56 protein-coding genes, 5 tRNA genes and 2 pseudogenes (2 of these 63 cut by a window edge) are annotated in these 57,671 nt (G+C 42.8%); 29 read left to right on the forward strand and 34 right to left on the reverse strand.

Annotation, left to right across the window (positions count from 1 at the left end; translation table 11 throughout):
- Both FTU69_RS02610 and FTU69_RS02615 read left to right on the forward strand, forming a co-directional pair.
- Positions 1-969, forward strand: the 3' portion of a protein-coding gene (locus FTU69_RS02610) for a cryptochrome/photolyase family protein (RefSeq protein WP_180103434.1). Its footprint begins 555 nt before the window's first position; 969 of the gene's 1,524 nt are visible here — the last part of the coding sequence; the start codon falls outside the window, past its left edge; its stop codon occupies positions 967-969.
- Positions 970-1,005: 36 nt separating this feature from the next.
- Complete coding sequence (locus tag FTU69_RS02615; protein ID WP_236162469.1) at positions 1,006-1,125, forward strand: DUF2256 domain-containing protein; 120 nt, start codon at positions 1,006-1,008, stop codon at positions 1,123-1,125.
- On the opposite strand, the gene FTU69_RS02620 is transcribed toward FTU69_RS02615, so the two are convergent.
- Positions 1,122-1,376, reverse strand: coding sequence for a TIGR03643 family protein (locus FTU69_RS02620; protein WP_004976999.1), 255 nt, complete (start codon positions 1,374-1,376; stop codon positions 1,122-1,124). The genes FTU69_RS02615 and FTU69_RS02620 overlap by 4 nt on opposite strands.
- Before the next feature lie 299 nt (positions 1,377-1,675).
- Here FTU69_RS02620 and FTU69_RS02625 point away from each other — a divergent pair.
- The 3 genes and pseudogenes from FTU69_RS02625 to FTU69_RS02630 form a co-directional block, all read left to right on the forward strand.
- Positions 1,676-1,771, forward strand: a pseudogene (locus FTU69_RS02625) (IS1 family transposase); the annotation flags it as partial.
- Positions 1,772-1,997: 226 nt separating this feature from the next.
- A pseudogene (locus tag FTU69_RS14870) lies at positions 1,998-2,093 on the forward strand (catechol 1,2-dioxygenase); the annotation flags it as partial.
- 276 nt (positions 2,094-2,369) lie between these two features.
- Positions 2,370-3,494, forward strand: a complete 1,125-nt coding sequence (locus FTU69_RS02630) for a Fic family protein (RefSeq protein WP_180103435.1) — start codon at positions 2,370-2,372, stop codon at positions 3,492-3,494.
- Between the two features lie 334 nt (positions 3,495-3,828).
- On the opposite strand, the gene FTU69_RS02635 is transcribed toward FTU69_RS02630, so the two are convergent.
- Positions 3,829-4,881 carry a nucleotide kinase domain-containing protein gene (locus tag FTU69_RS02635; RefSeq protein ID WP_180103436.1) on the reverse strand — a complete coding sequence of 351 codons (1,053 nt, stop codon included), beginning with the start codon at positions 4,879-4,881 and terminating at the stop codon, positions 3,829-3,831.
- 538 nt (positions 4,882-5,419) lie between these two features.
- Between FTU69_RS02635 and FTU69_RS02640 the strand changes: the two genes are divergently transcribed.
- Positions 5,420-6,781, forward strand: a complete 1,362-nt coding sequence (locus FTU69_RS02640) for a hypothetical protein (protein WP_180103437.1) — start codon at positions 5,420-5,422, stop codon at positions 6,779-6,781.
- Between the two features lie 2 nt (positions 6,782-6,783).
- Complete coding sequence (locus tag FTU69_RS02645) at positions 6,784-7,497, forward strand: deoxycytidine triphosphate deaminase (protein WP_180103438.1); 714 nt, start codon at positions 6,784-6,786, stop codon at positions 7,495-7,497.
- Positions 7,498-7,525: 28 nt separating this feature from the next.
- Here the strand turns inward: FTU69_RS02645 and FTU69_RS02650 are convergent, their stop codons facing one another.
- Together FTU69_RS02650 and FTU69_RS02655 are read right to left on the reverse strand one after the other, a co-directional pair.
- Positions 7,526-8,155 carry a hypothetical protein gene (locus FTU69_RS02650; protein ID WP_180103439.1) on the reverse strand — a complete coding sequence of 210 codons (630 nt, stop codon included), beginning with the start codon at positions 8,153-8,155 and terminating at the stop codon, positions 7,526-7,528.
- A gap of 3 nt (positions 8,156-8,158) precedes the next feature.
- Entirely contained in the window at positions 8,159-8,611 is a 453-nt protein-coding gene (locus FTU69_RS02655) for a TIR domain-containing protein (protein WP_180103440.1), read from the reverse strand.
- Positions 8,612-8,868: 257 nt separating this feature from the next.
- Between FTU69_RS02655 and FTU69_RS02660 the strand changes: the two genes are divergently transcribed.
- Entirely contained in the window at positions 8,869-10,881 is a 2,013-nt protein-coding gene (locus tag FTU69_RS02660) for a TIR domain-containing protein (protein WP_218946401.1), read from the forward strand.
- Between the two features lie 87 nt (positions 10,882-10,968).
- On the opposite strand, the gene FTU69_RS02665 is transcribed toward FTU69_RS02660, so the two are convergent.
- Positions 10,969-12,054, reverse strand: a complete 1,086-nt coding sequence (locus FTU69_RS02665) for a hypothetical protein (protein ID WP_180103441.1) — start codon at positions 12,052-12,054, stop codon at positions 10,969-10,971.
- Between the two features lie 257 nt (positions 12,055-12,311).
- Between FTU69_RS02665 and FTU69_RS02670 the strand changes: the two genes are divergently transcribed.
- From FTU69_RS02670 to FTU69_RS02690, 5 genes are read left to right on the forward strand one after another with little or no spacing between them, the layout of a single operon-like run.
- Positions 12,312-12,563, forward strand: a complete 252-nt coding sequence (locus FTU69_RS02670; RefSeq protein ID WP_180103442.1) for a hypothetical protein — start codon at positions 12,312-12,314, stop codon at positions 12,561-12,563.
- Positions 12,563-14,353, forward strand: coding sequence for a type IV secretion system DNA-binding domain-containing protein (locus FTU69_RS02675; protein WP_180103443.1), 1,791 nt, complete (start codon positions 12,563-12,565; stop codon positions 14,351-14,353). Before FTU69_RS02670 ends, FTU69_RS02675 begins: the two co-directional genes overlap by 1 nt.
- Positions 14,350-16,818 (forward strand): MobF family relaxase, encoded by a 2,469-nt coding sequence (gene mobF, locus FTU69_RS02680; RefSeq protein WP_180103444.1) that lies wholly within the window; start codon positions 14,350-14,352, stop codon positions 16,816-16,818. Before FTU69_RS02675 ends, mobF begins: the two co-directional genes overlap by 4 nt.
- A 15-nt stretch (positions 16,819-16,833) precedes the next feature.
- Positions 16,834-17,166 (forward strand): helix-turn-helix domain-containing protein, encoded by a 333-nt coding sequence (locus FTU69_RS14915; RefSeq protein ID WP_245199980.1) that lies wholly within the window; start codon positions 16,834-16,836, stop codon positions 17,164-17,166.
- Positions 17,052-18,080, forward strand: a complete 1,029-nt coding sequence (locus tag FTU69_RS02690) for a tyrosine-type recombinase/integrase (protein WP_373423488.1) — start codon at positions 17,052-17,054, stop codon at positions 18,078-18,080. Before FTU69_RS14915 ends, FTU69_RS02690 begins: the two co-directional genes overlap by 115 nt.
- Positions 18,081-18,094: 14 nt before the next feature.
- Here FTU69_RS02690 and FTU69_RS02695 read toward each other — a convergent pair.
- A tRNA-Ile gene (locus FTU69_RS02695) sits at positions 18,095-18,171 on the reverse strand.
- Positions 18,172-18,924: 753 nt separating this feature from the next.
- Between FTU69_RS02695 and FTU69_RS02700 the strand changes: the two genes are divergently transcribed.
- Together FTU69_RS02700 and FTU69_RS02705 are read left to right on the forward strand one after the other, a co-directional pair.
- A complete protein-coding gene (locus tag FTU69_RS02700) occupies positions 18,925-19,491 on the forward strand; it encodes a 1-acyl-sn-glycerol-3-phosphate acyltransferase (RefSeq protein WP_005177219.1) in 567 nt (188 codons plus the stop codon).
- A 109-nt stretch (positions 19,492-19,600) separates the two neighbouring features.
- Positions 19,601-20,350, forward strand: a complete 750-nt coding sequence (locus tag FTU69_RS02705) for a YebC/PmpR family DNA-binding transcriptional regulator (RefSeq protein WP_005177213.1) — start codon at positions 19,601-19,603, stop codon at positions 20,348-20,350.
- A 51-nt stretch (positions 20,351-20,401) separates the two neighbouring features.
- On the opposite strand, the gene FTU69_RS02710 is transcribed toward FTU69_RS02705, so the two are convergent.
- A complete protein-coding gene (locus tag FTU69_RS02710; RefSeq protein WP_075175482.1) occupies positions 20,402-20,872 on the reverse strand; it encodes an Lrp/AsnC family transcriptional regulator in 471 nt (156 codons plus the stop codon).
- Between the two features lie 374 nt (positions 20,873-21,246).
- Here FTU69_RS02710 and FTU69_RS02715 point away from each other — a divergent pair, with 374 nt between their 5' ends.
- Positions 21,247-22,722, forward strand: coding sequence for a hypothetical protein (locus FTU69_RS02715; RefSeq protein WP_163146321.1), 1,476 nt, complete (start codon positions 21,247-21,249; stop codon positions 22,720-22,722).
- 59 nt (positions 22,723-22,781) lie between these two features.
- Here the strand turns inward: FTU69_RS02715 and FTU69_RS02720 are convergent, their stop codons facing one another.
- Positions 22,782-23,546 (reverse strand): glutathione S-transferase family protein, encoded by a 765-nt coding sequence (locus FTU69_RS02720; protein WP_163145917.1) that lies wholly within the window; start codon positions 23,544-23,546, stop codon positions 22,782-22,784.
- A gap of 36 nt (positions 23,547-23,582) precedes the next feature.
- On the opposite strand from FTU69_RS02720, the gene FTU69_RS02725 reads away from it, so the two are divergent.
- Together FTU69_RS02725 and ychF are read left to right on the forward strand one after the other, a co-directional pair.
- Positions 23,583-23,846 carry a hypothetical protein gene (locus FTU69_RS02725; protein WP_163145918.1) on the forward strand — a complete coding sequence of 88 codons (264 nt, stop codon included), beginning with the start codon at positions 23,583-23,585 and terminating at the stop codon, positions 23,844-23,846.
- Between the two features lie 22 nt (positions 23,847-23,868).
- Positions 23,869-24,960: a redox-regulated ATPase YchF gene (ychF, locus tag FTU69_RS02730; protein WP_005177206.1), complete on the forward strand. Its 1,092-nt coding sequence runs from the start codon at positions 23,869-23,871 to the stop codon at positions 24,958-24,960.
- A gap of 352 nt (positions 24,961-25,312) precedes the next feature.
- Here ychF and FTU69_RS02735 read toward each other — a convergent pair whose 3' ends face one another.
- Positions 25,313-25,807, reverse strand: a complete 495-nt coding sequence (locus tag FTU69_RS02735) for a hypothetical protein (protein WP_163145919.1) — start codon at positions 25,805-25,807, stop codon at positions 25,313-25,315.
- A 102-nt stretch (positions 25,808-25,909) separates the two neighbouring features.
- Here FTU69_RS02735 and FTU69_RS02740 point away from each other — a divergent pair, with 102 nt between their 5' ends.
- The 5 genes from FTU69_RS02740 (at position 25,910) to dapC (ending at position 32,282) form a co-directional block, all read left to right on the forward strand.
- On the forward strand, positions 25,910-26,668 hold the full coding sequence (locus tag FTU69_RS02740; RefSeq protein WP_045795021.1) for an AzlC family ABC transporter permease: 759 nt from the start codon (positions 25,910-25,912) through the stop codon (positions 26,666-26,668).
- Positions 26,658-27,005: an L-valine transporter subunit YgaH gene (ygaH, locus tag FTU69_RS02745; protein WP_104472645.1), complete on the forward strand. Its 348-nt coding sequence runs from the start codon at positions 26,658-26,660 to the stop codon at positions 27,003-27,005. The genes FTU69_RS02740 and ygaH overlap by 11 nt, the downstream gene beginning before the upstream one ends.
- A 190-nt stretch (positions 27,006-27,195) precedes the next feature.
- A complete protein-coding gene (gene purT / locus FTU69_RS02750) occupies positions 27,196-28,401 on the forward strand; it encodes a formate-dependent phosphoribosylglycinamide formyltransferase (protein WP_104472646.1) in 1,206 nt (401 codons plus the stop codon).
- A gap of 23 nt (positions 28,402-28,424) precedes the next feature.
- Positions 28,425-31,088, forward strand: a complete 2,664-nt coding sequence (gene glnD, locus FTU69_RS02755) for a [protein-PII] uridylyltransferase (protein WP_180103446.1) — start codon at positions 28,425-28,427, stop codon at positions 31,086-31,088.
- A 24-nt stretch (positions 31,089-31,112) separates the two neighbouring features.
- Positions 31,113-32,282, forward strand: a complete 1,170-nt coding sequence (gene dapC, locus FTU69_RS02760) for a succinyldiaminopimelate transaminase (RefSeq protein ID WP_104511227.1) — start codon at positions 31,113-31,115, stop codon at positions 32,280-32,282.
- A 148-nt stretch (positions 32,283-32,430) separates the two neighbouring features.
- Here dapC and FTU69_RS02765 read toward each other — a convergent pair whose 3' ends face one another.
- Both FTU69_RS02765 and msrB read right to left on the reverse strand, forming a co-directional pair.
- Positions 32,431-32,913: a glutathione peroxidase gene (locus FTU69_RS02765; RefSeq protein WP_180103447.1), complete on the reverse strand. Its 483-nt coding sequence runs from the start codon at positions 32,911-32,913 to the stop codon at positions 32,431-32,433.
- On the reverse strand, positions 32,910-33,329 hold the full coding sequence (msrB, locus tag FTU69_RS02770; protein WP_005177175.1) for a peptide-methionine (R)-S-oxide reductase MsrB: 420 nt from the start codon (positions 33,327-33,329) through the stop codon (positions 32,910-32,912). The genes FTU69_RS02765 and msrB overlap by 4 nt, the downstream gene beginning before the upstream one ends.
- Positions 33,330-33,484: 155 nt before the next feature.
- Between msrB and FTU69_RS02775 the strand changes: the two genes are divergently transcribed.
- The gene (locus tag FTU69_RS02775; RefSeq protein WP_005177173.1) at positions 33,485-34,717 is read left to right on the forward strand and encodes a pyridoxal phosphate-dependent aminotransferase; all 1,233 of its coding nucleotides are present in this window, start codon (positions 33,485-33,487) and stop codon (positions 34,715-34,717) included.
- 60 nt (positions 34,718-34,777) lie between these two features.
- On the opposite strand, the gene FTU69_RS02780 is transcribed toward FTU69_RS02775, so the two are convergent.
- On the reverse strand, positions 34,778-36,754 hold the full coding sequence (locus FTU69_RS02780) for an acyltransferase family protein (protein ID WP_180103448.1): 1,977 nt from the start codon (positions 36,752-36,754) through the stop codon (positions 34,778-34,780).
- 129 nt (positions 36,755-36,883) lie between these two features.
- Between FTU69_RS02780 and gloB the strand changes: the two genes are divergently transcribed.
- Positions 36,884-37,618, forward strand: a complete 735-nt coding sequence (gloB, locus tag FTU69_RS02785; RefSeq protein WP_104469918.1) for a hydroxyacylglutathione hydrolase — start codon at positions 36,884-36,886, stop codon at positions 37,616-37,618.
- Between the two features lie 15 nt (positions 37,619-37,633).
- On the opposite strand, the gene FTU69_RS02790 is transcribed toward gloB, so the two are convergent.
- Entirely contained in the window at positions 37,634-37,906 is a 273-nt protein-coding gene (locus FTU69_RS02790; RefSeq protein WP_005177167.1) for a hypothetical protein, read from the reverse strand.
- A 452-nt stretch (positions 37,907-38,358) separates the two neighbouring features.
- Here FTU69_RS02790 and FTU69_RS02795 point away from each other — a divergent pair, with 452 nt between their 5' ends.
- Positions 38,359-38,562, forward strand: coding sequence for a hypothetical protein (locus tag FTU69_RS02795; protein ID WP_005177162.1), 204 nt, complete (start codon positions 38,359-38,361; stop codon positions 38,560-38,562).
- 158 nt (positions 38,563-38,720) lie between these two features.
- On the opposite strand, the gene FTU69_RS02800 is transcribed toward FTU69_RS02795, so the two are convergent.
- From FTU69_RS02800 to FTU69_RS02825, 6 genes are all read right to left on the reverse strand, one after another.
- Positions 38,721-38,805: transfer RNA gene (locus tag FTU69_RS02800), tRNA-Leu, on the reverse strand.
- 85 nt (positions 38,806-38,890) lie between these two features.
- A tRNA-Leu gene (locus FTU69_RS02805) sits at positions 38,891-38,975 on the reverse strand.
- Positions 38,976-39,014: 39 nt separating this feature from the next.
- Positions 39,015-39,088: transfer RNA gene (locus FTU69_RS02810), tRNA-Trp, on the reverse strand.
- A gap of 33 nt (positions 39,089-39,121) precedes the next feature.
- Positions 39,122-39,206 (reverse strand) — tRNA-Leu (locus FTU69_RS02815).
- 107 nt (positions 39,207-39,313) lie between these two features.
- Entirely contained in the window at positions 39,314-40,150 is an 837-nt protein-coding gene (locus tag FTU69_RS02820; RefSeq protein WP_180103449.1) for a protein kinase, read from the reverse strand.
- Positions 40,116-41,630, reverse strand: coding sequence for a DUF3336 domain-containing protein (locus tag FTU69_RS02825; protein ID WP_104469916.1), 1,515 nt, complete (start codon positions 41,628-41,630; stop codon positions 40,116-40,118). Before FTU69_RS02825 ends, FTU69_RS02820 begins: the two co-directional genes overlap by 35 nt.
- Positions 41,631-41,810: 180 nt before the next feature.
- Between FTU69_RS02825 and FTU69_RS02830 the strand changes: the two genes are divergently transcribed.
- Complete coding sequence (locus FTU69_RS02830; RefSeq protein WP_180103450.1) at positions 41,811-42,683, forward strand: ATP-binding protein; 873 nt, start codon at positions 41,811-41,813, stop codon at positions 42,681-42,683.
- A gap of 113 nt (positions 42,684-42,796) precedes the next feature.
- Here FTU69_RS02830 and FTU69_RS02835 read toward each other — a convergent pair whose 3' ends face one another.
- Both FTU69_RS02835 and tsaD read right to left on the reverse strand, forming a co-directional pair.
- Entirely contained in the window at positions 42,797-43,507 is a 711-nt protein-coding gene (locus FTU69_RS02835; RefSeq protein WP_180103451.1) for a hypothetical protein, read from the reverse strand.
- A gap of 79 nt (positions 43,508-43,586) precedes the next feature.
- A complete protein-coding gene (tsaD, locus tag FTU69_RS02840; protein ID WP_005177148.1) occupies positions 43,587-44,603 on the reverse strand; it encodes a tRNA (adenosine(37)-N6)-threonylcarbamoyltransferase complex transferase subunit TsaD in 1,017 nt (338 codons plus the stop codon).
- A 147-nt stretch (positions 44,604-44,750) separates the two neighbouring features.
- Between tsaD and rpsU the strand changes: the two genes are divergently transcribed.
- Together rpsU and FTU69_RS02850 are read left to right on the forward strand one after the other, a co-directional pair.
- A complete protein-coding gene (gene rpsU / locus FTU69_RS02845; RefSeq protein WP_001136722.1) occupies positions 44,751-44,966 on the forward strand; it encodes a 30S ribosomal protein S21 in 216 nt (71 codons plus the stop codon).
- A gap of 33 nt (positions 44,967-44,999) precedes the next feature.
- A complete protein-coding gene (locus FTU69_RS02850) occupies positions 45,000-45,446 on the forward strand; it encodes a GatB/YqeY domain-containing protein (protein ID WP_005177146.1) in 447 nt (148 codons plus the stop codon).
- 119 nt (positions 45,447-45,565) lie between these two features.
- On the opposite strand, the gene FTU69_RS02855 is transcribed toward FTU69_RS02850, so the two are convergent.
- The 13 genes from FTU69_RS02855 to FTU69_RS02915 form a co-directional block, all read right to left on the reverse strand.
- Positions 45,566-45,922, reverse strand: a complete 357-nt coding sequence (locus FTU69_RS02855) for a hypothetical protein (RefSeq protein WP_180103457.1) — start codon at positions 45,920-45,922, stop codon at positions 45,566-45,568.
- A 48-nt stretch (positions 45,923-45,970) separates the two neighbouring features.
- Positions 45,971-46,366 (reverse strand): GFA family protein, encoded by a 396-nt coding sequence (locus FTU69_RS02860; RefSeq protein WP_168414603.1) that lies wholly within the window; start codon positions 46,364-46,366, stop codon positions 45,971-45,973.
- Positions 46,367-46,404: 38 nt separating this feature from the next.
- Positions 46,405-47,844: a M48 family metalloprotease gene (locus tag FTU69_RS02865; protein ID WP_005177138.1), complete on the reverse strand. Its 1,440-nt coding sequence runs from the start codon at positions 47,842-47,844 to the stop codon at positions 46,405-46,407.
- 82 nt (positions 47,845-47,926) lie between these two features.
- Entirely contained in the window at positions 47,927-48,895 is a 969-nt protein-coding gene (locus tag FTU69_RS02870) for a D-glycerate dehydrogenase (RefSeq protein WP_168396466.1), read from the reverse strand.
- A complete protein-coding gene (locus tag FTU69_RS02875) occupies positions 48,892-49,563 on the reverse strand; it encodes a hypothetical protein (protein ID WP_180103452.1) in 672 nt (223 codons plus the stop codon). The genes FTU69_RS02870 and FTU69_RS02875 overlap by 4 nt, the downstream gene beginning before the upstream one ends.
- Before the next feature lie 136 nt (positions 49,564-49,699).
- Positions 49,700-51,589 (reverse strand): M48 family metallopeptidase, encoded by a 1,890-nt coding sequence (locus tag FTU69_RS02880; RefSeq protein ID WP_104505564.1) that lies wholly within the window; start codon positions 51,587-51,589, stop codon positions 49,700-49,702.
- A 90-nt stretch (positions 51,590-51,679) separates the two neighbouring features.
- Entirely contained in the window at positions 51,680-53,218 is a 1,539-nt protein-coding gene (purF, locus tag FTU69_RS02885) for an amidophosphoribosyltransferase (RefSeq protein ID WP_005177128.1), read from the reverse strand.
- Between the two features lie 24 nt (positions 53,219-53,242).
- Entirely contained in the window at positions 53,243-53,818 is a 576-nt protein-coding gene (locus tag FTU69_RS02890) for a CvpA family protein (RefSeq protein ID WP_016658356.1), read from the reverse strand.
- A 4-nt stretch (positions 53,819-53,822) separates the two neighbouring features.
- Positions 53,823-54,824 carry a quinone-dependent dihydroorotate dehydrogenase gene (locus tag FTU69_RS02895; RefSeq protein ID WP_180103453.1) on the reverse strand — a complete coding sequence of 334 codons (1,002 nt, stop codon included), beginning with the start codon at positions 54,822-54,824 and terminating at the stop codon, positions 53,823-53,825.
- A gap of 90 nt (positions 54,825-54,914) precedes the next feature.
- On the reverse strand, positions 54,915-55,394 hold the full coding sequence (gspM, locus tag FTU69_RS02900) for a type II secretion system protein GspM (RefSeq protein ID WP_075175184.1): 480 nt from the start codon (positions 55,392-55,394) through the stop codon (positions 54,915-54,917).
- On the reverse strand, positions 55,394-56,533 hold the full coding sequence (gene gspL, locus FTU69_RS02905; protein ID WP_180103454.1) for a type II secretion system protein GspL: 1,140 nt from the start codon (positions 56,531-56,533) through the stop codon (positions 55,394-55,396). The genes gspM and gspL overlap by 1 nt, the downstream gene beginning before the upstream one ends.
- 33 nt (positions 56,534-56,566) lie before the next feature.
- Positions 56,567-57,022 carry a phosphohistidine phosphatase SixA gene (gene sixA / locus FTU69_RS02910; protein ID WP_180045956.1) on the reverse strand — a complete coding sequence of 152 codons (456 nt, stop codon included), beginning with the start codon at positions 57,020-57,022 and terminating at the stop codon, positions 56,567-56,569.
- A gap of 84 nt (positions 57,023-57,106) precedes the next feature.
- Positions 57,107-57,671: the 3' portion of an NAD(P)H-dependent glycerol-3-phosphate dehydrogenase gene (locus FTU69_RS02915; RefSeq protein WP_005177113.1), read on the reverse strand. The gene runs 509 nt beyond the window's last position; 565 of the gene's 1,074 nt are visible here — the last part of the coding sequence; its start codon lies beyond the right edge, outside the window — the gene reads right to left on this strand; its stop codon occupies positions 57,107-57,109.

Consider the following 57,671-nt stretch of genomic DNA (forward strand, 5'->3'; position numbering starts at 1 on the left):
TGGTCAGGCACTCCACCATTGCCTCCAACACTTCATTTTGAACGCGATCAGATTGATCTGGATGTAATGCAACTGGCTGAGCGCGAGTTTCCACTTCACGCTGGCAGCCTTGACAACTTCCGCTGGGCCACTACACGTAGCAATGCTCTGCTTGCACTGGAGCATTTCATTACCCACAGTTTGCCGCATTTTGGAGATTATCAGGATGCCATGGCTCAGGGTGCAGACATGCTGTTTCACAGCCTGCTCTCGCCTTATCTAAATTGTGGTCTGTTACTGCCCAAAGAAGTTTGTGATGCGGCAGAAGCTGCCTACCATGAAGGTCATGCACCACTGAATGCAGTGGAAGGTTTTATCCGACAGATTCTAGGCTGGCGCGAATATGTCCGCGGAATTTACTGGCTGTACATGCCGGAGTATGCCAGCCGCAATGCGCTGCAGTACTCAACCCCGTTGCCACAATTTTACTGGACTGGCCGCACTCAGATGAACTGCATGGCTGAGTGTTTCCGTAATACTTTTCAGCATGCGTATGCACATCATATTCAGCGTTTGATGGTGACTGGAAATTTTGCCTTATTAACCGGTATAGACCCGAAGCAGATCAGCGAGTGGTATCTAGCAGTCTATGCCGACGCCTATGAATGGGTAGAACTACCGAACACCTTGGGCATGGTGATGCATGCCGATGGCGGATTGATGGCCAGCAAACCCTATGGGGCTTCGGGCAATTATATCCATAAGATGTCGGATTACTGCAAGCACTGTAGCTACAATGTCAAAACCCGTACCGAACCGGACAGCTGTCCTTTCAACAGCCTGTACTGGTATTTCATGATCCGGCATGAAGCGACATTCCGTACTCATCCACGTATGGGCATGATCTATCGACAGCTGGACAAGCTTAAAGATCGGCCGCAGATTATCAGCCATGCCCAGCAACTTCTTAGCCGGATTGATGAGTTATAAACCATGAAAAAACAGCATCTTCCTGAAAAAATCTGTATGCACTGTTTGCGTCCTTTTACTTGGCGCAAAAAATGGCAACGCTGCTGGGAGGAAGTCAGATACTGTTCTGAACGATGTAAACGTGAGTCCAGACAGCGGTCAAAATCAAACGCTTAGAAACGCTTGTATTGCCGTGAACAATAGGCCCGTATCACGTCGGGTGAACGCAGTTGCAGATGTTTAGTTTTTCGGCCGGTGACGCGTTCACGCCACATTTTAAAACTCGATGCTTTCATATTTTGCCGCATCAAGCGGATCACCGCCGCTTCATTTAAACCATACTCACATAAAATAGCTTCAAAAGGAGTTCGATCTTCCCAAGCCATTTCTATAATTCTGGATAAGTCTTCTTCAGAAAATTGATTCATACTATTCTCGTTTTTAATCATCATGAAGCGTCAATAAGCTTTATCGACTTTAATTTGACTAAAAGAATAACAGTACAATCATGAATTTTTTGTGATTTTTTTGAGAACGTTCAAAACTCTGTGTCAGCCGAAATGGCTAGAGCTTAATTATATCATCGAGCGTGCCTTGCAAGGGCTTTGTTGCATAAAGCTGAACCGTACCGGGTTTGTGGGAGAGTCAATATTCTGAGAGACTATCCCGATGACAAAATTAAAATATACCCCTGAAATTAGAGAAAGATCGGTTCAATTATTGATTGGGGCTTAGGAGAAGTTGCAACTTTTTTAAAAAGCTCGAAAATCATTTTAAAGCCTTTGATTTGACTTTCTTTTACCTTAATAACGGATTTGTTTAACGCCAGCATACTTTTTGAAACACCACCTAATTATTTAAAACCACATTCCTTAAATATACCTTTTAAGTATTTAAAGATGCCAAAAAAAGACTAGATAGGGCTATAACATTTAATTAAGGTATATATAAACGGATATATAATTTAAGAATCAATGCAGTCTTAACTCATACAACGATTGAGTAATTATGAAGTAGACCAGCATTATGGCAACATGAAGGAGATAGCCATGACAGCCGCAAATGTTAAAATTTTTAACACGGAAGAAGTACAAAATTTTATAAATCTACTCAGTGGTCTTGAGCAAGAGGGTGGTAATCCGCGTAGGCTTTGTTGCATAAATATGTAAGCATCTGATTTAAATAAATTTAATTTTGGATCAAAAAATAATCAAAACCTTTAAAATCATATAGTTATGAAATCTTTGTGCAACAAAGCCAATTGAAACTGAAAGATTATACTGTCACTGATAATTACTGAATCAATTTTATGTATCCATCATAAATCAAAATGAGCTGTTTATTATAATTATTTGACTCACAATTTGAGCCGAATATACACTATATTCTCATCACATTATTCAAGTAGAAGAGTAATCATTATGTATGATGATTGGATATGGAAACAAGTTAACTGGACAGCCTTCACATGGGATGACTATAAGATCCTCCCTCTAACGAGACACATCCATCAAAAGGTCGGTATTTTACTCGGACAAAGTCAACATAATCCTGAAAAAGAACACTTAACATTGGATAACTTAATTGCCAATCTTGTTTCCTCTTCTGCTATTGAAAATGAGACTCTCAATGTCTACTCATTACGATCATCTTTAGCAAAACGCTTAGGTGTATCTCTAGAACAGCCTTATCCAAGCTCTGAACGTTCTGATGGATTGGCAGATATTATGTTCGATGCACTGAATAACTTTAACCAAGATTTGACGATTGAAAGATTATTCCAGTGGCACCAATGGCTCTTTAATGAAACTGATTGGACAATGCAACGGATTCGTGTTGGTCAGCTACGTGGACATGAGCCAATGCAAGTGGTTTCTGGTCGTATTGAGTATCCAACTGTACATTTTGAAGCCCCACCACGAATTGGGCTAGAGCAGCGACTTAATGAATTTATTAAATGGTTTAATGTAAGTAAATCCGATCATTTGCTTGATCCAATTATTCGAGCAGGTATTACTCATCTGTGGTTCGTAACTCTCCATCCTTTTGACGATGGTAACGGACGTATAACACGAACACTAACCGACCTTGCCTTAGCGCAAATGGATCAACAAAGTATCCGATTATACGCAATGTCACCTGTTATTTTGAATAAGCGAAAAAGCTATTACGAGGTACTTGAAGCCACGCAAAAAGGTGACTCTAATATCACTGAATGGCTAGTTTGGTTTTTAGAAGCTCTTAATGAAAGTCTAGAGCAAACTTTAAAACGTATTAACAGAACACTTTTTAAAAGTAATTTTTGGAAAAAATACTCTGAAATTGACTTCCATGAAGGACAACGTAAAGTCTTAAACAGACTGCTAGATGGTGGTGAAAATGGCTTTGAACATGGTATCAGTGCAGCACAATATCAAAAAGTTGCAAAAGTCAGTAAAGCTACAGCCACTCGCCATCTTACTGATTTATTAGAAAAAGGCTGTATTGTGAAATTAGAAGGTGGTGGGCGCAATACCAGATATCAAATTCATGCTTCATTGAATTAAATATTGATTTAAGCTGCCTACCATTTGCTTACCAGCTTGCAAAAACAAAAAAACCACTTAGGATTAGTACACCTAAGTGGTTGTTTTATATGGTGGGCCCAGACAGACTTGAACTGTCGACCAACGGATTATGAGTCCGTATTTTCAACATCATATTATTTAATTAATCAATCACTTATGACGCTTGCCCTTAGTTTTTTAAGTATAAAATCAATGTAACTAAACCTCATTTCGCATATGAATTGACACAATAATGACACATTAAAATTTACCTATGTAATATCCTTTATAATTAAATAATTGGTTTCTAATTTAATTAAAAATCAACGAAAATTTACTTATAAGGATGCAAAGTCAAAGACTGAGCTATTTTTTCATTAATGTTCCATTTAGGTGGAAACCAAGGTTGTTCAAGCTCACCTGTATAATTATACTTTTGTTTAATACGTGTTCTACCAGATATACCCATAACATCTGGATGAGCAACTCGAGAATATTTATCAACTTCACAAAATAAATTTTGGCAATCGATCAGTTGTAATGGCCTTCCCCATAGAGATTTAAAACTCAATCCTAATCTACTAAACTCTTCTTCTTGATGATTTGCCATTAACTGTATTAATTCTTGTTCATTAAAATTTTTTTTATCTTTAAAACATTTTCGTAAACCATCACGAGCTCCTGGCCCTGGCACAACAAACTCCATTTCAGAAAAATCTGTTAGCTCACTATAATTTATATCGGTCACGAATTGATATGCTAAAAAATCCCCCATAGTTGGATAACCTTTAATAAGCTCAAACGCTTGCTTCATCTTGTTAGTTTTAGCTAGCTTACCAACTAAATTATCACTCATCATTTTTTGCAATAATTGCAAATGATTTTGATGTTTCTTATCAAATCCAAAAGCTCTAGCAGGCGGTATAATATAAGCTGCAGAATAAATCCGAGCCTTACGTTCCATAGCTTTTTTTAAGACTTCATCATAAGCATCAAAACTATAATTTTTATAACTAATTAATCCAAAACTTTGTTCTAGTAATTCCCAAGTTTCTATTTTATTAAATAATTTAAAAAGCATAATCCGAAAGAAAATTTCTTCTGCTGAATTTGGGAGGTCATCCCTGTATATCACATTTTTAATTAAGTATTGACTTACACGATCTGCAGCACGATAAGTATTTGTGAATTTGTGAACACTAAGTACTGAATCCTCAGTCCACGGTCTTTCTTTTTTATTTAATCTATTGAAATAGATAGATTGCCTTTCACAGGCAAACTTCCAATATGTTTTATAAACTGGAGATAGATCAAAAGACTTTAAATAAGAAGGATATTTACTATCGGCCTCTTGAAAAGATGTTCGTTGCTGTTGTTTATAAATCACTACTTACTGCTCAATTCACATTATGAGGATTTTTTACTTACACAGGGCTTTGTTGCACAAATATTTCATAACTATATGATTTTAAAAGTTTTGATTAATTTTTGATCCAAAATTAAATTCATTTAAATCAGATACTTACATATTTATGCAACAAAGCCCTTACACAGATGAGCTAAAGGCTTTTCTGGAACGTGCATTTAAAGAATTTTCTGATTGTACAATAGTTTTTTAGCAATACTCATCAAGTTTTTTTGAGACTACCTGCCATAGCACTAGTGTTTTTCCAAATTTACGATGTACTAAAATTGCTCTAAGGCTTAACACTTACTATTTAAAAAGTTATTTTTATAATTTAAATCGATTAAAATGCTCGCCTGTTACTCTCATTCGGCTTTGTTGCACAAAGATTTTATAACTATATGATTTTAAAGGTTTTGATTATTTTTTGATCCAAAATTAAATTTATTTAAATCAGATGCTTACATATTTATGCAACAAAGCCCTCTCATTCTAAATCTAATATTGGATATAGCTGTAAATGGAAATTAATAAATCTTTAGTTATTTTAATAAATTACATTGTCATAACACCAATCTTATGCTATCTAATATTCGGGCTACAATTGATTTTTAAGCGTTATTCAAAAGATGCTTCTGTAGATCAACTCTTAGAACAAGAAAAACTTATAAAAGATTTTAAAACTAAATTCACTAAATCTTCACTTAAACAGAAACAAAACCTACAGGCTAGAGAGCTACTTGCTCAAAAAATTGCAAAACAGCCCAATGTGACTGGCCGGTTCTTAGCGTATTGTCTCCAAAGAGAGATACACAATATCAATTATATTATGTACATATTTAATTACACAAAAGATTTAGTAAAAGTACCAGACATAGAAGGCAATAGTTGTCTACAAATTTCAGAAACAAAATGTAATATTTTTAGAAAAGGAATTTTTTATCCAATAATAATTGGTTTAGGGATTATTTTATTAATAACCTTTTTTCCAGCATCCTTATCTCTTCTCTCTCTTGCTGGTTACCTTAGTCTCTTTATATTGACTATTTGCATACTACTTTACTTATTTCCATTCCTATGCACTTACCTGCTTGGAAATGAGACAGAGTGTATTTTTTATGAGAAAATATCTCATAAAAAGAAAGTATTTAATAAGAAGAAATGCTGTAATCTTCAGCAAGGTACTAAGAGTCCTAAATTTTTATGTTATCTTATAGAATGTGCTAGGAGTAATTTTGGTTGCATGCATATGTCAGTAGAACAAATTCTTAAGAACCTTGAAATAAAGCAAATGTCTCATGATGATCGATATCATAAAGATATTTGGGTTTTAAACACTCAAGATAAAGCAAGACATATGGCTGCCCATATTGGCAAGTATAGTGGACAAATTTTAGAGGCTACTCGTTCTGCAGAGGTCAATGAAGCTACAGTTCAAAAGTACGTTATTGATTCTCTAATCATAAACTTTTCATATGCAAATATTTTTCTTAATCTAGTAAGTAAAAACTTAGATTCTGATTATTTAATTTTACCTAGTTTAGAAAAATTGACAGATTCTATCGGGCGGGATTATTTATCTCAAAAAGGATATATTAGTGAACTTAAACAACATGGTTTAGACCTTGCTATGGATATGTGCATCTTAGCAGGGAAAATACTCAAAACAGTTGAATCATTAGATCATGTAGAACAACACGATTTCCGGAATAATTTTAATCAATATACGATTGAGATTTTCAAAATACTTATCACTTTGTGCCATATTTATGAAATTAAAGGAATTGAGACTTTAATTGCTAACAGATTGTATGAAGTTGAGCAAAGACATGTATATTTTGAAGTATATGGAAATTACAAAGATGGCTATAAGGTAATGTAAGAATGTTTTGGAGTGGTAATAGATTAGATAAAAACAAGAGAAAGTTAGTCCCTCATCATCCGGATACTGCAATTGATTGTGCCTCATTAGTATTAACCATTGGGAAGGAAGTATACATAACTCCCAATTCTGAAAGTGATACCAAAGTAAAAAAAATACTTACTGCTGATGAGCCACAATTTATTATTCCTAAAGGTCAATTTGCACTTTTAATTACAGAGGAAGAAGTACATGTACCGAATGAGAATATTGCTTTTATTTCCTTTAAAGCTAAATATAAATATAAAGGCTTAATTAACGTCTCTGGTTTCCATGTTGATCCAGGTTGGAGAGGAAAACTTACATTTTCCGTTTATAATGCAGGTCCTAGTGATGTCGTATTAGAAAAAGGGAACCCTTTTGCATTAATTTGGTATGCAGACTTAGATCAAGAAGGTATTATTGCTGGAAATTATTCAAATAATAAGTATGTAAAAAAAGACAAACCAATTACAAGTATTTCTAGTGATAAAATTACTGATATGACTGGTGATATATTCTCTCCTTTTAAATTAAAAAAAGATATTGAAGAGCTCAAGGAAAAATATAATAAAGACATAATGGAAATTAAAAAAGAAGTTAATGCTATCGAGGGCAAGTTACTTGTGCGAACAGGACTTCTTATTTTTACATTCATTTCCTTAGTTATCATAATTATTAGGATCTCTTCGCAATAATTTAAAAAATCAGCAGCTTTTTTCAATTCTAAAAATTAAAAATGAAATCAAGCTGAGGATCTTTATTGAGATGTAAATCTTTCCAAGCAAAAGGTGGACCACTTATCCCTAATGGATAGCTCTGTAGAAAGTCGACTAAAAATCTGTTGTGTAACGCATTATCCACATACTTACAACCCGGACCCTTTTTAACAATTTCCAAGAGATCGACTGGGATTGGAATACTATTTTTCCCAAAATAATAGAAATGATCACTAATCAGAACATTCTCATTTTTTGTATCAGTATTAACATTTCTATAATTAATACTTCCGTCCTCTTCCGAATGGTGAGAAGGGATTTGAATCCATTCTGAATCTTCTTGGTGATAAATATTATCGCCATATTGATATTTACGGCTTCTGTTTAAAACAGGCCGCTTATTAAAGAATCTTTCATCATGCCAATATTCATCAAATGTTAATTTTTCCGTTATTTTCATCGCAAATACTAAATTATTGATACTACCTGTTGAGGCAGAAGTGGTACCAATTACCCAATCCCCTATCATTGCGCTTTTTCGGATATCAGGCTTACATGTAGCTAAAGTACAGTAGCCAAAGAAAGGATTAGGTGCAAAACCATAATCTCTTCTTAATACATAGGAAATAATTTTCATATATTAACCGCATAAATGTCTTGCAACATACGGCGAACTATATCCTTCAAAAATACTATCACCCGTAACTGCTTTGACTAAGCTATCACTATTCCATCCCACAATAGCATCAGCGTAATTTTCTAACTCTTCTGGTATTTCACAGCCCTGATGACCATGAGCCCAAACTCCCACAATTCTTAGACCTAGTTTTTGAGCATATTCAATTTCCCAATTAACCCAATAACTATTTTTAGTTTGAGGTGTTATGTAAACCATCAGTGTTGAACACTGCCTTATTCTAGGAGCCAAGATTTGATACTTAATATAATCTTCTGCTTTCGCACCATTGGGCTTAGTAGAGTTTATCGAAAAGTCTCTAATTTCAAATCCTTTTGTTTTCATTAAATCCTTAGTTTTTTGAAGCCCATTATCATCTGCATGTATATGACTTATAAAAATATTTTTTTTAGCCATAGCTAATCCCCTATACTTATTAGTTAAAAAAGGCTTTGTTGCACAAATATTTCATAACTATATGATTTTAAAAGTTTTGATTAATTTTTGATCCAAAATTAAATTCATTTAAATCAGATACTTACATATTTATGCAACAAATCCGTTAAAAAGAGAATGAAGTTTAAAATCAAATACACAATATTTATGTTAATTTTAAAATATACAATGAATTCACTAACTTTGCTTATCATTTTAAAGATTTATGGAGTTATTAATTGACAAATATTATTACCCCCCCATTAGCAGCACATTTCATTTGGCATAAATCTGACCAAGAGGAATTTAATTTAGTTTGTGGAGAATTTAGGTCATACCTAACACGAGATATAGATAGACCCTTTTCTAGAGAATTAAATATTCCTACTTTTTTCTACACTAGTTTTGAGAGTGTGCCAAGTCAACCAAATTATCTTGCACAAAATAATGTAGTTTTTATTTGTCTAAGTCGAAATACTTTAGGTAGCGTCATTTGGCGTAATTTTTTAAATACATTTTTAGTAAATGCTAACACCTTTATTGTGCCAATTGCACTTGATGAGTATGGACTAAACCATAGCACTGATCATGGAAATTTACATAATCTTAATTTCATAAGAGCATTTAATTTTGAAGAAGACAATAAGAAACTACTCTCTATATTACATCTATCTCATGAATTATATCGGTATGGTTTCCAGGAACATGAGTCAAGTGGAATAGGCTCTAACACCTCTATTCGACTATTTTTAAGTCATGCTAAAAAAGGAGGTATAGGTGAAATATATGCAAAAGCTATTAAAGATTTCATCAACCTTACAAATATGAAAGAGTTCTTTGATGCTTCTGAAATTTCAGTAGGATATAGATTTGACCAAGAAATCATTAACCATATACATCATTCTACTCTTATAGCAATTACCACGGATGAATATTCTTCACGCTATTGGTGCCAAAGAGAAATCTTAGAAGCTAAAAAAAATAATAGACCTATAATTTCTGTAAATTGTCTCAAAGAATATGAAGATAGAATATTTCCACCAGCAGCAAATGTGCCATGCGTACATATAACCCCTTCTGAAGTTCCACCTAAGCATGAAATCTTAACTATTCTAGTTGCAGCATTAATCGAAACTATTCGATTTAATTTTTCAATTAAATTGCTGAACTACTATCAAATGCAATCTTGGATTGATAGTAATGCTGTTCTATTAGCTCGCCCCCCTGAAATTCAAACAGCAATATTACTTAAGCAGAATATACAGGATGACCAAGAACTATCTATTTGTTATCCGGAACCCCCAATTTATGCAGAGGAAATGGATTGGACTAAATATTTAAATATAAAAGTTTCTACACCTTTGTGGAACAGTGAGGAAGAGCAGAATCTAAATAAGAAAATAGGAGTATCGATTTCTGAAGATGGCGATAATGATTTTATAAAGCGAAATACTCATCCAGACGAATTAAAGAGATTATCTCAAGAACTAGCTAGGCATCTGCTTGTAAGAGGCAACTCTCTCATCTATGGTGGTGATTTACGGCCTAATGGATTTACTGAATTTATTGTTGAAGAAGCTAGTATTTTACAAAATCGTCTTCCTGATAGGAAATTCTTAGTACGAAATCATCTCTCTTGGCCATTATGGTTAGACAATAAAACTGAAGAATGGGGTTTAAATCATTTTAAGGTACTAGAGCAGATTAAATACGAACTTCCTGATGACATTCAGCATACGGTAGATAATTCAGTTTTCTTACCATTCCAAAGTATAGAAAATAAATATATTTGGTCTAGATGTTTAACTCTCATGAGAGAAAAAACCGTACAAGAATCAGAAATCCGAATCTGTGCGGGAGGCAAAACTACAGATTATAAAGGTAAGATGCCAGGTGTACTGGAAGAATTTTTAATAGCTTTAGCAAGTAATAAACCTATTTATTTAATTGGAGGTTTAGGGGGAATCGTTAAAGATATTTGTGAAAGCATTAAAACTCAAATTATTTCTCCTACTTTAACCCAAGCTTGGCAAATAGAAGCAAATGAAGAGTATGAAGATTTGCTAAGTATTCTTGAGTCTAGCGGACATGGAGTTAATTATACTGATATTGGAAATATATTAACAAGTATAGAAATTAATGACTTAGCTAAAAATGTAGGACTCACATCGGAAGAATACATTAAATTAATGGATACTCCATTTATTGATGAGATCATTCATCTAATCTTAAAAGGCTTAAAAAATCTATAAAATAGTTTAAATATTAGATTGCTGCTTGCAGCAATCTAATAGGATGAAAAATTAAATCTTATGTAAGCAAGCCTATTAGATTAAATTTTAAGTCTTCCTCTCTACAGCCAACCATATTTTTGCTTCTAAGTAGATATCTTCAATCCATTTGGGATCAGAGGTATTTTCCTCATAATTCTCAAGAAGGAGATGAAATTTTTTAACATATTCGTTCCAATTCGTTATCTCAGATATGTCCTCATTTGGGCATAACTCGTTTAAACGCATTAACCATACAGAAGCCTCTTTATCCCACTGATTTTTAGACATCGTATGATCAGAATCTTTCATTTCTGAGTTCCTCTTTAAAAAGGAGCTACTTTCAGCAAAAAAGCGTTCATTATGAATCTGAGCAATATATTTTCTATCTACATCAGATAGATGCTTAGCTCTTTTTTTAGCTTTACGATATTGATATTCATTAATTAACGGACTGTGTTTTAAACAAGCTGATTTTTTCTTTGCTTTTAACTCTTTTGAATAAACAAAATCGTACTTTCCTTTAGAGCGAATCCGTCTAAAACAATATGAACACCAATTAAGTGTAAATCTGTTTGAAATATTTTCCTTATGAGGAAAATTCCCATTAAAAATATTAGTAGATTTAGAGTTTGATAAAAAATAAGTAATTTCAGCTAAAAATTTAATAAAATCTAACGTTTCTTTCCAATCATTCAAGTTCGTCTGAAAATTTATAGTAATATTTTGTTTTTCATTGAATATTTTTTGTTCCTCTTGTAAAGCATAATCTATTTCAAAAAGAGAATCATACTTCTTATATAAATTGAACAATACTTCGGCAAGTTCAAAACATTTTAGCTTGCTTGACAATTGCTCAGTAAGATCACAACTAATTTGTAATGCTATTAAATCATGCTTCAGTTCGGGATATTGATCTATATGCTTTTGAAATTTCGAATGAAAAATTTCAGAGACCTTAGGTAAAATATTTAACTTACCATAAATTTTGTCCCCCTTCCCCTTTCTTGAAACTACGATTTCATTATTATTAATATAGTTTTGCAACTCTCTAAACTCAACTTCACAACGAGCTGCTTGAGCACTTTCAAAAAGAAAAGCTTGATTAAAATATTCAGAAAACCGAGTTCTATTTTTTGTGATTCTTTCACCCATTCTATATGTATCCAGTTTTTTTCCATGATCAAAGAATAAAAAATAATTAACTTCACTTCGTCATTCAGTAATAGGAAGAACGATGAAGAAAATCACAAAAACTTTCATTCAAAATATCAGGGATAGGTTTATACACCTGCCTCCCATAATGGGGTTTAGTCCCATAAATACCACCTCTGACTGTAATCATTCTACACCGTTAGCTTTTCAATTCAATGTCTTACAGGCTGTTACAGAGTTACATCTTGGAGAGACCAATGAAAACTAGACCAGTAGCGGTTCGACTACCGCTAGCGCTTGTAACTTCTCTTGAGAGACAAGCAGAACGTGAAGCAAGAACTGTCGCGGATGTAATTCGTCATGTACTAGCTGCTAGTCAATCGAATCAAAAAGACCAAATCCTTGAAAAACTTTTAACGATTGAATCTCAAGTGAAATTGTTAAGTCAGGGACAGAACCAACTCATCCAAAAGCTTTCAGAATTTGATATTGATGTAGGAGAGCATTAATGAGCTCATTAAATAAAAAGCCTGAATGGCGCTATGAAGATGGTATAGCTGCGGCAGGTGTTAGCTTTTTGCTTACATCAATAGCTTTCCAATATGTTTCTTGGAAACTACAAATCCCATTCACAAATGACATTGTGTGGGCAAACTGGCCTTTATTACCAAAAGCACTTTTGGGGTGCACTTTATCTACCTTTGGTATAGAGACCAAGTCTTGGATTGAAATTTCAACAATGCTTAATTTCTTTGGTTACAAGCCATGGTTCTATTTGCATTTTTATATGCCTCTAGCATTGTCACTTCCAATTTCTATTTATTTGGGCTACCTAGCTGCTAGGCCTACAGATCAATATCATGCAAGGGGAAATACACTGTTGTCTGGATCTGAAGCTATCAGCTATGCAAAACAAAAAATAAAGAATCTTGATAAAAAAGTTCAGTCTACTGATTTACCTAAAGGAATGTTGATCCATACGCACATTCGTTTACCTGTTGGTACAGAAACAAAAGGAATTGCTCTCATTGGTGCACCCAGCTCAGGGAAAACACAGATTATAAAACAGATGATGCTTGATATGTTAGGACAACATCCTAATGCAAAAGTTTGTCTTATTGATAATAAAGGTGATTTTACTGAATTTGTTGATGAAGACCAGTCAATTATCCTTGCTCCGTGGGATATTCGTTGTATGGCATGGGATATTGGAAAAGATATACGAACGGAATTGGATGCTGGATTGTTTGCTCATGCATTAATCCCAACAGTTGATGGTGATAATGCCGTTTTTTCAGATGCGAGTCGAGTAGCATTAATTGGTTTTATTGTTTGTTTACAGCAAAAATACGGTCTGGAATGGGGCTGGAGGCATTTAACACATTGCCTTGAATGGTCACGCGAGCAGGTCATTGAAGCATTCAAACAATATTATCCGATTGGACTCAAGATTTTTCGTGAAGATAGTAAATCATCAGATAGTGTGGATTTTAGCTTAACTGCCAATTTAACTTTTTTACGCCAATTTGCTCAAGCTTGGCCTGAATCAGTCGGTGGATTAAGCTTGAGAAATTGGATACAAGATGACTCAGACGAAAAGCCAATTTTATTACTGCAAGCGAGTAAAGCATTTCCAACTATTAGCGATGCATACATTTGTGCAGTACTGAATATACTGAGCAAACTGATTCTATCACCAACATTTTCAGATTCATCTACACGTAGAATCCATTTTATCCTTGATGAGATTGCACAGATTCCTTACGTCGATCAGCTTAAAAATCTAGCTGCTCTTGGGAGATCAAAAGGCGCTTGTATCTGGCTAGGGGTTCAAGATTTCGATTTGCTGGTCGATCAGTATGGTCAGCACGAAGTTAACTCTTTAATCGGCATGATGCAGACCAAACTTATTTTAAGCATGGGATCAGGTACAGGAGCTGACTTCGCCTCTAAATTGCTTGGTGATCGTGAAATTTTCACTGAAGATTTTGATGAAAATGGAAATCGAATCCCGCTTACACAATCACAACGCCTTGTTTCACCATCCGAAATTTCTCAATTACCTCAACCTACTTTACAGCATGGCATTCACGGTTGGATGACCATTACGGGGTGGAATGCTGTACTTCGACTCACTTGGCCGATCGAAAAATTTGAAAAAATCCGTGAAGGTGTAGAACTGGCAGAGTGGATTGACCAGATACCTATTGCAGATGTGACAGATCACGTTATAGAAGCTGTTTCTTCAAGTAAAAAGCGCTTGATCAAAAAATCTAACAAGCTCCAGGACGAGTTATGATGAGTTTTAAATCCATATCTAATAGTGAGCAAGCTGTAGAATATTATGAGAGCTTGGCAAGCGAAGATTACTATGAATTGGGTGGCGAGCCATCTGGATATTGGGTTGGGCAATTACAATCCACTCTATACCTCAATGGTGAAGTAAGCTCAGGTGAATTAGGAAAAATGTTACAAGGCTATCACCCTATATCGGGTGAGGCTTTGGCCTCAAATGCTGGACCCGATCACAAAGGTGGATGGGACATGACATTTTCTGCCCCAAAAAGTGTGAGTGTTATATGGGCATTAGCTGATCAAGAAACTCGTACAGCTATACAAACAGCACAAAAAAATTCAGTTGAAGCTGGGATTAAGTTCTTAGAACAACACGCATTTAGCAGTCGAGATCGTGGAGAAAATTCGGGGTCTATTCATCATATCATTGCTGCTGCTTACGAACATAGCACAAGCCGTACGCAAGATCCTCACTTACATACCCATGTTCTGGTGGCTAATCTCGGCTTACGAGTAGACAGTTCTGTATGCGCTATTGACTTTGATGCACGTTGGAAGCAAGCGACAGGTGCAGTCTATCGTGCTGAATTGTCACACCAATTGCAAAGACTAGGTTTTCAGATTGAACCAGAGGTAAATAAATCATTTTCAATCAAAGGAATACCGAAAGATTTATGCGATGCTTTTTCTAAACGTAGAAATGCTATCGTTGAACAAGCGGAAAAATATGGCGTAACCAGTGCACAAGGGATGCAGATTGCCACTTTTGCAACCCGTGGGAAGAAAGCAGATGAAATTTCACGTTTTGTATTGTTTCAACAATGGCAAGCTGAGGCAGCGTCATTAGGTTATGCATCTGATTTGGTACAGCAATGCCAAAGTTTTCAATCAATGGAGAATTCATTGCTCAATCCAATGGAAATATTTGGTGAACTACATCAACAAATGTCTACCTTTACACCACAGCAACTGCATCATGCAGTCGCTGTGGCTTCTCAAGGTCATCTTAATGCTGATGGTATTCACCAGTATATTGGTGAAATATTGCAGCATCCTGAATTAGTTCGGTTGCAATCCATTAACCATAAATTGGATCGAGGTCTTGATCAAACCGAATTGCGTTTTACCACGCAGACACAACTCGCTTTAGAAAAGCATTTACTTGACAAAGCAAAACAACGACAACACGAAACGCAGCATCAAATTGTTGCTGATCCCCTCTTGATTGAACATGCTAATTTGACCAGGGAGCAAAAAGTAGCCTTAGAACATATCACAACTCAAATTGGCGGCGTCAAAATCATTCAAGGTATGGCTGGCACAGGGAAAGGCTACTTGCTCGGTGTTGCACATCTAGCATGGGAAAATGTAGGTTTAGACGTACGAGGAGCAACTCTTGCAGCAAAAGCAGCTCAAGGCCTGCAAGAATCCACACAAATTCCATCTCAAACTTTGCATTCATTGATTCATCAACTCAATACTGGAAAAACGGAACTTACTAGTAAAACCGTTTTGGTGATTGATGAAGCGGGTATGGTTGGTTCAAGACAGCTGACACAAATACTTGATCATGCAGAACAAGCACAAGCCAAAGTGGTTTTGGTTGGTGATCACCAGCAGTTACAACCAATTGATGCAGGTGGGGCTTTTCGTTTGCTGGCAAAAAATCTTGGCTATGCATCCCTGCAAAATATCCAGAGGCAAAAAACGCTAGAAGACAGAAAAATTGTAATGCAGCTCGCCACAGGTCAAAGTGAGCAAGCATTAGCAGCCATGCGTAAACAAGGTAATTTGCATGTACAAACTACGCAGGAAAAAGCTATAGAAAATTTAATTGAGGACTGGTGGCAAGCCAAAACTAAAGAGCCGTCCGCATCAGCTTTGATGCTCGCAGGAACGCGAAGTGATTTATACCGACTCAACCAAGCAGCACGTTTAAAAATGAATCGATCAGGACAATTGGGTGCAAGTTGTGAGGTTGAAACCGTTCTTAATAATGTGCATTCCTTTCGTGAATTTGCAGTGGGTGACCAGATCCTATTTTGCAAAAATCAACGTAGGTTGGGAATCACCAATGGTGATGTCGGGATACTGAAAAAGATTCAGATCAATCAAGATGGTCATTGGCAATTTCAGGTTGAACGAGAAGATAGCAAAATAGTTGAATTCAGTTTAACTGATGATGAAAACATAAAATCAGCTTATACCGCAATTGACCATGCCTATGCAATTTCGGTGCATAAAGCACAAGGGATGACTGTAGACCATGCATTTGTACTCTCTTCAGATACAATGATGGATCGAGAATGGAGTTATGTTGCAGCTAGTCGTGCCAGAGAGAAAACCCATTTTTATTGTTCAGCAGAAATTGAAACAGTGATGGAAGTGAATATGGGACGATCAAGACAAAAAGATACGAGTCTAGATTATACCGTAAGCTCTAAAGCTCAGCATCAGCTCGAACTATAAAAATAGGTAAAGCACATGCAAACACTCAGTCTAATTGAGGCAGCTAAATTTCTTCGTATGCATCCTGAAGAATTACGCAGGAGAGCAAAACTTGGTCAAATTCCAGCAGCTAAACCTGCAAAATCATGGGTTTTTATCGAAGATGATCTTGCTGAATATTTACGCTCGTTTTATGCTAATTCAAGGCAAGCGTTGCAAGTGACTTTACCAATGGAGTTAAAACAATGTCACTTATCAAACGCAACAACATATGGTGGGTCGACTTCACCACACCGAGCGGTAAGCGAATTAGACGTACTACTGCAACGGAAAATAAAGTCGAAGCGCAAGAATTCCATGATCGATTAAAAGCTGAATTTTGGCGAGTACAAAAGCTAGGTGATAGACCTACTTACACTTGGGATCAAGCTGGTATACGTTGGTTGGATGAAACTCAGCATAAGAATACCCACCAAGATGATGTCAGTAAATTAACTTGGTTACAGCAGTTTCTTCGTGGGAAAATCCTAATGGACATTTCTCGCGATGAAATTATTTCGATAGGTGAAGTTAAAAAACGAGAATCGAGTGCTGCAACTGCAAATCGATACCTTGCCTTAGTTCGAGCAATCCTTAATAAAGCTTGTAACGAATGGGAATGGATTGATAAAGCACCGAAAGTAAGAATGTATAAAGAAATCAAACGCCGTGTTAGATGGATTACAGCTGAGCAAGTTAAGATTTTACTTGATGAGCTACCTCCCCATCAGAAAATAGTAACGGTATTTGCTCTTTCAACTGGACTCAGACAAGCCAATATTTTAAATCTTACTTGGCAACAAGTTGATTTAAAGAGAAAAACGGCATGGATTTACGGTGATCAAGCAAAAGGTAAAGAAGATATCCATGTTTCGTTAAGTGAACATGTAGTTAATTTACTTAAAACTCAGCTTGGGAATCATCCAGAATATGTTTTTACATACCGTAAAAAGCCTATTGCAAATATAAATACACGGGCTTGGCGGAAAGCTTTAGAACGAGCTGGAATAGTCAACTTTCGTTGGCATGATCTAAGACATACTTGGGCGAGCTGGTTAGTGCAAAATGGCACACCCTTATATGATCTTCAGGAGATGGGTGGTTGGCAAAGTTCTGAGATGGTCAGAAGGTATGCTCACCTAGCTCCAGCAAATTTAAGTAGGCATGCTGAAGTCGTAAGTTCCATACTTTATGGCACAAATGTGCCGCAGCATGAAATTAAAAAGGACTTACAGTTACTGTAAGTCCTTGAAAAATATGGTGGGCCCAGACAGACTTGAACTGTCGACCAACGGATTATGAGTCCGCTGCTCTAACCAACTGAGCTATAGGCCCTTTTCACTGAAATTGTTATATATCAACAAGTTCAGGCGCCATGAATACTATCGAAGATTTTTTTAAAATACAAGCCCTTTCAAAATCGCTTGTACAGTAAGACAACAGTTAACCAGAAGCTCAAAAATTAGCAGGAAATTGCACAACATCATCTCATCAAGCATTGCACTGAAACTGCGCTCACATCATGAGAGGTAAATTCGAAATTTATTTTTTTTAAGATAAAAAAGCAATAAATCAATAAAAAATTATACTTTTTTGAAATAACTTTATATCGTGAGTACAAAAACTTATAAAGTATTCGTATTGCTGAAATTTTAAACTCTTTTTGAGTTCAGTGACTTTTCTTTGCGCGATTCGAACACAAGTTCAGCAATAGACCAAAGCACAATCACCATTAAAATGAGCGAAGCAACAATTAGTGCGGTCAAATATGTCATTTTGCTATTCCTGTTGAGGTTAAGCCTAAAGTTGGACATTGGCCTGAACTACGACCTATCTACGACAAAAGTCTAATGCTTAAATTATCTACTGAATAGCTTTTTTTTCACTTTTTTAATAGTAATTTTCTATATACTCATTTATTTTAAGTCTTAATAACTTTTAATTTATATCTAAAAACAATAAGTTGTTAGATTATATTCTGCGGCTAAACAGGTCTTTATTTTTTCTGCACAGTTGCACAAATTAACCCTTGACTCTAAAGCCGAACAAGCACAAATTATGCGCTTTCGTTTGTTTTACTCTGTACCCATGTTAAAAAAATTTATTGGCGAAGCTGCATTTAAAGTTGCCGGATGGAGCTATAACGTCGAACCTGATATTCTGGAAGATAAACAGGTCATTATTGGTTTTGAGCATACCTCGATGCTTGATGCAGTGCTATCACTGGCCATCTTCCAAATTTTCGACATGAAAATTCATACCTTAATCAAGAAAGAATTATTCAAAGGTCCACTTAAACCGGTACTTGAAGCCGTGGGCGGTATTGCGGTTGATCGTAAAGCCAATCAGGACATCGTGGGACAAATGGTGGAGCTGTTCCAGCGCAATGAAAAATTCAATCTGGTGATTGCTCCTGAAGCGACCCGTGCCAAAAATGGTGAAGCACGTAAGCCAATTCGTACCGGTTTCTGGCATATTGCCAAAGCCGCCAATGTGCCGATTGTGCTGATGTATGCCAACTCTAAAACCAAGCAAGGCGGGATTTTTGGTAAAATTTATCCAACCGACCTGGCGCATGATCTCGCGCTGATCAAACAGCTCTATAAAGAAAACACCGGATTGGATATTATTATTCCAGACGTGAAAACAGCGTAAATTTTTCAGTTAAAACTTAAAACCCTGCCCTTTTTTCAGAAAAAGGGCTTATGGTAGAATCTGTGCAATTCGATCGGCATACAGCCAATCTACAAGGAGCATATTTCGCATGGCGGGTCATTCCAAGTGGGCCAATATCAAGCATCGTAAAGCCAAACAAGATGCTAGTCGTGGTAAGTTGTTTACCAAATACATTCGTGAACTGACAACTGCTGCTAAACTCGGCGGTCCGGATGCAGGGAGCAACCCTCGCTTACGTGCTGTAGTCGAAAAAGCATTATCAGTCAACATGACACGTGATGTGATTAACCGTGCGATTCAACGTGGTGCTGGCGGTGAAGATAACGATGACTTAAAAGAAGTCACCTATGAAGGTTATGGTGTCGGCGGTGTGGCCGTGATTGTTGAAACCATGACTGACAACTTAAACCGTACCGTACCAGACGTTCGTCACTGCTTCTCTAAAACCGATGGTAACTTAGGCACCAACGGTTCAGTGGCCTTCTTATTCACCAAACGTGGTGAAATTACGTTTGAAGATGTGTCTTTAGAAGATCAGATCATGGACGTGGCATTAGAAGCCGGTGCAGAAGATATTGAAGTCTCTGAAGATGAAATTCTGGTGATTACCACTCCAGAAACATTTGGTACCGTTCAGGATGCTTTAGCCGCAGCAGGTTTAAAATCTGACAACGCTGAAGTGGTGATGAGCCCATCAACCAAAGCTGAAATCACCGACATCGACCAGGCTAAAAAAATCATGAAAATGATTGATATGCTTGAAGATCTGGATGATGTTCAGAACGTTTATACCAACGTTGAATTCTCTGATGACGTTTTAGCTGCCTTAGATGCTTAAAACTTACAGATAAAAAACGCGCCATCTGGCGCGTTTTTTATTTCTTAGAAATTAAACTTTATTGAGCAAATTCGAGCAGTTTAAAACATTATATTCTTTAATCACGAAGCTCGAATGCAGCGCCACCACATGGTCAATTTTACCAATGCGTTTGAGTAAAATGTCACTGTAGTTTTCCATATCCCGCGCAATCACTTCTACAATAAAGTCAGCGGTTTGCCCGGTCACCAAAAAGGCATTAATCACTTCGGGAATATTTTCCAGTTCTTCCAGAAACTTGGCAAAGGTATCGGTATCATGTTTACTCAGCGACACCTGCAACAGGACATGCAGACTAAAGCCGAGTTTCTGGTAATTAATTTCCCGTTTTAAACCTGAAATAATATTATGATCAATCAGGCTTTTAATCCGGCGATGCACCGAACTCACCGACAAATTCACCCGCTCCGACAATTCATTTAAATTGACATCTTCATGACTTAAAATTTCAAGAATATGCTTATCAAAGCGATCCAGTTCCATTTTTATACTCTTTTTAACAGGCAATGACACTTTATAATTTTAGCCGAATCAGCCCCACAACAATATTTATTTCTCATTATTTTTTCATCTATTGAAATTTTTTTTCAAGATATGATGTGCTGACACAACTGAAGCCTAACTGATCAGGCGTCTGCCATTTATCTTGATCTTTTAAAAACAGATAAACGGTCAGCCTCAATAAACCGCTGTTTTCTCAAAAATTTCATTCTCTATGCTGCGTTAAAATTGCCTTCTCTGCCCAAATGCGGCTAATTCCAGACCGTTCATCTTTTACAAGTGTATACAAATAGATTAAAAAAGATGCGTTTCAACACCAGCAAAACAAAAACATAAGAACACAAGGAATCGTCTTCCTGGCTTTTAAATCTTTCAATTTGCTGAAAAGCAAGCTCAGCCCGGTTTTAACTGTCGAAACCCAAACCAGCAGCTTTTTCAGTGGCATCAGCTCGACCTTGTCGAACTGGTTTGGACAACTCACCAGCCCCTCTACCCCAACCCTAGACAGCTTATTGCAAAGTCTGTTGTCTGGAAACAGCCTGGACAGCAGCAGTCTTAGCAATTTAATCAGCCAGTTTACAGGAAGTAATAGCAGTAGTCTGGATATTTCTAGCCTGATTAATCAACTGACCCAAGCCAATGGTGGCAGTTTTGATCTGGGCTCAATTAGCAATTTAATTGGTGGTTTAATTGGCGGTGGCGCTGGCGATATTGATATTGGCGTAATCGTAGAACTGGTAAGCGGCCTGATGGGTGGCAGTTCAGGTGATCTCGATATTGCAGCCATTGCTGATCTGGTCGGTGGTTTAATTGGCGGCGGTGCTGGTGACTTTGATATCGGCGCAATCGTAGAACTGGTGAGCGACCTGATGGGTGGTAGTTCGGGCGATCTCGATATTGCAGCCATTGCTGAACTTGTCGGTGGATTAATTGGCGGTGGCGCCGGCGATATTGATATCAGTGCAATTGCCGGATTAGTCAGTGGATTAATCGGTGGTGGTTCAGGCGATCTCGATATCACAGCGATTGCTGAATTGGTTGATGGGTTGATTGGCGGCGGTGCTGGTGATATTGATATCGGTGCAATTGCCGGATTAGTCAGCGGATTAATCGGTGGTGGTTCAGGTGATCTTGACATTGCTGCCATTGCTGAGCTTGTTGGTGGTTTAATTGGCGGTGGCGCTGGCGATATTGATATTGGCGCAATCGTAGAACTGGTAAGCGGCCTGATGGGTGGCAGCTCAGGTGATCTCGACATTGCAGCCATTGCTGATCTGGTCGGTAGTCTGATTGGCGGTGGCGCCGGCGACTTTGATATTGGTGCAATTTCAGAACTGGTCGGTGGCTTAATCGGTGGTAATACGGGTGAAATTAACCTTGAAACGATTTCTGAACTGTTTGAAGGACTCATCGGCAATAACACCGGTGATCTGAACCTTGAAACACTGACCCAGTTATTTGAAGGCTTAACAGGTGGCAGCAGTGAGTTTGACTTAAGTGCCTTACTTGGCGGTCTCCCAGACATCGGCAGTGGTTTTGATTTAGGTGGCTTACTGGAAGGTCTGACTGACGGTGGCACAGACTTTGACCTAGGCAATCTTACTGACAGCTTGGGCGATGCATTTGGTTCAACTGACTTTAATCTGGAAGATCTGTTACAAGGCGCCAGTACAGGAGCAGACAGCAGTCTGAGTCTGGACAACCTGTTACCTGAACTTCAAGAAGCTCTCCAATCGACCAGTACAGAAAGCAGTAGCAGCAACTTTGACCTGCTCAGCCTTGCGCCGCAACTGCCTGCAATTGATCTGGATTCATCTACCCCATTCATTTAATGGATTTGATAAAGTCATAAAAATACGCGCTACAGGCGCGTATTTTTTATGGTTGCCGTTTAGATACCGCGCCAGTCCACACGGGCATGACGCTCGGTCTGATAAATTCTCAGTACATATTGCCCTAAAGGTAAATCACTGAGTTCCTGTTTAAATTGCAGGAATTGTTCGGACAAGTTTTCGCCCTGCTCTTTTTCCCACGGTGTATCCTGAATTTCCAGAATCGGAGCCAGCATGGAACAGACCGCAATATCCGCCAGGCCTAAACGCTCACCGACAAAATATGCGCCGCCATTGGCTATCAGACGCTGGTTTAATTCGGCTATTAAACGGCGCATTTCCCGTTCCGATTCATCAACCTTGTCCTGATCCAGCTGATAGCCTTTGGAAATCAGCATCTTCATAATCGGTTTGGAGTATTTTTCAAATTGACGTAAATAACCTTTTTCACCAATCAGCAAATCTAAAGGCTGCTCACTTTCAGATAAAGTATGTGCCAAGCCCCAGCGACGAACGTGATAGCCCAGAGTCGAGGCCAACTGGTCAATCTCCAGTGCTTCATTACGCTGTGTCGGGTCTGGGCGTAATAAGGTATGCTCCGGATACACCTCATCTAAATACAGGGAAATTTGGGTACTGTCCGCAATCCATTGATCCTGATCGCGTAAAATCGGCAGCTTGTTTTGTCCGGTTTTTAGCTTGGCAAAAGCCCGGTGCACGCCCGGAATTAAATTCTGCGCGTTATAATCCAGTTCCTTATGATCCAGCAGCCAGCGCGCTTTTTCACAAAAATGAGATAAAGGAAACTGGTACAAAATACGCATATCTTCTCCGTCAATTTTTATTTTTTGATCAATAATTTGAACAGCCAACATCCATTGGCTACTTTAGTCATACTGCTGCTGAAAAACAATGCGCTTTTTATTCAAAAATCGCCGGTATTCGGCCAAACGCTTCATCAAGCGTATTTAGGTCAGGCTATCCTGTTTAAAAATCACCAAAGATACGGCACGCATTACCCACCATCCGCAGCACATATTTCAGAAATATGCTTTTTCAACAAACATCCCCGCCATGACCTGACTTTATGCTGGCTTTCATGTAAAATCAGCGACAATTTTTGAATAACACTTTGTGAGTCATTTCATGGGTTTTAATTGTGGTATTGTAGGTCTGCCTAACGTTGGTAAATCGACTCTTTTCAACGCCTTAACCAAAGCTGCAATTGCTGCTGAAAACTTCCCGTTCTGTACCATTGAGCCAAACACCGGTATTGTGCCGGTGCCGGATGCGCGTTTAGACAAACTGGCGGCCATTGTAAACCCACAACGTGTCCTGCCGACCACCATGGAATTTGTGGATATCGCCGGTCTGGTTGCAGGTGCTTCAAAAGGTGAAGGTCTGGGTAACCAGTTCCTGGCCAACATCCGTGAAACTGACGCGATTGCTCACGTGGTGCGTTGTTTTGAAGATGAAAACGTCATTCACGTCAATGGTAAAATTGACCCGCTGGACGATATTGCCACCATCAACACTGAACTTGCGCTGGCAGACTTAGAAACGGTATCGAAAGCCGTGACCCGTTTAACCAAAACAGCCAAAGGCGGTGACAAAGAAGCGGTTGCGACCAAAGCCGTTTTAGAAAAAATCCTGCCATTACTGGATGAAGGCAAACCGGCACGTGCAGCCAATCTGGACGATGACGAACGTAAACTGATTCGTGGTTTTGGTTTATTAACCTTAAAACCAACCATGTATATTGCCAACGTGGCGGAAGATGGCTTTGAAAACAACCCGCACTTAGATGCAGTACGTGAACTGGCAGCAGCTGAAAATGCGATTGTAGTACCACTCTGCAACCAGATTGAAGCCGAAATTTCATTATTAGAAGATGATGAACGTGCTGAATTCTTAGAAGCGATGGGTATGGAAGAACCTGGCCTGAACGTGGTCATCCGTGCAGGTTATGGCTTACTCGGCCTACAAACTTACTTCACTGCCGGTGTGCAGGAAGTACGTGCCTGGACGGTGAAAGTCGGTGCAACCGCTCCACAAGCAGCAGGTGTGATTCACACTGACTTCGAAAAAGGCTTTATCCGTGCTGAATGTGTGGCCTATGATGACTTCGTACAATACAATGGCGAAGCTGGTGCCAAAGAAGCAGGTAAATGGCGTTTAGAAGGTAAAACTTACATCGTACAGGATGGTGATGTTTTACACTTCCGTTTTAACGTGTAATCGCCTGATATCAATGAAAAACCCTCAAATATTTGAGGGTTTTTTATACTCTTTTTTTTGAAGAGCAATCTTTGGCTCACCACAGTTTAAGCAAGAAAATTAATCAATCAGCGAACCGATCTTGATGTCTTCTTTGATTTACTGAGATGTTATTGAATTCCCTAAGCTTCCAGTTTTCGAAAGTGCTTAATTTCAGTGCACTCAAGCGCACTATAACCGTTCAGCACCGTGAAAGATGCGCCAATATCTTGCAGACTAATTGTGTAATGTAATCGCTATTCTGATTGCAAAGATCAATTTAATACGGCGGCGCCATTAAAAAAGCGGAGCCAGAACTCCGCTTATTGATGCTTCAGGATGCTGTCGCAATCGCATTGCCTTTTTGTTTGGGATCGGTATTGCCCAGTTCCGGATGGGCAATCGCATCGGCACATTGCTGTTTATCGCGTTCATAATCGGCCTGTTTCTGGCTTACTGCTGCGCTACTTTCTAACGTCGCACGCGCCCAGATTTCCAGGCTGGTGAGTGCTTTACGGCATAAAGCATATTTACCTTCGGTGACTGAATCGGTCATTTTGACGTTAATGCGCCATTCGGTGCTTAACTGGCGCGCCGGTTTGCGTACATTATCTTCAATTAAATTGCGCTGTTTGCGATAAACATAAGGTTCTACCTCATTCATCAGCTTCCAGGCCGCTTCTGCATACGCCGTTGCATCATTGGTCAGTTTCGGTGCAGGTTTAATTTCCGGTTTTTCACCGGACTGATCGCTCCCACAGGCCTGTAATAACAGGCTACTGCCCAGTACAGTCGCAACCACAAATTGACGTGTTTTGAACATCCACATATCTGGCTCGCTTCAACAAACATTTCGGCACTATGCTAGTGAATTCGGGTACAATACACAATCATCATTTGACTCCTTGTTCAACTCTCCTTCAGGTGTGTCGTGTCTGAACACAAAACGCTTTCCACACAGCCAGCCGGTTTTTGGCAAGGCGCTAAAGATAGCCAAGCCATTATTTTTACTTATCTCCCCGTTTCTTTTGCATTTGGCGTTTCGGCGACCCAATTCGGTTTTAGCGCCTGGGAAGCCCTGTTTTTATCCTGCACCATGTATGCCGGTGCCAGCCAGTTTCTGGTGGTGGCCCTGTTAGGCAGCGGCACCTCCATCTGGATGACCGCCCTGACTGTCATTGCACTGGATATTCGCCATCTGCTCTATGGCCCGGCCTTAACCAACCTGATTCAGGACCGGCTCAATTTAAAGAAAACCGCGATCTGGGCCTGGGGCCTGACCGATGAAGTCTTTGCTTCTGGCATGATCAAGCTGTCGCAGCGCCGGCAACAATGGTCGGAATCCTGGATGCTCGGCTTAAGTCTGTTTAGCTGGATGTCATGGGCGCTCGGTTCTTTACTGGGCGGTCTGTTTGCCGATCAGGTCAGTAAGCTGCCGCAGTTTTTACAAGCCGCACTGGATTTCCTGTTACCGGCCCTGTTCCTGAGTTTCCTGCTGGCCGCCTTTGAGAAAAAACATACCTTTGTGGTCAGTGTGACTTTGGTGGTATCAGCTATCGCCTGCTATTTCATTGACCTGTCCGCTGCCATCTTTATTGGTATTTTATCGGGCATTTTTGCAGGTCTGTTCAAACACTATGTCTTAAAACAACCGGATGATGCATACGCAGGAGGCTCACATGAATCTTGAAATTATTCTGGTCGGGATTGTGGTCGGCATCGCCAATTTTGCTTCACGCTTTGGACCGTTTTTTGTGATTCAGAAGTTTCAGCAGGACTCACAAAAACGGGGTGCCCTCTGGCTAAAGATTGCTTTGGGTTCAATTGGTATTGCCGCAATCAGTTCAATGCTGGTTGTCGCGACCTTGCCACCGTTACTGGAAACGCCCAATAAAAGTTTTGCCATGCTGGTCGGATTTATAGTGCTGGCCGGGCTGTATTTTAAATACAAGAAAATTGTACCGGCCACCTTGACTGCGGCCGTGACCTATGGCCTGATTTATACCTATATTCCATTTTCCTTCTAGGTTTTGACTTCAACACCAGACCCATTGACGCAGTGCTGCAGTTGTGCTGCGTTTTCAACACTGTATTTCCTCTTGCCCACTGCGTCTAAAAATTGTTGGACAAAATCACGATTTTCTCCGAATCGGCACTAACATCGCGGTGCAGTTCTGCTATGCTAAAAGCCCATAAAATCAAGCATGGATGAATTACATGAGCGTGACGATTGGTACTCCTCTTCAAGCTTCGGCATTTAAAGTATTGCTATTGGGTTCAGGAGAATTGGGGAAAGAGGTGGTGATTTCTTTACAGCGTTTAGGTGTAGAAGTGCATGCCGCCGACCGATATGATCATGCCCCTGCCATGCAAGTGGCGCATCATGCCCATACCATTAATATGGCCGATCCTAACGCACTGAAACAGCTGATTGCTCAGGTGCAACCGCATCTGATTGTGCCGGAAATTGAAGCCATTGCCACAGAAGTGCTGCTGGATATTGAAGCGCAAAACGTTGCTACCGTGATTCCATCAGCCAAGGCAGTCAATCTGACCATGAACCGCGAAGGCATCCGCCGTCTAGCTGCAGAAGAACTGGGACTGCCAACCTCTGCCTACCGTTTTGCCGACTCGCTGGAAAGCTTCCGTGCAGCCTGTGATGATATTGGCTATCCAAACTTTGTGAAGCCGGTGATGTCCTCCTCAGGCAAAGGCCAATCCCGGGTAAAAAGCTTTGATGAAGTCGATGCCGCCTGGGACTATGCGCAAACCGGTGGCCGTGTGAATCAGGGCACCGTGATTGTTGAATCGCAGATTGATTTTGATTTTGAAATTACCCTACTCACGGTACGCTCTAAACATCCAGAAACTGGTGAAATTGAAACCTCATTCTGCGACCCGATTGGCCATCGTCAGGATGCCGGTGATTATGTCGAAAGCTGGCAGCCACAACCAATGAGCAGCCAGGCCTTAGCAGAAGCCAAACGTATTGCCCACAAGGTTACCAGCGCACTTGGCGGCTGCGGTATTTTTGGGGTAGAACTGTTTGTCAAAGGCGATCAAGTGTGGTTTAGTGAAGTGTCACCTCGTCCACACGATACCGGTTTAGTCACGTTGGCCTCACAATACCAGAGTGAATTCGAATTACATGCCCGTGCGATTCTCGGCTTGCCAGTGAACACGGCGCGTCATAGTGTGGCTGCCAGTGCAGTGATTTATGCCGGTGTGGATGACCAGAACCTGTCATTTTCTGGCTTGAATCTTGCTTTAGCTCACCCGGATACTGATTTACGTCTGTTTGGCAAACCGGAAGGCTTCAAGCGTCGCCGCATGGGTGTGGCCACCGCCCGCGCAGAAACCACTGAGCAGGCACGTGAGCTGGCTTACGCTACTGCACAAAACGTCAGTGTCAATCAAAACTAGTCGCACAACACGGAACGCTGTTCATGATCAACACCTTACCCTTGCTGAATTACGTAAAAAGTAACCATGACATTCAGGCCATTAATCAGTGGCGAAGTGATGTTGAACATCAGCTGGGGGAATGTTTTGAAAATGGACATTCGGTCCGTGACATTATTCTGGCGCGCTCCAATTTTATTGATGAGGCGCTAAAATTCCTGTGGCAACATGCCGGACTGGACCAGACCGATTTAGGCCTGTTTGCGGTGGGCGGTTATGGCCGCCGCGAAATGTTGCCCTATTCCGATGTCGACATCATGATCCTGTCAGAAGATGAAATCTCGCCGGAACAGGAAAAGCTGATTTCAACCTTTATTTCATCGCTGTGGGATGTCGGTAATTTCAAACCCGGCATTAGCGTGCGTACCATTCAGGATTGCGTGATTCAGGCCACCAATGACCTGACTGTGGCCACCGCTTTAATTGAAGCACGACTGATTATTGGCAATGAACATCTGGCCAAATGGCCACGCCGGATTGTGTCGCAAACCTGGACCGATAAAACCTTTTTTGATGCCAAGATGGAAGAGCAAGCCAAACGCTATGCTCAGCACAACCATACCGAAAGCAATTTAGAGCCGGATATTAAAACTGCACCGGGTGGCATCCGCGATATTAACCAGATTGGCTGGATTGCCAAACGGCATTTCCGTGTCAACCGTATTTATGATCTGGTGCATCTGGGTTTTATTTCCGAGTTTGAGCTGGGCGTACTGGAAGAAGCCGAAAGTTTCCTCTGGGAAATTCGCCATTATTTGCACCTGCTGACCAAACGCGATGAAAACCGCCTGCTGTTTGATTATCAGCGTGATATTGCAGCCAAGTTCGGCTATGTCCGTGAAGAAGGCAAATCACCAAATTATCCGATTGAACAGTTCATGAAGCGTTATTACCGCACCGCGCAGCAGGTGTCGACGCTAAATGAAATGTTACTGGCCTATTTTAATGAATCGGTGATTACCCCGCGTCTGCCGCAATATGAACGCCAGATTGAAGAAATTAATGAAAACTTCAAACTGGTCGATGGCAAACTGGCAGTGCAGCATCACAAGATTTTTTCTGAAAAGCCAAGTGCGATTCTGGAAATTTTCTATCTGCTGGCCAATCGTCCTGAAATTACCGGGATTCGTGCCCGCACCTTACGCCTGCTGACCCTGGCTGCCAAACGGATTGACCGCGATTTTCGTGATAATCCAGTCCATCAGGCGCTGTTTATGGCGATTTTACGCTCGCCGTACCGTTTATATGACACCATGGTGGCAATGAAACGCTATGGTGTATTGGGCAACTATATTCCGGCTTTCGGGCAAATTACCGGCCTGATGCAATATGACCTGTTCCATATTTATACCGTCGATGCGCACACCCTGCTGCTGATTCGCAACCTGAACCGCTTTAAAGAACCGGAATTTGCCAAAGATTTTCCGGTGGTCAGCTCGGTGTTCCAGCGACTGGCGCGTCGTGACATTGTCTATCTGGCCGCAATTTTCCATGACATTGCCAAAGGTCGTGGTGGCGATCATAGTGAACTTGGCGCCGCCGATGCGATTGCCTTCTGCCGCACGCATGGCTTTACCGAACGTGAATGCAATCTGGTGGCTTGGCTGGTGCAAAACCACCTGCTGATGTCGGTCACTGCACAGAAAAAAGATATTTCCGATCCGGATGTGGTCAAAGCTTTCGCCGAACTGATGGGCGATATGGAACATCTGGATTATCTGTATACCCTAACTGTGGCCGATATTAACGCCACCAATCCAACCTTATGGAACACCTGGCGCGCCTCGCTGATGCGCCAGCTATACACCCATGCCCGTGATGTGATCCGTTCCGGCCTGGGTCGTCCGGTGGATTATCAGATGCTGATTGAAGACACCAAATTTGCGGCCAGCGAATTACTGGTCGAGGATTTCTCGCTGGAAGAAGTGGAAAAAGTCTGGCAGGAACTGGGCGATGAATACTTCCTGAAAGAAACCGCCGATGAAATTGCCTGGCATACCCGCGCCATCTTGCAGCACAGTGACAATCCGGCACCTTTAGTACTGATGCGCGCTCATCGTAAATATGCCCAGGATGCCGTGCAGATCTTTATTTATACTCAGGATCAGCCAAACCTGTTTGCCACCACCGTGGCGATTTTAGACCGCATGAATCTGGATGTGCAGGACGCGCGGATTATTACCGCCACCAAAGCCTTTAGTTTAGATACTTATGTGGTACTGGACCGTTTTGGTACCCTGCTGACCGATGCCGAGCGTCAGGACACCGTGATTCAATCACTGGTCACTGCATTAAGCCAGTCAGACAAATATCCGGGGCTGATGCAGCGCCTGATTCCGCGCCAGCTGCGCCATTTTGATATTGAAAATACTGTCGACATCAGCCTGAATGCCGCACTCAACCAGAACATGGTGGAAATTGCGACACTTGACCAGCCGGGCTTACTTGCCAAAGTCGGCGGCTTGTTTATGATGCAGGGGCTGGATATTCATTCTGCTAAAATTGCCACTCTAGGCGAACGTGCTGAAGATATTTTCTTTGTCACCAAAAAAGATGGTACGCCTATGAATGCAGAAGAAGCCAAAAGCTTTGCGGCCAAATTAAAGGCAGCACTTGATGAAGCCTCAAATCAGGTGTGCCAACATTAACATCAACCTATCGGTAACGATTACATGAACTCAAGTTTGTCTTTATTGCACCCTTATCCATTTGAAAAGTTAAACCGACTTTTTCAGGATATACAACCGGCCGATTTACCGCTGATTCCCCTCTCAATTGGAGAACCGAAGCACCCGGCACCGGAATTTGTAAAACAGGCCATTATTGACAACTTCCAGCATTTATCGACTTACCCGAACAGCAAGGGTCTGCCTGAATTACGCCACAGCATTGCCCAGTGGCTAAGTCGCCGTTTCAAGCTGAACAGCATCAGTGCAGATCACCATGTTTTACCGGTTTCAGGTACCCGTGAAGCGATCTTCTCTTTTGTACAGGCACTGGTGAAACGTGAAGATGCACCGTATGTGGTGATGCCAAACCCGTTTTACCAGATTTATGAAGGCGCAACCTTACTGGCCGGGGCCAAGCCGTATTTCATTAACTGTACCGAAGACAACCAGTATTTAGGTGACTTTGATGCCGTACCAGCCGAAGTCTGGGAAAAAACTGCCTTGCTATTTGTTTGCACGCCGGGCAACCCGACCGGTGCGGTACTGTCCAAAGACCAGTTTAAAAAGCTGATTGCACTGTCCGATCAATACGGTTTTGTAATTGCCTCAGATGAATGCTATTCAGAACTGTGGTTTGATGAAGCACCGACTGGCCTGCTCGAAGTTTGTGCCGAAATAGGCCGCGACGACTATAAAAACTGCGTGGTTTTCCATTCCTTGTCCAAGCGCTCCAATCTGCCGGGGATGCGTTCAGGCTTTGTTGCCGGCGATGCCGATTTACTGAAACCGTATTTGCAATACCGTACCTATCACGGTGCAGCCATGCCGGTACAGCATCAACTGGCCTCTATTGCGGCTTGGGATGATGAGCAGCACGTTGAAGACAACCGCGTGCAATACCGCGCCAAATTTGACTTGTTCCAAAGCGAGCTGGGGCAACTACTCCCTTTACAAAAACCGGATGCCGGTTTCTATTACTGGCTCAAAGTCGACAATGATGAAGCCTTTGCCAAAATGCTGATGGAAAAAGCGCACATTAAAGTATTGCCGGGCCGGTATTTATCGCGTGAAACTGAGCAAGGGAATCCGGGTGAAAACCATGTCCGTTTAGCCTTGGTGGCCGATATCGCCCAGTGCGAACAGGTGATTCAGCGCCTAAAAGCAATTTTGTAAGTGCTGATATTAAAAAATCCACTCTATTGAGTGGATTTTTTATGGCTGCTTTCAGCGCATTTTTTATTTTAGGCAGGACTAAACACTGTTTGCATGGATGAGGATTATCCCCAAAATTAAAGCTGATGCTGAAGTCGCTTGTCCTGTATTAACCTTGTAAAGCCTGTTCAATATCCTGTTCCAATGCATCCGGCTTGGTGGTTGGTGCATAACGATTCAGCACTTTGCCATCTTTACCAATTAAAAACTTGGTAAAGTTCCACTTGATGCCGTTGCCCAAAATGCCTTTGCTATTATTGGTTAAATAACAGAAAATTGCGTGTGCTTCCGGGCCTTTGACATCGACCTTGGCAAACATGGGAAAGCTGACCCCATAATTTTTCTCGCAAAAGGCCCCGATCTGCTCATTGGAACCGGGGTCTTGGCCACCAAACTGGTTACAGGGAAAGCCGAGCACCTCAAAGCCTTGAGTCTTATATTTTTCATACAGCTTTTCCAGTCCGGCAAATTGCGGGGTAAAACCGCATTTGCTGGCGGTATTCACCACCAATAAAACCTTGCCTTCATAATCGGCAAATGATTTATTTTTCCCATCTAACAACTCAGCCTCAAACTGATAAATGTTGGTCATGGATAGGTTTCCTCATCACTTTTTTCTTGTGTTTTTAGTTCTAATGACGCCGAGTTGACGCAATAGCGCAAGCCGGTCGGTTGCGGTCCATCATCAAAAACATGGCCCAAATGTGCATCACAATGATGACAGACAATTTCGGTACGCACCATGCCATGCGACTGATCGTTATGTTCTTCCACAACCCCCGGGGCAATTGGACGGTAGAAACTTGGCCAGCCACTGCCGCTGTCGTATTTGGTGTCGGAAGAAAATAAGGCTTCTCCACAGCAACGGCACACATACACCCCATCCTGTTTGCTATTCCAGTATTTCCCTGTAAAGGCCGGTTCGGTTCCTTTTTGTCGTGTAATCCGAAACTCTTCTGGTGATAACTCTCTTTGCCATTCTCGGTCTGTTTTATTGAGTTTTCCCATCACTAACTCCTTTAAATCTTTGACATTCAATGTCATGCTTCAGTACTTCCATATTTACGCTAGAGCTTGCAAAATATCTAGCTAAATTTCAGTATAGATTGTGATAATTGCGTAATCTATTTTTTGCTAACAGAAACATATAATTGGATGGAATTATGTCCACAGGTAACACGACTCCTCGCGAAATTAAAAAATCCTCAAAACTCGAGCATGTATGCTACGACATTCGCGGACCTGTGTTACGAGCGGCCAATGAAATGGAAGAAGCCGGCCATAAAATTATTAAACTGAATATTGGTAACCCCGCCCCCTTCGGCTTTGAAGCCCCGCAGGAAATTATTAACGATGTGGCGCTGAACCTGCCAAATGCAGTCGGTTATACCGACTCCAAAGGGATTTTCCCGGCACGTAAGGCTATTTGCCAGTATTATCAACAAAAAGGCATTTTTGACCTGCACGTTAATGATGTCTATATCGGCAATGGCGTGTCTGAGCTAATCGTAATGGCCATGCAAGGCCTGCTGGATGATGGCGATGAAATGCTAATTCCAATGCCGGACTATCCACTGTGGACGGCGGCGGTTAATCTGTCGGGTGGTACAGCCATTCACTATAAATGTGATGAAGAAAACCACTGGTATCCAGATCTGGCCGATATGGAAAGCAAAATCACACCCAATACCCGCGGTATTGTGATTATTAACCCGAACAACCCGACCGGTGCAGTTTATCCACGTCATGTGCTGGAACAGATTGTCGCGCTGGCAAAAAAATATGATCTGATTTTATTTGCCGACGAAATTTATGACAAAATCGTGTATGACGGCATTGAGCATGTGTCGGTTGCAGCCCTGGCTGGTGATCAGCTGTGTATTTCATTCAACGGTTTATCTAAAGCCTACCGTATTGCCGGCTACCGTTCTGGCTGGATGGCCATTACTGGCGACCGTTCACGCGCAGCCGACTATATTGAAGGTCTGGACATGCTGGCCTCTATGCGTCTGTGTGCCAACCATCAGGCGCAATATGCGATTCAGACCGCGCTTGGTGGCTATCAGTCAATTAATGACCTGATCCGTCCGGGTGGCCGTCTGTATGAACAGCGCAATATTGCCTGGGAAATGCTGAACGAAATTCCGGGTGTGTCTTGCGTCAAGCCAGAAGGTGCGATGTACTGCTTCCCGAAACTGGACCCAAATGTCTACGCCATTGAAGATGATGAAAAACTGATGCTGGATTTCCTGAAAGCCGAAAAAGTGCTGCTGGTTCAAGGCACCGGCTTTAACTGGCCAACCCCAGATCATTTCCGTGTGGTGTTCCTGCCAGCTGAAAATGAATTACGTGAAGCGCTTAGCCGTTTAGGCCGTTTCCTGGCGAAAATCCGCTAAGCTGAAATACAATAAAAAAGCCGTGATCAATTCACGGCTTTTTTGTGCAAACCAGAAAGATTAAAGCGATTTCAGCGGATTGCCGTATTGCTGTAAATAGGCCTGCCCCAGCGCTTCCGAACCTTTAAAACTGAGATGATCATCATCCTGATTCCGGTACAGCGGCGTTCCCTCGACACTTAAATCACATTGCTGCGCATCACACAGTACCTTGGTCGGCTCGACCACAATCAGTTGTGGGTACTGCTGCTGCAATTCGCTCATCCACTGATAAATTGGTGCATTGCTCTGCTGGAATTCATCTGCCGACACCGCGCATTCACGCTCAATCCCCAGCCATTCACGGCGTAATGAACAATTGGCCTGATCCGGATCAATCACCGGAACATCCATCAGCATCACTACATACTCGCTGCTGGCCAGTGCACTATCCACCGCAGCCTGTAAACCGGCAAAATAACTGTCTAAATGATTCGCGACCTGACTGTCCTCTTCTGCGCTCGGATGCAGATCATGCCCGGCATCCAGATACTGGCTAAAGGCGGCTGACATCACCACAAACTGATAATGATGCTGTTTTAAATGCGCCTCAATTGCGTCATTGCGGGCTTGAAAGGCAGCCACTTCATGCTCACCACGGCCACGCTGGACACCCGGTAAATAAATAGTGGTGTCCTGAGTGCTGTCATAACCACGCAGTCCGGCATCTTTGGCCCAGACATCCAGCAGTCCGGTATAGCTGTTGGCATGTGAGTCACCAATCAGCATAAAATCAATCTGCGGTTTTTCCACACCCAGCACACAGTCTTGCGGATTGGCCAGCGTTCCAGGATTGGGAAAGCTGTGACATTTCTGCCGGATGCCATGCGCAAACGAATTTAAGGCTGCCATCTGGTTTTGCACTTGCGGACTTAGCCGCTCCGGAAAACCCTGATGCTGACTGACCAGCTGCGCCACGCCAATAAAACAGAGCGCCGGCGCCACAAAACCGCTCAGAATGACCTTGTAATTGGCAGCCATCACAAAACCTTTGCTCGGCTGTTCAATATAACGATAAGTCAGATAGGCCAGCGCGATACTAAGCAGCACCATAGCCAGCTGATAACCGGCATTAACCGGCAGCATATAGATACTGAACAGTACAATTACCGGCCAGTGCCATAAATATAAAGGATAGGAAATTTTGCCCATCCAGAGGCTAAAACGGTTGGTCAGTACCACATTCTGCGACTGCACGCTCTGGCCGATATAAATAATCAAGGCCGTTGCCAGACATGGAATCAGCGCCATTGCGCCCGGAAATGGTGTAGCATGATCAAACCACATTGCCGCGCCTAACAACAGCGCCAGACAACTCCAGACCAGCGTTTGCGCCAGCCATTTTGACCATTTTATTTGTGGCAAAAAGCAGATCAGCGCACCCAAGAGCAGTTCAAAGGCGCGGACCGGCATACTGTAATAGGCTTTCTCGGCATTCACGCTCAACTGCTGCTGCGCATACAGCAACGACATGAGAATAAAAGATCCGACCATCAGCAGACCCCATTGCCGGTTACTTCTTTTCATAAAGTACAGCAGAATCAGCGGCCAGAAAATATAGAACTGCTCTTCAACGCCCAACGACCATAAATGCAGCAGCGGCACTTCATTGACACTCTGACTGAAGTAATCACCGACTTCACGCTGCATATAAATATTGGCCATCAGAAACGTGGCATAAAAGACACTGTCGAAATAACGACTCAGCTCATCGGGCAGCATCACCTGCCAGGCCACCAGACTCACCACACTCAGTACAGTAAAATAGGCCGGTGCCAAACGCACCACCCGCTTTTTATAAAAGCGACCAATTGAGAAAGTCTGGTTCTGGATTTCTTTGCTTAAAATTAAGGTAATTAAATAGCCCGAAATCACAAAGAAAATATCGACGCCAATATAACCACCGGGGAAAATAGACAGGCCAATATGATTAAAAATCACCAACAGGACGGCAATCGCTCTTAAACCGTCAATATCGGCGCGATAGGCAAAACTCATGAACGTGCAGGGGAAAATTGAAACGTGGCTTATTGTAGACCTTTTCAGTCAAAGATCAATTTTGGATACACAGCGACGACAACATCGCTTTCAGGCTATACTGGGCATTATATTATGTGGGGGTGAGGGATGAGCAACTATAAAGTGCATCTGCTGGATATTCAGAACCAGTTACAGAATTATATTTGGCTGCTGGAACATACCATATCCAGAGATGTGATTGTGGTCGATCCCACCGAAGCCGAACCGGTGGAACAGTATTGCCGTGAGCATGGTTTAAATTTAAGCCAGATCTGGCTGACTCACTGGCATAAAGACCATATTGGGGGTGTGCCGGAGCTGCTGCAATCACGCAATATTCCAGTGTATGGACCACGCGAAGAGCTGAGTAAAATTCCGTTTATCACCCACCCTTTGCAGCATGAAGCCCATTTTAAATTTCATGATCTGCAGGTGGATGTACTGGCGGTTCCCGGCCATACCCTGGGGCATATTGTGTATTTTATGGATGCCATCGATACCCTGTTTTGCGGTGATACCCTGTTTGCGATGGGCTGCGGCCGGGTTTTTGAAGGCACCTTTGAGCAGATGTATCACTCTTTAAACCGTCTGGCGGCATTACCAGCGCGCACCCAAGTGTACTGCACCCACGAATATACCCTGTCCAATGCCAAATTTGCCCTGCATGTTGAACCGGATAATCTGGCGCTACAACAGCGTTATCAGCAGGTGGAAGATTTACGCCTGCTAAATCAGCCGACCTTGCCAAGTACAATTGAACTGGAACTGCAGACCAATCCTTTTTTACGGGTGGACAGCGTAGAAGAATTCCAAAAATTACGTGAAATGAAAGATAATTTTTAAAGCGGTTTAACCGGTTTATAACAGCTGGTGACTGGCCGCATACGCATCCAGCTCGGTCTGTGTCACCACACGTACCGCATTCATTTCATCAATGCGTACCAGCAGTAAGCCGCCCAACGCTGGTTGATAACGACGCGCACTGCCAAATGGAGTGTAGGCCACCTGCGATTGTTCGGTAAAGACCAGCCAGTCTTCATGGCCTAGCATTACCGCCACCGGGGTTTGGCCCTGTTGCTGCATCTGTTGAATGGTCTGCTGTACGTCAGCTTCAATGGTATTTGGCGTCATCTTACTCACTCCTGTGGCTGTACTTTATGATACCCGATCTCCAGGCCTGCTATGGCTTAAAATAAAGCCATCAATCACTCAGCGTATGCAAATCATAGCCGGCAGATCGCTACAACTTTTTATCTCGCGCCAGGCCGAGGTTGTAAGAAATACTTAAAGATGTGTTGTCATCAATATTTAACAAATTATTTCAAGCCGGCTTAAATAGCCCATAGATAATGTTGAAAATTTAGAATAAAAATACATCAAATATATCAATCAATTAATTTAAAATTTGCTTAAAATTCTGCCGCTTTATTCATCAATACATGTTTTTCAGGCGCTCAAATTCTGTCTTTTTTGCTGCAAAAATCATCAGTCTCAATATTTTTTGACACATTCTTGAATTTTGCCCTTTAAAAAATCTTGATATAACCATATCTATACTTTATTGAAGATAAGGGAGTACACTCGTGAAAAAAGTGGTAAAAGCTAAAAATTTAATTGCCTTTCGTATTTGGTTAGAAAAACTGGGATATTCAGTCAAAAATTTAGCCGATGGCCGTGGTTTTACCTTTAGTTTTAAAAAAGAATATGGTCTGGTCACTGGTGAACTGGCCGGCAATGCACTAGCCGTACAACTCGGTGAAGAATTTGAGGACCACTTAAAAGCCTGAATTCGTTTACGCACTCTTTGATCGAGAAAAATAAAGTGTTCTCATAACTTGAGCCCGTTGAACCGTCTGTTCTGCGGGCTTTTCTTTGGGCAGGATAAAAGCCTGACAAAATAACAGGCAATAAAAAAGCAGGACATCTGCCCTGCTTTTTCAGAATTTGGTGGGGATGAAGAGACTCGAACTCTTACACCTTGCGGCGCTGCGACCTGAACACAGTGCGTCTACCAATTCCGCCACATCCCCATATAAAGATGCCAATTTTTTTAAGAAATACTCAAGCTGGCCGGTTCAACAAAAAAGCGAGGATTTTGACCTTGCTAATTTTAAGTGGTGGGGGCGGAGAGACTCGAACTCTCACGCCTCGCAGCGCTGGAACCTAAATCCAGTGCGTCTACCAATTTCGCCACGCCCCCATACCGGGTACCAACTTAATGCTGGATTTCTCAAAATTCTGGCAGAGGATCAAGGATTCGAACCTTGACGAACGGTTTTGGAGACCGTCATGCTACCATTACACCAATCCTCTGTTACCTAAAATCAAGCTCACTTGATATTTAAGTGGTGGGGGCGGAGAGACTCGAACTCTCACGCCTCGCAGCGCTGGAACCTAAATCCAGTGCGTCTACCAATTTCGCCACGCCCCCGATGGCTGTGTATATTATAGAGATCACTTCCCGATGACAAGCCCTTTTTATGAAAAAGCCACTTGTTTGTTTAAATAAAAAACAAAAGCCTCTATTTTGGTTTTTTCTTAAGCATTTTCAGTGCTTAACAGCGTTTTTAAGGCAAAAAAACTGACTTCTCTCTGGCTTTTTTGTTTGTTGAGCATCGCCTCAAGCAAGTTTTGAAAGCCCAAATACGCTGCGGGTAACTCAATTTTAAGCTGCTGACAATGCAAATAGGCCCAATCCTGATAACTTTTGGCCTGTAAACGGCGCTGAGTCAGCCATTCATAGATAATAATCCCCAGCGCATAAAGATCACTGGCCAGCGTTTTGGCTTCACCATGAAATAATTCAGGTGCCATATAGCGTGGTGTGGCAGTCATATTGGACATTAGCGGATCATCTATGGCCTGCAACTGCTCAAAATCAATCAGTTTGACCTGCCCTGCCCATTCGCGCCAATGTTCGGCTTTTAAATCTGCATGTGAATAGCCCAACCGTGTTAGCTGTTCCAGGCTATCCAGTACCTGCAGCAAACGTGTTTGAATCTGGCTTAGGCTAAATTGTGAGGGTGCTAAAGTAAAAAACGCTGGCGCATCCGGCACAATCAGATAATCCTGAAAGCTCTCCTGCTGGATGCGTAGGATTTCGGTATTTTGCGCACAATAGAAAGGTAGCAGAAAATCCGGTGCATCTGCCTGCTGAAACTGGCGATAAAAATCCAGCTCTCGGCAAAAACCCGCGCTCAGTTGCGGATGCGCATCCATCTGCTGGGCTTTCAGCCAATATAAGGATTGCCCTTGTTGAAACTGAAACAGACGCCGCCCCATCTTGAAGCTTTGCGGCTTGGTTTTTAACTCAAAACAATAGTGTTCAAGTTCAGCCGGACTAAACGGCAATAAATTCGGATTTGGCGTGTTCAACGGGGTTCTGCTGATATTCTAAAAGTTCCAGACAATGCTGAATGGTTTTACCCACGCGGGCATGGGTTTCAATCATGGAGATTTTTGGCCAGGTGGCGCGTTCACCTTCGCGTTGTAGCAATCGGAACAGGTGTGGACGCGGATTTTGCAACATATAGCTATAATGACGCCAGCCATATTTGCCAACAATATTCACATCACCATAATAACGCTGATCAACAATGCCATGACCATGATCGAGCAGACGGCGTACTGCCGGCACACCACCGACACGTTCACGGGTAAAGTCCATAATCCCCTTACTAATCACTTTACCTTGGCGGCGTACAATACGCTCCGGCCAGCTCAGCATATCTTTACGGAAACGCTCGGTATCGGTTTGCATAAACGGCACCACATGCGGATTGACCTGACTGGCAATGGTGTAATTGACGTTATACAAACGCGCCATTTTTTCCTGCGGGAAATCACTACGCACACTGCCATCGACCCAGCGGGTTCTGCCCATATAGGGCGTATGTTCCCCATCCTGCCGTTTACTGGTCAAACGCACCGGTGGAAACAGCACCGGTACCGCACAGGAGGCCAAAGCCGCACTCCAGACCAGCAAATCTGGCGAGGTATAACTGTTCATGATGCGTGCTTCTTGTGATGCATCATACGGCGCGACTGCAATATTGATATGCAGCCCGGATACCTTAAAGGCTTCTTCAAAGGTGACATCGCCCAGGTTGGTGAGCAGGAATTTTTTTAGATAACGCACATCGGCAATACCGCCATTGCCCTTTAAAATGTCTTCCCAGCGGCGAAAATGAAAAGCTTCGGTAAAGAAAGATTCGCCATTTAAAATGTGCATCATCTCCGATGGTTTGGAAATGCCGAGCATGGCGGTCATAATCGCCCCGGCACTGGAGCCAGATAGCACTTGCGGCATCAGGTCACGCTCGAGCAGCGCCTTGCACACGCCGGTATGAAACAGACCCAAGGTCGCCCCACCTGAAAACATAATCGCCGGCTGGCCATAGGCCACCTGACAGTTTTTAAAAAATTCGATCTTTTCCTGAGTACTGAGTAAATGGCATTCTTTGGATGCAATAAAGGCCAGACTGTTGCTGACTTCTTCAATATAATCTTCAATAATTTTTTTAGTGCCGACATAGGTCGCGGTAAACAGCATTGGATGGGCAATATTGGCCACATCATAGGTCAGGCCTTCACGCAGAATATACATCAGATCGCTAGTTCGCTCTGCCAGGCGATAACGGCGTAATAAGTTCAGACGATGGGCAATAATTTCAGCATCAAAATACGGCGAGGTGTTGTCATACTTCCATTCCTGCGCCCCCGATTCTTCATCTATTTTTAGTGCCAGATTTTTCCATTCTTCGTAACTCTCGGCATGTTCTATTTTTCGTTTTAATTTTTTGATCCGATAGGCCTGATGAGGATTAATGTCCTGGCTAAACTCTTTAAACAACATAGCTTCCCTCTGCGCTTCGCTGAATAGGCGCTGATCTGTCGATGTCTCCTAACTATGCAGAAATTTCAGACATTCTTCAATTGCATAATTCATGTTTTCATTGCTAAATCATTTCGCCTTGGTATACAGTCGTTTGTGCACCCGATAATCTTTTGACCTAGACCGAAAAGCTGAATAATCATGGCGCATATTGATTTACCCGATAATATTCTCACCTCGCTTGCAACCATTTTACAGCAGCTCCAGCAACATTTGCCTGAACTCAAGCAAGCCACCGATTTTTCTGCATCGGCCTTTAAATGGCAGGATCAACAGTTAAAAGCCATTTACCAGCCACGAAAAATCTATCTGGAAGATTTAAAAGGCATTGAAAAACAAAAAGAAAAAGTAATTCAAAATACCTTGCAGTTTTTAAAAGGCTTACCGGCCAATGATGTACTGCTTACCGGTTCACGTGGTACCGGAAAATCTTCCATTGTGCGTGCCCTGCTAACCGAGTATGAAGCACAAGGGTTACGGTTAATTGAAATTGAACGTGATGATTTATCGGATTTGCCTGAAATTCAAAAACTGATTGCAGATCGGCCGGAAAAATTTATTGTCTATTGTGATGATCTGGCCTTTAACGCCGAAGATGAAAATTATCGTTCTTTAAAAAGCGTGCTAGATGGTTCATTACAGTCGGGTTCAAGTAATTTTGTGATTTATGCCACCAGTAACCGCCGGCATTTATTGCCTGAGTTTATGCATGAAAATACGCCGGTAACGCGGGTAGATGTCCCGCAATATACCGAGCTGCATCCACAGGAAGCGATTGAGGAAAAAATTTCGCTGTCCGATCGTTTCGGGATGTGGCTGTCGTTTTATCCAATGGATCAGAATCTGTATTTAGAAATTGTCGAGCATTATCTGCAAAAGGCGGAGATGAAACTCACCGCTGAAGCGCGTGCCGAAGCTTTACGCTGGTGTCAGGCACGTGGGCAGCGTTCTGGTCGTGCCGCTTATCAGTTCTCGAAGCACTGGATTGGGTCTGCGCAGTTAAAGCAACTTTAAGTTGCCTATATTGCTCTGCCAGACAGAAATAGCGATTATGGATTGAAAATCCTCATCTACAATCTGTTCGCTCATGTTGAAAAGCCCAACCTTGTGAGATTGGGCTTTCTATCTTAAGGATTAATCGCTTTTTCTTTTTTAAATTGTGAAATGATCGTATTCATTTCAGGTTCAAATAATTCAATATACCGATCAGATAACCCGCGGCTTGAAGATGGATGTGGTAAACCTATAATCTGACAGTTTTCAAACTCACAAAAATATATTTTAAATTTTCTTCCTGAAAACTCTTTCTTTTGCTTCACTACAAAACTATCTGGAATTTCTGTACCCACAATTTCTTCAAAACGGGCTTTAACTATAGGATTTCTTAAAAGATGTATCAGCTGACTTCCCATAAACAGGATAATCTTAGGTTTTAAGGTACTGATATGATTTATAAAATTATTGACCTGTTCTTCGCTCAACAGATGCGAGTAATTCGCTAATTGATGATTGCAGGTATTGGCCCAATTGGTCTGTATAATGGACTTATCAAAATCCTGACCATATTCATTACTATCTAGCGGATGCCCCCATAAAGCAAACCACCGTTTAATTCTATTATCATAGGGCCATGATAAAGCACCCTGCCCATATCTCGGAACTTTGTTACTAAAGGTACAAGCGATATTAAAATCAACTGGCTTTGCGTCCTGTGCCTGCTCCTGATCTTTCTTAGAGTTACCCCATTCATAACCGCATATCATCAAACCCTGCTGATCATTCCAACCTTCAAATATCCCATTACCCAAATTTAAATCTTTATATCTGACTGATTTCATTTTAACTCAATAAAAAATTATTAAATTCATTGCATTATAAGCATTAAAAAAGAGGCTTTCGCCTCTTTTACATGCTCTTTTATACTTGCTCTGGATTGGTCAATTCCGTCATCGGCCAGCGCGGAGTCGTGGTCACAGACAAACCATCCTGCTGCCCTGCTTTTAAACGCTGATAACCGGCAAAGGCAATCATGGCACCATTATCGGTACACAGCGCAGGCTCTGCATAATAAACCGTGGCTTTAATCTTGGCTAAATCAGCTTCCAGACGTTCACGCAAACGCTTGTTGGCACTCACGCCACCCGCAATCACCAGACGTTTTAAACCGGTCTGCTTTAATGCTTTCACCGATTTTTTTACCAAGGTATCTACAATCGCTTCCTGGAAACTGGCGGCAATATCGGCATCACGGTTTTCATCACCGAGTTTTTTCATCTGTACCGAAACGGCAGTTTTTAAACCACTAAAGGAAAAGGTTAAATCCTGATGCAACATCGGACGCGGGAAAGCAAAGGCATTTGGATCACCCTGCTCAGCCAGTTTGGCAATATTCGGGCCACCCGGATACGGCAAGCCCATCATCTTGGCCACTTTATCAAAGGCTTCACCGGCGGCATCGTCAATTGACTCACCCAGCAGTTCATACTGACCAATGCCATACGCGGCCATCAGCTGTGAATGTCCACCCGAAACCAGAAGTGCAACAAATGGAAATTCAGGCGGCGTTGCAGACAATAACGGTGCCAGCATATGCCCTTCCATATGATGCACGCCAATCGCAGGTTTATTTAAGGCAAATGCCAAGGTGCGACCAAACAGCGCCCCGGTCATCAAGGCACCCATCAGGCCCGGACCGCGGGTATAGGCGACTGCATCAATATCCGATTTTTTCACACCGCTTTGCTCAAGCAGCTCGTTCATTAATGGAATCAGTTTACGCACATGATCCCGTGAGGCCAGTTCCGGCACCACGCCGCCATATTCGGCATGCAGTTTGATCTGGCTATACAGCACCTGTCCGCGTAAACCTAACTCACTGTCGTACAGCGCGAGTCCTGTTTCATCACACGATGTTTCTAAGCCTAAAACGATCATTAAACTGCCTATAACCTGTATCAAATTTATTGCGGGAACTATTATAGACTTGTGATATGAGATGTAAATGAGTAAAATACTGACCTTCACTTGTGATCGAGGGCAATTCGGCCCCAGATCTTATCCATAACTTAATGAGGATTCTTCATGCCACAAGTTAAATTGAAAGAAGGCGAACCAGTAGACGTAGCTATCCGTCGTTTCAAACGTTCTTGCGAAAAAGCAGGTGTTTTAGCTGACGTACGTAAGCGTGAATTCTACGAAAAACCAACTCAAGAACGTAAGCGCAAAAAAGCTGCTGCTGTTAAACGCTACCAAAAGAAATTGGCGCGTGAATCAGTACGTACTACTCGCCTTTACTAAGATTAATTTGTGATTGACTGCCTGGATTAAAACATGACTACTTTAAAAAGCCAGATTACTGACGTTTTGAAAGCGACAATGCGCGCTAAAGAAATGGACAAGTTAACGGTCATTCGTAGTCTACAGGCGGCAATTAAGCAAATCGAAGTCGATGAGCGCAAAGAGCTTGACGATGCTCAGGTTCTTGCGGTCATTGAAAAGCAAATTAAACAACGTAAAGAATCGGTTAAAGCCTTTGAAGGTGCTGGCCGAGAAGATTTAGCTAGTAAGGAACAAGCCGAAATTGAGGTGTTATCTCAGTTTCTACCAGAAGCTATGACTGAGGAAGAACTTGATTCCATCATTGCGCAAACGATTGCAGCGCAAGAAGCTACTAGCATGAAAGATATGGGTAAGGTGATGAATTCTCTGCGTCCGCTCATAGCCGGGCGCGCCGATCCTGCACAAGTATCTGCCAAAATTAAAGCCAAATTAAGCTAATTCAAGTCAGGCATACGCCTCACTTCCTCCCCGAACAGTATCAACAGCTGTATCAGTTTTATTTTCCCGAAAATAAAAAAACTGCCTAAAAGTTTTAAGCAGTTCTTGAGTCACTTCTATCAGTTTGCACAATTGACCTGATATTTTTTCAGCATCTGCATTTCTTTAGATGAATACACCTGCTGGGCCACATCCAGCTTGGTCATGTTGCGATATTGCGGATCCAGATAGGCACGGTTTTCATCTGCAGCGCTATACAGCTGATCAATATAATTCTGCACAATGCCACAAAACTGCTGTTGCTGCGCCGGACTAAAACCCGATTGCTGCGGATTCAGGCCCTTTAAAAACTGCCGGGTCTGTTGCTTATAACTCTGGTTAATCTGCTCAACCGCCAGTACATACTGCTCTACACTTGCTGCCTGGACCACAGACAGCCCCCCCCAGAGCAATATGCCCATCCATAATTTTTTCATCGCGTTATTTAAAATCATTATTTAGCCAGAAGCCAGAATTCTAGCATTTTAAACCCCATGCCTTATAGAGGTTTCCAGCAGACTGACTTGCAAAAACTGTGGTTTTCGATGCGCAAAAGCCTGTTCGGTCGGCGCCGGCACATAGCCTTCAGTCACCGTTCCCAAACGTAAACGCAGAACCCCCGGTAAATCTAAACGGTAAGAATAAATCGGGCTGCCACATTCCTGACAAAACACCCGCGCCTTATTCGGACTGTGAAAATATTCTTTTAAATATTGCTGGCCGCGTACAATTTTAAATTTGGCTTGATCAATCGGGCTATTCCAGCCCAGCATGGTCCCCTGCGCACGCTGGCAATGCTGGCAAAAACATAAAATGGTCTTTTCCAGCTCGGCCTGATAATGGTAATACACCAGCCCGCATAAACATTGTCCCTGTAACATCATTGTTCTCCTTATTGTTATTATGATTTTTCATGCTGTTAAATTTTGAGCTGTCGTTCCCGCTGCATTTCTGTGGTACGTGTTTTCAGTTTAGCAGTCATGGCCTGATTATCCTTGGCCAGACGCTGGGCATGCAGCAAGGATTTAATCGCTTCTTCCTCCCATCCAGACCAGTATTGCAGTTCTGCACGATAACGCAATACATTCACCGTGCGTAATGGCGAACTACGATCAATATTGGCGGCCTGCTGCATCAAACGCCAGGCACTTAAATCACGCTCATTCCGGTTCAGGAACTTTTGCACCAGTGCCTGTGCTTCAGCCGGCTGATTCTGCCGGATCAGCACTTCAGCCAGCTTGTAATTCAAGGCCCGATTCTCCGGCATAATCCGCGCAGGCGAACTGATGACTTTATAAGCCTCACTCAGCTTATTCTGCCCTAAATAGATGTCAGTTTGAATTAAGCTAATAAGATGATGTAAACGGCGATGATTTTTGGCCTGGTCCAGCGTTTGCTGTGCCAAGGCATAATCTCCCTGCCGGGTATAAAAGGCCGCTAAAGCCAGTTGTGCAGCAAAGTTGTTACGGCTGGCCAGCACCTGCAATTGCTGCTCTGTCGCCTGATTAGATACCACCAAGGTGTACTGTTTTAAAATATCAAATTCTTCATCACGTAATGATGATTTCACTCGTGGCAACTGATTGGCACGCAAACGTGCTTCACTCATCCGTTCTGTGGTCAGCGGATGGGTAAACCAGAAATCCGGCAGGAAACTGACCCGGCTGGTGGCACGATGCATTACCTCAAAAAAATCAGCCATGCTTTGCGGGTTATAACCGGCAGTATACATATATTGCATGCCAATCCGGTCGGCTTCACGTTCCTGATTACGGCTATAGGTCAGCTGCTTATCCATTAATGCGGCCTGCGAGCCCATCATCACGGCAGCACCGGCATCACCATCGGCCTGGGATGCCACCAGTGCCCCCACCAGCACACCGGCCAGCGCCAGCAACCCCTGACCCTTAAATGCTTCCTGTGAACGGCTATAATGACGCTGGGTCACGTGGGCAATCTCATGCGCCATCACCCCGGCCACTTCATCCATATTACGCGCAGAAGTCACCAGACCGGTATTTAAGGCAAACAGACCGCCTGGCACGGCAAAGGCATTAATTTGCGGATCGTTAATAATGAGCAGGCCAATAGGCTGGCCCATTTGGGTCTGGCTGAGCAGATGCGAGAAGACCGAGAACAGCTGATCTTCCAGCCACGGATTTTGCGCCACCGGCATTTGACGTTGCACTTCACGATAGACTTTTTCACCAATCATGCGTTCTTTTTGCTGATCGATCAGCCCCACCCCTGCACCAATTTCTGGCACATTAAATTGTGGTGAAGTGGTGAAGTTTGCCCCATGTGTCGAAGTGAATGCTGTAAGCAGGCCTAAACTACCTGCTAAAAACAACCGTTTCAAATTGCCGTTCTCAAATTATCTGCTCGTGTCTTGAATATAGCATTCAATATCGAAGAAATATGCAACGAAGTGTTAGGAAGTTTTACGCAAATCCGCCATTGACCGCGTAGCCCGGCTGCCGGCCTTCCAGCACATCCACCAGATTTTTATAGGCCAGCCAGGCCATTTTTTTACGGGTTTCTGCGGTCGCTGAGCCAATATGCGGCAAGGTCAGCACATTGTCCAGACCAAAGAGCTCCGAACTTTGCAGCGGTTCTTTTTCATAGACATCCAGACCGGCCGCAAAAATTTTCTGTTGTTTCAGCGCGTCAATTAAAGCCTGTTCATTGACCACGGAACCACGGGCAATATTCACAAATACCGCATGTTTTTGCATCAGCTCAAATTCACGCGCACCAATTAAAGCGGTCGAGTCGGCGTTTAAATCCACCGCGACCACCACAAAGTCCGACTGTTGTAGCAGCTCATCCAGACTGTGATATTGCGCATTTAAGGGCTGCGCCTGCGCCAGATTTTCACGGCGGTTATGGTACAGAATATTCATGTTAAAGCCATAACGCCCACGACGGGCAATGGCGGCACCAATATTACCCAAACCAATAATCCCTAAAGTTTTACCATGAATATCCTGACCGAACTGTGCCGGGCCAACGGTACGTTTCCATTCACCCTGTTTGGTCCAGCGATCCAGATAGGCCAGCTGACGCGAAGCTCCCATTAACAGACTAAAAGCCAAATCGGCAGTGGTTTCGGTTAATACATGCGGTGTATGACACAGATAAATCTTTTGCTCAGTCAGATAGCCCACATCATAATTGTCATAACCGACACTGATACTGGAAACCACTTTAAGACGGCGCGCACCCGTCAGGTTAGAGGCATTGAGCAAACGCCCCGCACCAATCATGCCATCAGCATCTTGGACATGAGTACGAATCTGCTCATTAACATCACCCAGTTTCGGGCTAATTTCTACCACGTCATACTGCTGTTTCAGCTGGCTTAAAACGTCCTGATCAACCTGACTAAATGCGATAACTTTTTGTTTCATTCCTGATCCGTCATGTGTTTTTTATCTTGCATAGCCTGCCATAGCTGTTTTTTCAATAGCGGCTGTTCTAGCATCTCGGCCAAAGCGGGCAATGCTGTAGCTTGCGTTAACTGTACATGAGGCAATTGACCCAACACAATGATCTTTTTCTCCAGTGCAATCGCATCCAGAAAACCTTGTACATATACCGAAACCGCTCGACCATCTTGCAGCTCAGGCAAAACAAAAGGCCAATTCAGCTCAAAAAATTCTGCCTGTGCCGCACGCTGGATATTGCGCCATAACTGTTGCTGCGACTCATTGATGTGGGTGGCATCCAGCACAATCGTATATTGTTCTTTAACAATGGCTTGTAGATGAAATGCATCAATCTGTAAGGCGGGCTGCACTTCCACCAGGGCTGCAGGTGTGACAGGTTCTGCCGGGCTTTCGACTGGATTCTCTTGCGGAGAGACTTGTGGTTCCGCAACAGGCTGTCTAAGCTGTAAGGCAATATCTTGAGGCGCCATCGCCGCGACAGCTGCCGGCATGACAATTTCAGTCAGCAGTTCTGCCGGGGCCTGATCGCGCCATAAGGAAGATGCTGGCAAATTTTGAGATGCAACGTCCCGGGGAATCCATATATCAATTCCCAAACTTGCCAAAATCTCACGTTGATGCCCAATCATCTGCTATCGTCACTTATGTCCATAGGGCTATTCTAGCCGGATTAGTCCGGTTTTGCTGTGCTTTCTGCATCCAGTCATATTAAAGCTGCTCAATGATGATGACACGATCCGCCCACCGCACTTAGAAATAGAGTGCTTAGATAATCATTAAACTGTTTTTCTTCTGCATACGCTCGACCATTTCTTCGGTGGCAAAGCCTAAACGCCAGTACAGCAGCTCCAGTACATCCAGCTCATCCTGAGTGATAATCCGGTCATTCCACAAACAGGCTTCAGCAATACCCAGAATACTTAAACGGTCACGCAACAACAGCCCGGCCATATCATTCAGAATTTCTGCCAGATCAATTGGCTCATCGGAAATTTCTTCATACAGCGACATTTCATACGGTGTCAGTACGCGCTGTAAAATTTTTTCCCGCACTTCCAGCTGGTTGCCGCTATTGATTTGCTGCACATGCAGCAAGGCATCAATTAAACGTACAATTTGCGGTTTAACTTCATCCAGCGCCGTCGGGGTATGTAGCGGCAGCAGGTTCAACTCGGATTTGACCCGCTCCAGCAGCAAGGCATCCAGCAGTCCAATTTCCCCATCTTCCTGAATAATTTTGGCCAGCTTGGTCAAAAACTGCCGCGCGATACTGGCCGGCATACCACCAATATTCTGGCAGGCTTCCAGAAAAATGGAGATATGCACCCGACCATCCAGATTCAACAAGGCATCGACAATGGCACGGCTGACTTCTACTTCAGGCGGAATAAATTCGCGGTATTGGCGAATCATTAAAATCGCCATCATCACTTCCCGCGAACCAGTGGCCGTCTGCAAGGCACGCTGGATCAGTTCCGGACGCGGCATATTACGGCGGATTTCCGGTTTCAGCGGCTTGATTGCATCTTTAATGGCAAAGCTAATCGGGGATAACCGCAACAAAGGCAAAGGTTGCGGCGAACTCCACGGTGCATAATATTCACCATTGACTTCTTCCAGTGAACGAAACAGACCAAACCAGGGCTGACTGCGCAGCTTTTTTAAATTTTCCAGTTGCAGATCCTGCACCAGTGCCGGATTTAACTCATAAATCCGCGCATCAATACTCGGATGGATATTCAACCAGCTTTGCGGACTCAGCGAGTTGGCAAAACACATATGCGCAATCGATTCCGAATATTCACTGTGAATTTGCGAACCGGCATGATGCACATAAATCCTGAGCAGGGTTTGAATATTGGCATTGTTCTGGATTAAACGTTTGGTTTTCAGGTCGTTTTTAAAGGTACGCCCGCTCAGGTTTAAATATTTAATAAAACGGGTAATCAGCATGCCTAAGCTGCCAATCAGCCAGATCATGCCGCCCAGTGCAACAAAAGGCGTGGCAGGTGCATAAGCGGTGTTGTAATACTGCTTGCCAAAGCCGAGTTTGGCCACTTTACTGCCCCACTGGCTAAACGTGGTCAGGCTGCTGTAGAGAATTTTCAGCTTGGTATTTTCCGCAGTTTCACCACTTAAAATTTGATGAAACTCATGACTGAGCAACCCATACAGTTCCTGCTCATCCAGGTTTTGCAAGGCGCCCCAGGTCAGAATAATCGCAATATCGCGTGGATAAAAACCGGCGGTCAGTGCATTTACCCCGACTTCATCCGGCAGGACATACAGCGCCGGGGTATCAATCGCAAAGGTATCGGCCAGCTGTTCGGTAATTTTTAAGGCAACACTTTCTTCCGGCGTGCTTTCAATTAGACTTAAACGGCGTGCACACAGCTGCTTGGCCAGTGAGTGGCCGCCAGAACGGAAAATATATAATTCAATGGCAATGGAAATGCCCATTAAAGACAGCAGTACCGCGACCAGATAAGGACTTAAGCTATGCCAGTAAATGGACTGCGAAGCATCAATATAATGCACCAGCAAACCCAGTACAGTATTTAAAATAAAAATGGTCAGGATGACCGCAAGCAGACACAGGCTTGCAGACCACATCATATTCTTGTTTTTAATAAAGTAGTAACCTACATCTTTCAATGTAAATTTCCTTAAATTACATTGTCTTTAGGCGACATCATAAATGAAAAAAGCGGGAATTTCCCGCTTTTCCTGCCAGTTTTACAAGAATTATTCTTCTTTCAAACCGGTCAAATCTACCGATGCAGCATCAATATTCACATCGATATAATTGTCTTTTTTCTTTTTGGCTGTATCGCTGCGTTTTTGCTGAAGATTATCCAGATAGGCTTCATCAATACCGCCTGCGACATAAACCCCATCAAACACCGAGCAATCGAAATCATTCACTTCTGGCACTTTATGGGTACGTACTGCAGCTTTCAAATCTTCAAGATCCTGGAAAATCAGACGGTCAGCACCAATAATTTCACGAATTTCTTCGACGCTACGGCTAGAGGCGATCAACTCAGATTTAGCCGGCATATCAATACCATACACGTTTGGATATTTCACCATCGGTGCCGCTGAAGCGAAGAATACGCGTTTGGCACCAGCGTCACGTGCCATCTGGATAATTTCGTTACAGGTGGTACCACGCACAATCGAGTCATCTACCAGTAACACATTCTTGCCTTTAAATTCCAGCTCAACCGGGTTCAGCTTTTGACGTACCGATTTTTTACGCTGCTGCTGACCTGGCATAATGAAGGTACGACCGATATAACGGTTTTTCATAAAGCCTTCACGGAATTTAACACCTAAGGTGTTGGCCAGTTCCAAGGCCGAAGTACGCGAAGTATCTGGAATTGGAATCACGACATCAATATCGTGTTCCTCACCCCATTCACGCAGGATTTTTTGCGCCAGCTTCTCACCCATTTTTAAACGGGCTTTGTATACCGAAATACCATCAATGGTCGCATCTGGACGCGCGAAATACACATATTCAAAAATACATGGATGATATTCAGATTGCGCCGCACACTGCTGGGTAAACATCTGGCCGTTAGAGTCAATGAAGATGGCTTCACCCGGTGCCAGGTCACGCTCGACTTTAAAGCCCAGTGCCGTAATTGCCACCGATTCAGAGGCAATGATGTATTCCATGCCTTCATCGGTTTCACGCGAACCGTAAATTAACGGACGAATCCCATGCGGGTCACGGAAGCCCACAATCCCTTGACCGGTCACCATGGCCACCACGCCATAAGCCCCTTTACAACGCTCATGCACACGCGTTACCGCATGGAAGATATCTTCTGCTGCCGGCTCCAGCTTGCCGCGTTTTTGTAATTCATGGGCAAAAACGTTTAACAGTACTTCTGAATCTGAATCGGTATTCATGTGACGTAAATCAGTCTTGAACAGGTCTTCATGAATTTCTTCGGCATTGGTCAGGTTACCGTTATGCGCCAAGGTAATACCGTACGGCGAGTTCACATAAAACGGCTGCGCTTCTGCACTGCTAGATGAACCTGCCGTCGGATAACGCACATGACCAATCCCGTAGTTGCCCAGCAAGGCACGCATGTGACGGGTATGGAATACATCACGCACCATGCCATTGTCTTTACGCAAGAACAAGCGACCTTCATGGCAAGTGACAATCCCAGCTGCATCTTGTCCCCGATGTTGTAACATCGTTAATGCATCAAACAACATTTGGTTAACAGGTGATTTACCAGCTATACCAACTACTCCACACATAGCAACCTCGCAGACCAGCTAGGATTAATAAAAAGGATTATTCGTTGACTCATCTGCGCCCTTTCGTTCAGGTTCAGATGAAGAACCAGAAGATTTCGGAGCATCTTCTGATTTGATGTGCTGTAAAGCCTCATTGGCGGCATCTTTGGACATTTGTGTGGCCCAAGGCGCATAAGGTAAAAGGGTTTGAATAAATTTGGACTGTTTCCAGTGCGGCGAACTTTCGACCCACGGCCCAATGCCCTGAATGGCAATTAGCACAATCAGCAGACCTTTGAGGGTACCAAACGCACCACCGGCTAAACGATTTAATGGGCCCAGTTTCAGCGATTTCAAGATGCGGTTTAATAATGCGCTCACCATCCAGGTCAGCACCACAATCACCAACACAATAAAAGCAAAGGCCGCAATTTTCTGAACCACCGGATCAGCACTGAGAGCGGTCATTGAAGGCGCTAGAACGGAAGCATATTTTGCCGCCACAATCAGGGCAAAAATCCAACCGACCAAGTTCGCAAAGGCTTTAATAAATCCTTGACGCAAACCGTTAAGCCCTCCAATGAGCAGAATAATCAGTATAAAGATATCGATGGCGTTCATGACTTTAAAGTGCGTCTACACAATCTTTCACAAGTTCCGGGCCAGTATAGACCAAACCGCTATACACTTGTACCAAAGTTGCACCGGCATTGCGTTTCGCAACTGCCTGCTCACCTGAAAGAATACCACCAACACCAATTAAAGGAATTTTGCCCTCTAAGGTTTTGGCAAAGGCTGCCAGACACGCGGTACTCTTTTCAAATACTGGCGCACCCGATAAACCACCGGCTTCATCGCCATGTGGCAAATTCTCTACCCCTTCACGAGACAAGGTGGTATTGGTCACAATTAAACCATCAATTTTAAATTGCAGTAATTGCTGGGCAATAAATTCAATATCGGACGGTTCTAGATCTGGCGCGACTTTCAGCACCAACGGTACATAATGCTGATGCTCTTCGGCCAACGCCAACTGACGCTGTTTCAAGGTTTGCAACAGCTCGGTCAGGGCATCGCCGCTTTGCAGACTACGCAAATTCTTGGTGTTTGGTGATGAGATATTGACCGTAATATAAGAGGCGTAATTATAAACTTTTTCTAAACAGATCAGATAATCATCAACCGCTTTTTCTACCGGAGTATCGGCATTTTTACCAATATTAATCCCCAGTACGCCTTTAAATTTGGCGGCCTTGACGTTTTCAATCAGCTTATCGACGCCATCATTATTAAAACCCATGCGGTTAATAATGGCTTTGGCCTGCGGTAAACGGAACAGACGCGGATGTGGATTACCGGCTTGTGGACGCGGGGTGATGGTACCAATTTCAATAAAACCAAAACCTAGAGCGGCCAGTGCATCAATATAGGCACCATTTTTGTCCAGGCCTGCAGCCAGACCTACCGGATTCGGGAATTCAATACCCATACAGGTGACCGATTTTGCTGCCACCTGCTGACGCATCAGGCCCATTTTATGACCTGATTTTAATAAAGATAATGTGAGCTCATGTGCACGCTCCGGTGCCAAAGAAAACAACAAAGGGCGGGCAAGAGAATACAACATATCGGCAAAAGTCTACGGCTTTTTAAGTCGGCCTATTATAGGCCCAGATTGTTGAAAACACCATGCTTGACCATTGTTTATTTTTACCGGTTATTGCACTGTCGCCGTTAATTTAATCTGCCCGGCATCAGAAATTAATTCCATTTTTTCAATGCTTAATCCCATTTGTGCCAGCTGGGTCAGGAAATTGGCCAGCACAGAATATTGTGCATGACTGCTTACAATTTGAATTTTTTCACCCGACTGCTGCGATGCCACCGACAAACCCTGCTGCTGTGCCACGCGCTGTACTTTTTCCAGACTGCTGAGCTGTACATCCCCGGCCGGCTTCATGGTCACGGCGTTGCTTTGCATCCACACCACCAGATCTTTTAAGGTATTGAGCCGTTTTTGCTGCTGATCTGCTGCGCCGTGCATATACCACAGCGCCGATCCGACGGCGGCCACCAGCACAAAAATACCGGTAAAAATCACCATGATCCGTTCACGCAAGCTCAGCGTATCTAAATAGTCATTTAATTTTTCCAGCGACTGATCCCAACGCTGCTGAATTTTTTCTACTGCTTTCATTATTGTATTTTCACCAGTCCGATTGCGCCGTTGGCGGCCGGTTGAATATTACCTAGCTCGACCTTAAAGCCTTGCTGGTTTAATTGCTGGGTCAATGCCTGCAAGCTGGCTGCGGAACTGGCCTGCAATTCCATATTCAGACTGGACAGATCATAATTGACCCGTCTGGCCACAATCTGATTCTGCATCAATACCGGCCCGACCCGACTGAGCAACTGTAAGGCCTGGGTATCGGCAGTCTGGCTTTGTTTTAACTGATATTCAAACTGGCTTTTAATATTTTGCTCGGTGACCGGATAGTTTTGCCCAAACCAGTATTTAAACTGATCAATCGCCTGCACCGCGGTCTGATTCGCGACTTTTTTATACTGATACCAGCGCGTGGCATCATAACTGAACTGCACCACCAGAATCCCCAAAAATACCGCAGCACAGGCTTTCCAGTAACCCGAAATGCCCGATTCACTTTTGGCTTTGGGTAAAATATTAAAAGGATGCTGTTTGACTTTTTTCAGCACCGGCACTTCATAATGGAAAGAGCTTAACTGCTCATGCGTGCTGATAGCCTCAATACTATGCATCTGTTCGGCGGTAAAATTACTGATCTGATAACGCTGTTCAGGCGCCTGATAATCCAGAAATAAAGCCAGATCATCGACCGAGCTGCCCAGATATTCATTTTCACGTACCAGCAACCGGCCACAGACATTGGCCAGCACAATATGATCAGGCTCAGGCACTGGCAGCAATAAAAAGTCTGGCAATAAGGCCGTGACTTTGACCGGCAATAGCGCCAAAGCATGTTGCAAGGTTTCGACATGGCTTTGCGCCACACCAAGTAAAGTCAGGCGGTCCGGCTGCTGAAAATGATGCAGCACTTTCATGGCATCAATTGGCAATACCACAAACTCTTCTAGCAGGAATTTAATCCCCTCTGGCCCCAGCTGCTTGTATTGGGCCTTGTTCATCTGCTGTTGCAGCATCTGTATATCCCGGCTCGGGAAATACACCACTGCTTCTTCACCCTGATGAAGCTGTATCGCCTGAATCAGGTCTTCAAGGGTATTGGCCTGAACCCAGTACTCCCCGCTCGACCATTGCCAAACCCCATTGGCTTCCGGCATCCATATTTGCAACATTGTTATTGTACTGCCATGAAATAAAGTGTGTTGTTATGCGTCTGGAATAAAACTTTTTATTTGTGTCGATAAACCTGCAGCAATGACCGCCTGCTCATAAATACGCGCTTCTGCCAGCGCATAAGGATGAAAAGATTCCCCGGTTAACTGCTCTGCAATATGTGCCACCACATTCATATGACACACCACGGCAATTGATTCATAAGGCAAATGCGATAACCACTCAATAGCCTGAGTCGCATCATCCTCCGGTTTAATGGTATTGCAGATCACCACAGGCACATCTTTAAAATAGGTCTGGATATGCGCCAGCGTTTCCTGGGCACGTAACAGCGGACTAACCACAAACACATCCGGACGGATCAGATCTTTTAAATACTCTGCCGTTTGCTGTGCCTGGGTATGCCCACGTTCGGTCAGGGGACGTTTAATATCATTACCATGCACGGGTGGTGAAGCTTCACCATGACGCACTAGGGTCAATTGCATATACATTTCCTTATTTCATTTTGTCCGCATTATAAGCAGTAAATATGACAGTTCAGTTCATCAAACTGTCATATTTTAACCAATTTATACCTCATGATGCGGCAATACAAACTCTACATCACTACGATGGCCATTTTTCATGAGTGCCAGTGCAATCGTCAGCGGCGGCTGTCCTTCATAAATTACATCATACAAGGCGCTGGTAATTGGCATATACACATCCAGCTCTTCAGAACGCGCTTTGACCTGCACAATGGTATTAATCCCTTCTGCGGTCTGGCCCAGTTCCTGTGTGGCCTGTTCCAGGGTTTTGCCTTTGCCCAGTGCAAACCCGACCTGATAGTTACGACTCAGTGGACTGCTACAGGTGGCAAATAAATCACCGACACCTGACAGACCGAGGAATGTCAGCGGGTTGGCGCCCAGCTTGACCGCAAAACGGCTCATTTCAGCTAAAGCACGGGTTAAAATCATACTTTTGGTATTTTCACCGACGTTATACGCGGCGGCCATGCCCATGGCCACGGCATAAATATTTTTTAACGCCCCACCAAGTTCCACCCCGTGTACATCATCACTACCGAATACACGGAATAAAGCACTATGGAGTGCCTGCTGCACCGCATAACGTACCAGTTCTGACTGGCTG

Origin of the sequence: Acinetobacter sp. YH12134 (assembly GCF_013418555.1) — a bacterium.
Classification (GTDB): domain Bacteria; phylum Pseudomonadota; class Gammaproteobacteria; order Pseudomonadales; family Moraxellaceae; genus Acinetobacter; species Acinetobacter indicus.

What these genes read in the sequence shown, in the direction of transcription:
- FTU69_RS02615 (WP_236162469.1), top strand. Translation starts at nt 1,006, where the DNA reads ATGCACTGTTTGCGTCCTTTTACTTGGCGCAAAAAATGGCAACGCTGC.
- FTU69_RS02620 (WP_004976999.1), bottom strand. Translation starts at nt 1,376, where the DNA reads ATGAATCAATTTTCTGAAGAAGACTTATCCAGAATTATAGAAATGGCT.
- FTU69_RS02630 (WP_180103435.1), top strand. Translation starts at nt 2,370, where the DNA reads ATGTATGATGATTGGATATGGAAACAAGTTAACTGGACAGCCTTCACA.
- FTU69_RS02640 (WP_180103437.1), top strand. Translation starts at nt 5,420, where the DNA reads ATGGAAATTAATAAATCTTTAGTTATTTTAATAAATTACATTGTCATA.
- FTU69_RS02645 (WP_180103438.1), top strand. Translation starts at nt 6,784, where the DNA reads ATGTTTTGGAGTGGTAATAGATTAGATAAAAACAAGAGAAAGTTAGTC.
- FTU69_RS02650 (WP_180103439.1), bottom strand. Translation starts at nt 8,155, where the DNA reads ATGAAAATTATTTCCTATGTATTAAGAAGAGATTATGGTTTTGCACCT.
- FTU69_RS02655 (WP_180103440.1), bottom strand. Translation starts at nt 8,611, where the DNA reads ATGGCTAAAAAAAATATTTTTATAAGTCATATACATGCAGATGATAAT.
- FTU69_RS02665 (WP_180103441.1), bottom strand. Translation starts at nt 12,054, where the DNA reads ATGGGTGAAAGAATCACAAAAAATAGAACTCGGTTTTCTGAATATTTT.
- FTU69_RS02670 (WP_180103442.1), top strand. Translation starts at nt 12,312, where the DNA reads ATGAAAACTAGACCAGTAGCGGTTCGACTACCGCTAGCGCTTGTAACT.
- FTU69_RS02675 (WP_180103443.1), top strand. Translation starts at nt 12,563, where the DNA reads ATGAGCTCATTAAATAAAAAGCCTGAATGGCGCTATGAAGATGGTATA.
- mobF (WP_180103444.1), top strand. Translation starts at nt 14,350, where the DNA reads ATGATGAGTTTTAAATCCATATCTAATAGTGAGCAAGCTGTAGAATAT.
- FTU69_RS14915 (WP_245199980.1), top strand. Translation starts at nt 16,834, where the DNA reads ATGCAAACACTCAGTCTAATTGAGGCAGCTAAATTTCTTCGTATGCAT.
- FTU69_RS02700 (WP_005177219.1), top strand. Translation starts at nt 18,925, where the DNA reads ATGTTAAAAAAATTTATTGGCGAAGCTGCATTTAAAGTTGCCGGATGG.
- FTU69_RS02705 (WP_005177213.1), top strand. Translation starts at nt 19,601, where the DNA reads ATGGCGGGTCATTCCAAGTGGGCCAATATCAAGCATCGTAAAGCCAAA.
- FTU69_RS02710 (WP_075175482.1), bottom strand. Translation starts at nt 20,872, where the DNA reads ATGGAACTGGATCGCTTTGATAAGCATATTCTTGAAATTTTAAGTCAT.
- FTU69_RS02720 (WP_163145917.1), bottom strand. Translation starts at nt 23,546, where the DNA reads ATGCGTATTTTGTACCAGTTTCCTTTATCTCATTTTTGTGAAAAAGCG.
- ychF (WP_005177206.1), top strand. Translation starts at nt 23,869, where the DNA reads ATGGGTTTTAATTGTGGTATTGTAGGTCTGCCTAACGTTGGTAAATCG.
- FTU69_RS02735 (WP_163145919.1), bottom strand. Translation starts at nt 25,807, where the DNA reads ATGTGGATGTTCAAAACACGTCAATTTGTGGTTGCGACTGTACTGGGC.
- ygaH (WP_104472645.1), top strand. Translation starts at nt 26,658, where the DNA reads ATGAATCTTGAAATTATTCTGGTCGGGATTGTGGTCGGCATCGCCAAT.
- purT (WP_104472646.1), top strand. Translation starts at nt 27,196, where the DNA reads ATGAGCGTGACGATTGGTACTCCTCTTCAAGCTTCGGCATTTAAAGTA.
- glnD (WP_180103446.1), top strand. Translation starts at nt 28,425, where the DNA reads ATGATCAACACCTTACCCTTGCTGAATTACGTAAAAAGTAACCATGAC.
- dapC (WP_104511227.1), top strand. Translation starts at nt 31,113, where the DNA reads ATGAACTCAAGTTTGTCTTTATTGCACCCTTATCCATTTGAAAAGTTA.
- FTU69_RS02765 (WP_180103447.1), bottom strand. Translation starts at nt 32,913, where the DNA reads ATGACCAACATTTATCAGTTTGAGGCTGAGTTGTTAGATGGGAAAAAT.
- msrB (WP_005177175.1), bottom strand. Translation starts at nt 33,329, where the DNA reads ATGGGAAAACTCAATAAAACAGACCGAGAATGGCAAAGAGAGTTATCA.
- FTU69_RS02775 (WP_005177173.1), top strand. Translation starts at nt 33,485, where the DNA reads ATGTCCACAGGTAACACGACTCCTCGCGAAATTAAAAAATCCTCAAAA.
- FTU69_RS02780 (WP_180103448.1), bottom strand. Translation starts at nt 36,754, where the DNA reads ATGAGTTTTGCCTATCGCGCCGATATTGACGGTTTAAGAGCGATTGCC.
- gloB (WP_104469918.1), top strand. Translation starts at nt 36,884, where the DNA reads ATGAGCAACTATAAAGTGCATCTGCTGGATATTCAGAACCAGTTACAG.
- FTU69_RS02790 (WP_005177167.1), bottom strand. Translation starts at nt 37,906, where the DNA reads ATGACGCCAAATACCATTGAAGCTGACGTACAGCAGACCATTCAACAG.
- FTU69_RS02825 (WP_104469916.1), bottom strand. Translation starts at nt 41,630, where the DNA reads ATGTTGTTTAAAGAGTTTAGCCAGGACATTAATCCTCATCAGGCCTAT.
- FTU69_RS02830 (WP_180103450.1), top strand. Translation starts at nt 41,811, where the DNA reads ATGGCGCATATTGATTTACCCGATAATATTCTCACCTCGCTTGCAACC.
- FTU69_RS02835 (WP_180103451.1), bottom strand. Translation starts at nt 43,507, where the DNA reads ATGAAATCAGTCAGATATAAAGATTTAAATTTGGGTAATGGGATATTT.
- tsaD (WP_005177148.1), bottom strand. Translation starts at nt 44,603, where the DNA reads ATGATCGTTTTAGGCTTAGAAACATCGTGTGATGAAACAGGACTCGCG.
- rpsU (WP_001136722.1), top strand. Translation starts at nt 44,751, where the DNA reads ATGCCACAAGTTAAATTGAAAGAAGGCGAACCAGTAGACGTAGCTATC.
- FTU69_RS02850 (WP_005177146.1), top strand. Translation starts at nt 45,000, where the DNA reads ATGACTACTTTAAAAAGCCAGATTACTGACGTTTTGAAAGCGACAATG.
- FTU69_RS02855 (WP_180103457.1), bottom strand. Translation starts at nt 45,922, where the DNA reads ATGAAAAAATTATGGATGGGCATATTGCTCTGGGGGGGGCTGTCTGTG.
- FTU69_RS02860 (WP_168414603.1), bottom strand. Translation starts at nt 46,366, where the DNA reads ATGTTACAGGGACAATGTTTATGCGGGCTGGTGTATTACCATTATCAG.
- FTU69_RS02870 (WP_168396466.1), bottom strand. Translation starts at nt 48,895, where the DNA reads ATGAAACAAAAAGTTATCGCATTTAGTCAGGTTGATCAGGACGTTTTA.
- FTU69_RS02875 (WP_180103452.1), bottom strand. Translation starts at nt 49,563, where the DNA reads ATGATTGGGCATCAACGTGAGATTTTGGCAAGTTTGGGAATTGATATA.
- purF (WP_005177128.1), bottom strand. Translation starts at nt 53,218, where the DNA reads ATGTGTGGAGTAGTTGGTATAGCTGGTAAATCACCTGTTAACCAAATG.
- FTU69_RS02890 (WP_016658356.1), bottom strand. Translation starts at nt 53,818, where the DNA reads ATGAACGCCATCGATATCTTTATACTGATTATTCTGCTCATTGGAGGG.
- FTU69_RS02895 (WP_180103453.1), bottom strand. Translation starts at nt 54,824, where the DNA reads ATGTTGTATTCTCTTGCCCGCCCTTTGTTGTTTTCTTTGGCACCGGAG.
- gspM (WP_075175184.1), bottom strand. Translation starts at nt 55,394, where the DNA reads ATGAAAGCAGTAGAAAAAATTCAGCAGCGTTGGGATCAGTCGCTGGAA.
- gspL (WP_180103454.1), bottom strand. Translation starts at nt 56,533, where the DNA reads ATGTTGCAAATATGGATGCCGGAAGCCAATGGGGTTTGGCAATGGTCG.
- sixA (WP_180045956.1), bottom strand. Translation starts at nt 57,022, where the DNA reads ATGCAATTGACCCTAGTGCGTCATGGTGAAGCTTCACCACCCGTGCAT.